Origin of the sequence: Vibrio sp. K4, from assembly GCF_051122595.1 — a bacterium.
GTDB lineage: Bacteria > Pseudomonadota > Gammaproteobacteria > Enterobacterales > Vibrionaceae > Vibrio > Vibrio owensii.
Genome location: NZ_CP178577.1, coordinates 1,613,878 through 1,671,548, shown reverse-complemented (window position 1 = coordinate 1,671,548; position 57,671 = coordinate 1,613,878). Strand labels below are relative to the sequence as shown.

Here is a 57,671-nt window from a genome sequence, read left to right as displayed (position 1 = left end):
GCTTTTTCATATTAACTAAATATAGGTTGAGGTCCGTCGATAAGTGGATGTTGCACAATTGGCAAGTAGAAAAAAGTGGTGTGCTAAGATGCTTATTCTTAAAGCATTTCATGCGTTAATATCCTTTTCGAGCGTTAACTAACACCTCCTATAGTTAGACCTCACCTTATAACGACAATAATGCGAAATTAGTGCTTGAAGCCCCATGGAAGTGTGGGCTTTTTTTTTTGCATTTAGGCTAGGCAAACATTTCAAAACGCATCTTCAGACTGCCTCTTTTTCACTAAACGAAGCCAGTATTATCTGACTCGTTAACAGCGCTGCATGTCGCTTTTAACTTTCACCATTCTATATCGTGGATAGTACATTTGTGCATCAATGCTTCGTATGCAGGCCCGCTTCTTGATATGAGAGGCGGGCTTTTTTCATCTTTACGCCAAGGGAGAGATAAAGCCTTCAGGTTTTAAAGCAACCAGCGAGCAGTCGATTGATTGCAGGACGTTTTCAGCGGTATTACCAATGATTACCCCTTGGATTCCGGTACGCGTAATTGTCCCCATTACTAATACATCGATTTCTTCCTTAGTGACCCAGCGAGGGATTTGCTCATCCGCAGAACCATGAAGGTGATGAACAACAGAATCGCCAGCGATACCAGAGGTAGCAATTATGGCATCGAGCGCTTCACGGTGTGCAGTTCGGTGCGCGTTGATCTGCTGGTCTAGCACATCGTCTTCGATTTGAATCCACACGTGATGCCTCAAATAGCTTTCCATCTGATATTCCCAGCACGACACGATGTGTAATTGTCGATTGAAAGAGTCGGCAATTGAACGCGCAAGTTGCAGTAATTCAACCGTAAGGACTTCTTGTTCTTTACTAGAGATAATCGGATCGATAGCAACAGCAACGCGTTTTTTCACCATTGAGTGTTTGGGTTTTCTGTTTAACCAAACTGGGCAGGGACATTTTCTCAGAAGCTTCATGTCGAGTGCTTTGAACCCTTTGCTGCCCTCATCCAACGGTTCAGCATCTTTAATCACGAGATCATAGTATTGCTTAGAGACAGACTGGATGATGGAGACGCCGGGCTGATCGCCACTTTCAACATTAATAGGGAACGGCTCTACTATGTCGGAAGAGGGATCAAGGTCCTGTGCTGCTTTGATATCAGAGAACAAACTTTCTATCAGAGAGTTTTCGTAAGTGTGTTGGTACTCGCTCATGTTGGTTGGCATCGCAGGGCAAACAATCAAACCCGATAATCTTGCATCATGCGACTTAGCGAGTTTCATCGCTTGTTCCAGTGAGTCACTTTTACCTTCTAATCCTTGGCTTACGAATAAGATGTTTTGAAATCTTTTCATATCGACCTCCTTTTTATTAAGTGTTGTATCAAGAAGGTGATATTTCCATGCTTAAATTGTGGTTAATTGCGCTAGGACAAACCCTCCGCCATTTCGATTCAATGGGCAGTGGAGCTCAATGCACAGGATCTTCCAATGTACACGTCGTCACCAAGTTGCTAGACTCACGCTTCGCGGCTGCACATTGAACTTCAGTCCACTCAAAGAGAGAGCATCTATGACGGTAGAAAATGTGCTTCCTGAACACTACGCAGAGCTGCTAGCTGTTTGGGAAAATTCAGTCCGAGCGACGCATGACTTCATCACAGAAGAAGATATTGAGTTTTTTAAACCCATTATCATTGAACAAGCATTTCCCGCAGTCACCTTAAAGTGTGTGAAAGACACGACAGGTGCAATACAAGGTTTTGTTGGTGTTCATGATGAAAAAATCGAGATGCTGTTTCTTCTAGATCAAGCAAGAGGAAAGGGCATAGGTAAGATGTTGCTGCAACACGCGATCAAACATCTCGGTGCAGTAAAAGTCGATGTGAATGAGCAAAACCCACAAGCCGTTGGTTTTTACCAGTGTATGGGCTTTAAAATCGAGTCTCGCTCACCACTCGATGATATGGGTAAACCATTTCCAATTTTACACATGACGTTGTAACGCTCGATATGTCGTACATCCGCCTCAATCAGGTTTTGTTAGAAGAAACGCCCAAAGCTAATAACTTTGGGCGTTTCCGTTTGAGTGAGATTAATAAGTCGTTTCTATGTAAGCGGTGAACTTATCGACAAGTTCTGGATTGAACTGACCACTGTCTCTTTCATCGAGAAGTATCTTTAAAGCATGATCTCTGTTCATTCCTCTTCGATATGAGCGGTTAGAAACCATAGCATCCCAAGCATCAACAATCGCCAATACCTGTGCCCCATAAGGGATCTCATCACCTTTCAGGCGAAACGGATAACCATTTCCGTCCCAGCGTTCATGATGTAAGCCTCCCAGCATGGAAGCCGATTCTAGCTCAGGATAGTCTTTTGTGAGATTGTATGACTCTTTGACGTGCTCATTCATTACTTGTCTTTCAATCGGTAACAACTGCTCAGGTTTATGTAGGACATGCAGTGGTGTTTTTAACTTTCCAAGATCATGGACAAGAGCAGCATCAAAAATCAGTTCTAGTTCTTGCTTTGAAAAACCTAGGTACTCGCCAAAGTAGTAAGCATAGATAGAAACGTTCATGACATGCATAAAAGTCTCTCTCGAATATTCAGCCATTTCTTGCAGTAGAAACAGTGCTTTATCTGAGTTTGAGTGGTTACGCGCGATGCTGTAAACGTGGTCGATATTAACGATGTTCATTCTGTTACTCTTGCTCGTGTTTTGAAATTCGAGGCAAGTATGCGTAAGAAGAATTCGCAAGTTAAATAAATGGACTTGAATGTTTATTAATCAATTTGTTTATTGGGGAAATCGGAGTTCTCATATAACCGATGGATGTCGTTACCTTTTGTCAAAATAATCATGTAGAGATAATTTTATCTAAATAACTCTAATTGATGTTTCTCCTACGGATACTTGTTGATGAGTTTGAGCAATAGTCAATGATACAGAAAGCTCTACCTCTTCTTAATGGCAGTCAATTGTCGGTTTTCACAATCATTTATTGGTGTAGCCGCTTTGGAAAGACCAAACTTGATGTCGTTTTTAGTAAGTTCACAGGTACACCCTAAATGATGAAAGCCATTTCGAAGACCGCACTTTGGCGAAATACAATCGTAGAGTTTGCAAAAGAGCTTGGATACGATCACTTCACAATAGGATTAAAACGCGACAGTATCACTATCCACTTCAAGCCAAGAACAAGTAAGCTAAAAATTACCGTTGAGTTAGCGGCGAGGTCCTTACACTACGATATTAAGAATACTCAGGACTGCATGGATTTTTGTTTGTTATTGCGGGCTATTGAAGATATTAAGGCTTTTTAGAAGTTTTTTGGAATTAATATCACAATTAACAGTGATTAAAATTACCATTAATGTCATATAAAACAATGGATTAGCTTTTAATGACTAATCATGGGTGTTTAGTGGTGGAGTTACCACTAAAATATGAAAATTGCGTAACTTTGTTCTAACTATCTAGATTAAAAATGACGCAATTACTCCGTTTTCAGCTTAGAAGGTACCGTCCTCCAAAGCTCATATTTGGTGCCTTTGCTCTTTGTTTACTTGCCGGGTGCAAAGGCAGTAGTGATAAAGATGAAGTCTCTGTGCTACCTCCTCCTGAGCCCCAAACTGCGATTTACTCGGAAGACATTGCAGAGAATGCTTTGTCTGGTTTTACAAGTGAAATAGAGTTAGGGGGACATGTATCTACTAGCGACAATAGCAGCTTCCGTATCACTTCTGTTGCTTCGCTTTCTGGTGAGCAGTGCCGAATTACTGGTACTACAGATGAAGCTTTTCAAGTCGTCTCTGATGATACACAAGACTGTATTTTCCGTTATCAAGTCGCTCCGGTAAACGACGACTCGACGTCATACTCATACGCTCGAGTTGCTGTCGCTTCTACCTACTCATCTTCCACATTGCCACGCATAACTGCGTCTACGACTGAAGGCACAGACATTACCATCGACCTTGAAGTTGAGTTAGGTTCTTCGGTACCTGATTCTTCTTTTGAGCTTCAAGAGGATATGGTCGTTGTTGGAAGTGGTACTGCTGAGTACATCAACTCTAAGCAGATTCGGTTTAGCCCTTCTGGCAAAGGCCAAAGTGAAATTCATTACAGCTACCAAAGTGCCGAAGCATTAAAGGTGGGGACAATTTCAGTATCGGCATCTCAGTTAAGTGCAAATACGGCACCTAGCGCAGATAGTTTTGCTCATGACAAACTGCTAGCGCTTGGGGAATCGGTGGTGATAGACGTTGGCGGCTATGTGGGGGACGTTGATGGTGATGACGTTCAACTCATTGCCATTGAGGATTTTAACTCTACGGCCACTTTATTTGATGCCACAGATACGACGAATACCAAGTTCACTTTTTCATCGACGACGCCAGGGCCACATGATGTCGCTTATACAGTGAGTGATCATAGAGGTGGTTATACGACGTCAGTTGCTCGGATTGAAGTCGAACCGGACTTTTCTTTGATTCAAGATTGGGAGGATATTGTTACTCACGATCCTGTTATCGGTTCTGATATTCGACTGTTTGCGCCAATGAGTAAAGTTTACGCGGATTATGTGAATGCTTCTTATACCTCAACTCATATCGAATCTGGTGAAAAGGGTCCTAAAGGGTCAGAAGTGGTTATGCAAACGCTCAAACAAGCACGCGCTTACTGCAAAACTCGAGGTGGCCGTTTACCTCTACAGCGCGAGCTAGACTCTCTTATTACCAATGAAATCAGTGCTTTTACCACTCACAACTGGCCAACGGAGGTGAACTATTGGACGGCGGAAAAGGTAAGTGAACTCAATGCCGCAACGGCGAGCCTTTTTGATGGGGCTACCGGACAACAGCCAGGCACTGATGTTGGATACACGACGTGTGTCGATATGAGTAATCCGAGTGTGAAAGATTTTTCTATCTCTCCTAGCTTGATCTCTGCTTCAGGCAACGAATACTCATATCAATTGCTCGTTAATCACCCCGATGGAGGCACCGGCGCATTTCAGGATATTGAACTAGAGGCTCTAGAAGAAAATGGTGTCTTTAGTTCAGGCGAAACGCATCAAGAGCTCGTTGCGGATTCGACGGGAAAACAGTCTGTCTCATATTTCGATACCGCGTTTAACTCATCTGTTATTTCATCCTTAGTGAGTTCGACAAATGAGCTTTATCCTTTCGTTCCGGATGAAGATGCCTCATCACTTGAAACACATGATGGATCAAAATGGAATCATGTTGATACGAGGTTTGGTCATACGCCTCCTCCGATTGGCGCTAATGGTATTCCGGTTTTGTACAACTATAGCGCTGAGAAAGGAATGGGGAGCAGTTCGGTATACAAAGAGCACTTTATTGGTTCGGATTTTGTGATGGCATTGCATATTCGGAATAAAGGAACATTAAGTTATGGCGCGATTTCCTTCTTTATAGAACAGCAAGGAAACATGCCCGATTCAACTTGGTACAACCCAGCTAATGACCCCGAGCGAGATCAACCTGGAGCTCCTCAAACCGAGGATACTTTCAATATTGTTACTCAATATGCAAAGCAAGAATTCAACTTCTATTCGGGTTTTGATAATTTTGTAGGTAATACGCCTGCAGAAGTTAGATATGTAGATCGTTATCTGTGGTTTCAGAAGAAAGGTGACATGCTGTATCACTATTCGTCTCCAACACCTGAAAGACCGAGCGAACCAGAATTTGTCGGCACATTCGATTGGGGAGCCATTGACCCAACTCAGCCATATTGGGTAGGTGCTGGTGGCGCTACAAACTACGAAGATGTTGAAGCTTACATCGTTAATGCAAATTTCGCTTCTTACCTATAAAGATAGGAACACACATGTATAAATATCTAACTCTATTCGCAACATCTTTTTTTCTGTTCGGATGTAATAGTGGTTCTGATTCCAATCCGACACGGCCTGAAACTCCAACAGAAGTGTTAATTAATGCTGAATCATTACAAGACAAAGCGCTTTTAGGAACTGAAGGCATTATCAAGGTTCAAGCGGCAACATCATCTGAGGTTGAGCTTGAACTAACTTCTGTCATTCCAATGTCTGACGCCTCTAACTGTAAAATTGATGGCATAGATGGAATGGCATTTTCGTTGAGTGCAGAACAGGTTGGTGAATGCCAGTTTGAATACACAGTTGGTCCTCGTGATACAGAGGCTTTTGTAGGGAGAGCAAGTGCTATAGCTAGGGTATCAGTGTCTGAAACAGCCAGCGATAATACTCTTCCTAACCTCTCTGAAACTACGGATCGACTTACTGAAATAACGATAGACTTAAATACAATGCTTTCTGGAGATCTAGATACATCGTCTTACGTCGTTTCAGGTGATATTAGTGTTTTGGGTACTGGCTCAGCCACGGCAGAGCCAAGTACCAATAAGATTACTTTTACACCAAACGAAATCGGTGTCGATAGGGTTCTGTACTCAATGAGTGATGGCTCTACCACTAAGTTGGGTACGATAGACATCGCAGTATCAGATACTGTGAACACGCCGCCAGTGGCTGAAAACAAGGTTCTAGAAGGTAAGCTAGCCAAGGATATGTTAGTCACAATTGATCTTACTGACTATGTATCAGACGCCGAAGACCTGGTGCTGTTGGATTCAGTTCGCGCCTATAATGCCGAAGCAAATATTACTTCCCAAACGGAACATACTTTTACTTTTAAGTCTTCTCAGCCCGGGCCACACGAGATCGCTTATACAATTACCGATGGGCGAGGTGGGTATGATGTAGGGCAAGTTTACATTGAGGTCGAACCTGACTTCGATCTTGTCCAAGAATGGGAAGATATCACTATTGCAGACCCTATTATCGGTGCTGATATAACGTTTACCGCACCAGTTAGTCAGGTTCTCGCGGATTACACTAATACATCATACTCTGAAGCAGTTCTACAAAATGGAGTTACTGGACCTCAAGGCTCAAAGGTAGTGACAATGTCACTCGAACAAGCGCAGTCATATTGTGCTACTCGAAATGGTAGGTTGCCTATCCAAAGGGAATGGAGCACGTTGACCGCAGAACATGGCAATCTTTTTGAGTCAAAAAACTGGCCAGCAAATACGTCTTATTGGACCGGTGATATGATTTCGGAATCATCTGGTGTTGGAATCATGGCCACCGATGGTTCTTCTGCCGAATTAAACAAAACGACCTCAACAGGCTTTGTAACTTGTGTTTTGTTTGATAAACCCCAAGTTAAAGACTTTTATGTAAAGTCATTGAATGAAGAGCAGAACTCAAATGAATATACGTATACTTTAAAGGTGTTTGACCCAGATGGTGAGAATGCACCTTACCAAAATATGGGATTGGAGGCAGTCTATGGTAATGGTCATTTTGATAATGGCTCAACGAGTAAACTTACAGTGGTAGATTCTGTTGGAGAATCTATAGAAAATTACATAGACCAAACACTAAGAAACGATGTGTTGTCAGTTACGGTTAGCGCTTCTGCAGAGTTCCATAAAGCATTTATAGCAGACCTCGACTCCTCGAGATCTGAATACTACGGTTATCCAGACAAAGGTGACGAAGAGGGCGATTATCTATTAGGTGACAGCAACATGTTTTCTCTGCGCTGTGGTTCTTGGTTAGATGCAGCGGGTACTCCAGAAGATGGAATGGTTGGGGGCTCTGGTGGTACAAAACATGAGATATCCGGTCGAGATATCACTTCTATTTATGTGGGATGGGGTAATTGGAATCACAAGGGGGACAACTTGTTTGCGATTGCTCGAATGGTTTTTCACTATAAGAATGGAAGTCAGTTTGCCTGTGGAACAACAGGCTATGTTGATCACAGTGATACGTTTATTGTACCTCAAAACTACCAAATGAAAGGATTCCGCGCTCAATCTAAATACTACAGTAGTAACAAGCAAGACTATATTAATGCTTTCGAGTTTTACGTTTTACCCGAGTAGTAGTGGAAAGAAGAGCGAAAATGCTTAACGTATGTTTATGCATTTTTGATACTCAGCAAAGCAATAAAAAGCCACCTGAAAAGGTGGCTTTATTAACAATGGAGTTTGATTAGATCAAGGACAAATAGAACCCGCACTTGGAACCAATACTTCTTGATTCGGGTAGATAAGGTTTAGGTCCTTAATCTCTCTAAAGTCGTTGTTTATCGCTTTAAACTCACTAAACGATAAGTTGTGCTGATAGGCAATCTTAATTAACCAGTCACCTTTCTTCACTATGTATGTGTTGGTTGTGCAGCGTGTTTTAGTCGCCGTTTTCTCTGGGGTTGACGTAGGTACTTTGGTCGAGGCGATAACACTAATATCATCATAACTTGGCTCTTGTTCAACATCAGTTTCAGGACGTGCGAAGTGGTATTGAAGCCCTAAACCTAACATTTGCAAATTGTATTCGGATTTAGATGCCCACAGAAACTTGTAGCCAAACTTGATTGACCATGAAGGGCTGTATTCATATTGAATACCTAACTGACCTATTGGAGAGATGTCTCCACCCTCTACTTGAGCCCCTAAGCCACCGTACAGATTGTAATACTGTGATAATGAAAGGGAGCCAAGAAGCGATATATCTGAGCCGTAGCGGTTCTCTTCTTCAATTGTATTTCGGTAATCTCCAGGAATCACCATATCCAAATTGCCGTAGTAACCGGTAGATGCTTCGATGGCCCAGTTTGGGTGGAACTCGTAACCAACATTAATTTGACCACCCAGTGATGAGTCAGAGACATCTGAATCCATTTTACCTGTATGATTGACGCCAGCACCTACGTACCAATTAGACTCTTGAGCCATAGAGAGATTAGGGTAGGTCAATGCTAAGCTGATCCATATTAAAGATGGTTTCATTAGTAGAGTTCCTCAAACATAACGGTGAAGCTGCCTGTGTAGGCTCCGGTCTCTACCTCAGTCGATGGGATATCTTGGTAGCTAACCTTAAGGTCAAAGTTGATGACGTTACTTGGTGTGTCAATCGTATATGAAGTTTCATCACTCTCTAGTTGGCTAACACCATCTTTAATCCACACCTGATCTTCACAATTGGATTGCAGGCAAGTGACAGAAAATGGAATTGTGGTTTCCCCAACGCTCGACTTAAGTTCAAAATCATGACTAAGCAGAGTGATATAAAGCCCGGTACTAAACTGGCCTAAAGCGGTAATGTTAAATGTCGTATCAGCCGAGACCTTGTGATTGTCCGTGTCATAGACGGGCTCCATGATGCCGTCGCCGGAGACTTCGATACTCTCTAACGTATTTGGCACATAGTTGACATTCACAGTAAACACCTCAGGAATCACGCGATAGGTTAGCGCTCCCCCTAATGACTCATAATAATATTTGATATCTGCTTGGATTGTACCTGCATAAACGCCTTTCGGCTTACCATTAAAAGCTGCGAGCAAGGCGGCTGTATTCAAATTAAAAGTAGGTCGATAGAAGTAAAAAGGTGTGATTGATTCTGTGTAGTCTAATGAGAAATCTGCGTTGCAAGTTTGCGTTGTACCATCTTCTAAATGAACGGTATTTCCGGACACCTGTGATATTGTGCAAGTAGGGCTTACCAATGCGTTATCGGTACGAGTATAAGAGTTGGATGAAACGTTGAACTGAAGCCCATTGACTGAAATAGGCGCTTCAACGCTTTGACCAGAAGCAGAGGATAATGTGATTTTGTCAGGCTTGTTTGATAAATAAGCTCCGGGAAGAAATCGTTTTGTTGGCGTTAGACCACTCGCTACAGTCCAATCACTCAATGTATAAGAAGATGCACCTAAAGAGAGTGCATTTTCAAATCTTAATTGTTGGCCTTCAATATCAATGTTCAACGTTGACGAATAAGCCAATGGTGACGCGCAGATAAGAGAGTAACATAGAGCGCGCTTCATTCTTCGCTCTCCCTTAAGGTGAGCTTTTCACGGTAGCTTTCATCGTGATTAACGATAGTTACGTTTAAATTAGTGGACTTTATGTTCTTTGGTAGTTCATAAGCACGTTCACGACCCGCAAGAGACATCGCTGTAAGTTCGCAGTCCTCCGTGATGTCATCAGTGCATTCATCGATATAAGCACGTATAAAACTGTTTCCTTTGTTGTTAATAAATAACTGCCCATTTTCTAGGGAGATCATGTAGTCGATGTTTTGTTTTTTTGCCGGAATGACAAAAAGAGGACGATAGCCGAAGTTAATGACAACCGCCGATTTCGATTTGCCTTCTGGATCGTATGGAGAAGGTTCAAAGCTCACCAAGAAGTATTGATCTTGAGTAAAATCACATTTGCTACCACAAAGGGAGCGGACACCAACTTGTTTTTGGCGGCCTGCTTCCAGGATCATTTTGGGGTGAGTTAGGGTGACTCGCCAATCTTCGAAGTTGTCCTCTGTATAGGGAGTACGGATCAGGTTGCCTTCTTTAACTTCGATTTGAGTAATATTGGATTGAATAAACTCTGTTGCTTCTCCTTCATTTGAGATGGTGAATACGCCATTTCCGTATTCATCACCGATAAGCAGCATAGTGTCGATGTTCATCGCGAATGCAGAGTTAGCTAATAGTGATGTCATCAAAATGGGAAATGTTCTCATCATCAATTTCCTTCTGGTCTGTTAAGTACAAAATCTTGCTCTCGTGGTGTTTCGGAGCTGGCATATCGCGCAACGTTTTCAATATCTTGTTGTTGCTGTTGGGTCAGCTGAAGCCCTGTTTCACCAGTTAGGTAAACGAAAGACTTGCGTCCCAGCTGCGTGGTTAGGATCTCCATGCCTTGATCTGTCATGGCTTGGAGTTGCGGTTTGATCATTGCTAGGTCATCAAATTCACCAATGTACATAACATTGATTTCTCGATTATTTTTTACAAGAACGATGGACTCCATAGGCGATAGGTCAGGTTGACAATAGTTGGTGCCAAAGTTCAATTGCTTTGCATCATCCACTGAAGGTAAATAGCACTGTTGGCCGTCACTAGTCAGAGTGAAGCTCAGGCCCTCTTGCACATCTATTTTGTGAATACCAGAAGTGATGTTAGATATCTCCAAACAGGCTGGGCCTGAACATTTCACTTCTTCGATATTGTTTCCAAAGATGTCTTTAAATTTACTGACAAAGCTAATGACTCGACTCACGTTAGAGTTCAGCTCCACAACGGTTCCTGGATGGGTGTAAGCGGTGACTGATTGCTGACCGCTGTTGTGTAAAGCGACACTTTCTACATCGAGTTCAACGGTACTGGCTTGGTATTCTCCTAAAGGAATGAGTGCCGACTCGTTGTTGATGTACTCCTTGCGGTTAAACTTATCGTTAGAGCGTATAACCAACAGGCCTTTTGTTTGTTCTTCGTCTTTATCAAAGCGTATATTGTCTTTGGTATCGACAGCTACAAACGCATCACTATGTTGTGTAGTGAAGTTCAGGCTGTTTTTGCCAACTACCTGTGTGCTGCTTAGCGTAGCGTTAAAAGAGCGTTCGCCGTTATCTGCGATATAGGCAAAGCCATCAGCTTGATAGTGACGGTTGTGTTGTGAGCCATAGGTTGTCAGGCTATTTAGTGTTGTATCTGGTGAGTTCTGTGAGTAGCTATTGCTTAGTGTCACCCGCAAGTCAGTATCATCGCGCTTAACAAGATCACGGCTTTCCAAACTGTTTGTGTATTGGCTAAAACCGTCTTCATCAAAAGTTACACCGGCGTTGCCTCTTAAAATTGACGACAGTGGGACTGACCAATTTAATGCGATGGTCGCTTCACCTTGATCCCAATTTGAAACCAATTCTTCATTGCTGAAACTAAGGTTTAAATCCAAGCTGGAATTCAGAATAAAAGGCATACTCAGACCTGATGAAATGAACCAGTTTGTGAGCTCATTTTCGTAAAAATCAATTTGGTTCAAGTAGTTCACCGACCCATAGCCCCGAATATCGGCGCCTAATGCAAAGCTACTCGAAATGCTCAGTTGTTCTTTGCTTGTTGCGCCATACAAATATTCAGCGAATAGATTTCGCTCGTCGTTTGTCAGTTTTTCATAAGTAATGCCAATGCTATCGATGTTCCAGTATCCAGATACATAGAACGCTTCACTATCGATACTCGACAAGGACACTTCATATCGGCTATCGAAAGGGAGGTAGCCTTTGAATCCAATTTGATTCATCACGTAGTTATCCGTGATGGTTGAACCAATGGCGACGGTATGAGCGTCTGACCACTTATAAGCTACAAGCCCTTGTACATAGGGGGTATCGTCAAATGATTGAGCTAATTCTGTTGTGCTGTTGGGGTTAAGTTGAGTCGTTTCGTTACCTTGAAATTGGCCAGCAGACAGCAAGTAGTCAAACTCTCCGGTATTTAATGTGTCAGTGTTTGCGTTGTAGATTCGAGCTGATTCAGATGAGACTACTTGATTACCGGTTGAGATCTCTATGACAACATCATAAACACCATGTGGTAACTCTGAATAACGCAAGCTGCCTTGACCTTCACCAACGGAGCGCTGAACGATGATTTGATCATCTTTGTAGACTTTCAGGACACCTGGAGACGGCGCGTAGTAGAACAAAAATTGTTCATCTTTTTTATTAGTACGACTAAGGTTTTTGCTAGAAGACAAGCTCGCGTTTAGATCGTGATATTGTGTACCATTTAAAAGGAATGAGGTGCTATTTAATGCAAGGCGGTCTTGGTGATAGCCCGAGGTCATTCGTACGGCTTTGTACTCGAGATTATAGTATCCGTAGTTCAACTCCGATGCGTCTTCCTGATTACTGATGTAAGAATCTATATGGATTGACCCATAGGGTAGACCCCATATCAGTTGGTCACTAAGTGATACGGTCGTGTTATCTGATAAATCGGAAGAAGTATAGAGGCTTGCATCATTGATTATCCCCGCATTTTCGTTATAGGTAGCGGCATAGTTTTTCTGGATAGCTTTGGGTTTATTGTCCTCTAGCATCTCTTTATTTACATAAAGGTATAACTTGTTCGAGTGATAATCGTAAAAGGTGTCAAAGGTTTGTGGAGCAAGAGAGCAGAGGTTTAAATCCCCAATGCAATCAACACTGTTGGATTGACCATGCTGTAAGGTACTTACGATTTCACGAGCGGCATCTTCGCTCAAACCTGATAAAACGAGATGTGTAATGAAGCCACGAGCGTCTTTAGGATCTTCCAGTCTTACAGAGTCATAAGTTACAAGCATTGGAACACTAAAAAACGTGCCATCAATGCCTTTAATCTCTACGTCTCGTTTCTGTTGTTGGAAGAAATCTTGGAAACCTTCAGGAACAGAAGATGCAGATGCAATCAGAGGGAGAGTAATGGTGCTTAACGCAGCAGTGGTAAATAACCTTGTTTTTTTCACAGAGACAACTCCGCTAGAACAGAAAATTCTCCTCGGCAGATATTTGCGCCATTTGGAATCTCACCAAAAGTGAGCTTGACGTCATACTCACCACTTTTTAGTCCATCAGATGTCTTGTTAAAGTCGAGTAAAGCAGGCGTGAGCTCGGTCAGTGGCTGTTCAGCAATAAAAATTTGTGCAAAATCAGACGGCGTCACTAACGCAGTCTCTTCGATATCAAAGCACTGTGCAGTGTTACCTTTCATAAACAACTGGAACTTCATTGATACGTCGGAACTCGGAATATCGGTATCAACGGTCAAAAGCGTAAACGCATCATGAAACGTATTGGTTTCTGTGTTTGGTCTCAGTGTTATGTTGGCAGGGGAAAACGTGACTTTCCTGATCTGGTAAGAAAAGAAGTTACTTTTATCGATCTCACTCACTAGGCGAAATATGTAGGTTTCTGCCTTAGTTCCGAAGCTAAACATCGTTAGCAATAAGAAGGCGACTTTAATGAGTGTTGATGCTTTCACGTTTCCCCCTAGTTTAATTAAAGTGAATCGTCGTAGCTTGCTGCCATCTGTACGATGACTTGTGCTTCACCCTCTACTGGCACATCAGTGATTTCTGTGCCGTTTGAAACTGTTAGCTGAACGTAACCACCAGTGACTTCGTTTAATGTGCCTTTTGTTAAATCAGTACCCGACATTGCGTCAGAAAGGACTAGAGTTGCGTCTTTTGTAACTTGACCCCCAATCATTACTTGTGAGTTTGTGTATGTCCAAGTTGCGGCCGGCTGACGATCACCGATAACTTCTTCCGTAGGTATTGCGCCATCTGTTGCCGGAGTGTAGTCACGAGCTTCCAGAACAACATCAGAAGAAGTAAAAGTACCATCACTGTTTACATATAAAGTACCCGGCTTTATGTCACCACCAGCTTCACCTGTAATAATTAAGTTTGAACTTGGAACTGAGCCCCCAATTACACCCGTCCAAATCGCATCTGCTGTTGCTTGCTCTACGGCTGTTGTTTCTGCATTTACTGCGCCTGAAGCTATAATTAATGCCGATGCGCCAAGTGTGAAAAATGCATTTACTTTCATATTTATTACCTATGTTTATTAATAAGTTCGTTTTCCAGATAAATAGGAAACGAACGTTTTGGTGTGGAAAAGCAGGCATTTTGCGCAGAAGATCAAACTCTGTGAATTAAAAAGCTCTTAATAGTGATGTCAATGTGGTTAAAAACATTTAATTGCCATTTTTTGAAGTTTAACTGTTTGAATTTATGCGCTTTATGTTTTTTTATGTAAATGTAAGTGGACTAACAAACAACGGGACTAAAAATGTACAAACGACTTTCTATTGATACTGTAAGAAGAACGATAATTTTAATCGATAGTGAATCGGGCAAAGAAAATCAGCCACTAGAATTAAACCGGAGTGAATATAATTTACTTTTAGTGTTCTGTGATTCACACGGAGAGGTAATAGATAAACAAACCCTCATTGAAAGAGGGTGGCCAGGGAGAGTTGTTGGAGATAACTCCCTTGCTGTCGCAATAATGAAACTGAGAAAGAAGCTCAATAGTCTAAAGCAAGGATTTGAGATTAATAATCTACCGGGAGAAGGGTATGTCTTTATAAATGCAAGGCAAATAGAAATATTCCATTCGAATGTTACTGCTGAACCAATTGAACTAGTTCAAAACAATGACAACGAAGGGAGAAATGATACGAGAAATTCTCAAGCTACTACCATCATTCCTCATACTTTACCTTTGTCTGACATTGGCGCTAACAGTGGAAAAACGATGACCTCACATATGAAATCATTTGTTAAAGACCCCATGTTTTGGGAGTTGTCAATTGGATTAGTGATCATAGCACTCACTTTTTTCTTTATTTATAGAGAGGCATTTGAGTGTTTTGAATGTTATGGAGGCTTCTATGGATAAGGTAAGAAGATTGTCGCTAAAGCTTGGTCTATCGACGTTTGCCGTACTTTCTATACCTTGGTACCTATCATTAGGAACTTACTTCTCAAGTTACACACATTTCCAGGATAGTGGTCTTGAAGTGCTAGTGACAGCGAAATCAGGTATGTATAAAGCGATTAACATCTATGAAGGGAAGGTTTATAAGGTTGATTCAGGAATATATGCGACGATTGGAACTTCCATGTATTTTCTGACTTTAGGAGGGAGCTATTTAGATGGACTCGAACCTGACTTTGCTGAAAAAGTGGTCGATATTGATATGGAATTATATTCTCCAGGAATGACGCCCGTTAAGCTACTGGAGAAAGAAGGTCGGTGGGTAGGAAAAATGCAAAAGGCGGATCAAGAAATCTACTTGGATGAAATAATCTTTTCAGGGAGAAAAGATTGGTGGTGATAAAAATGAGAAGGAAAGTCGCAATTTTATTCGCTTTTATTGTGTTGTCTCTTAGTTTGCCTTGGGTGAATGCATTTACAAGTCAATTTGTTATTAAAGGAAAGTTTCCAGAACGTTCAGTTCATATCGTAGGTTCAAATGGAAGGTATATTTCTGATGCTAACTACGATAAAGAAACACAAGTGGTAAATTCTGGTTACTATGCTTCTTTTTTAAACACTTTGTTCATGTTTAAATTAAGTCAGAATAAATTTTCTACTGGTCAAGTTTTGAACTTGAATGAATTTTTGCGTGAGCATCAGACTTTTGTTGTGTTCAAACTTCAACATATTTCTGGAGACGAATATATGCTGAAGCATATTGAAGAGGATCCTAGGCAAGGTGTCACAAAAGTCAAAGTGACGGTCGAGGGTAATCTCGGTTTGTTATAGAGGCTAACGTCCGCCACTTGGTGCAATCTAAGTGGCGGTGTTATCCAAATAGTCAGTAATTTTATATTCCACCATTTTGATATCTTTTCGATTGTAAGTTGTCTAGAAAGGACTACAATCGCGAAATGTTACCCCTCCTTGGTGGATCTAAAAATGATAAAGAAAACCCTCCTTGCTATGGCACTTTCTGCGAGCATTATCGTTCCGGCGAGTGCTTGTACTGGCATCTCTCTTTCTACTGTGGCGAATGACCACATTCATGCTCGCACAATTGAGTGGGGCGAAAACGATCTCAACAGCAAGTTGATTGTTGCCCCCCGTGATTACACGTTTACCTCGACTATGCCGGACCAGAAACAAGGTTTGAGTTGGAAGAGTAAGTACGGCTTTGTTGGGATCTCCGTCAGTGACGATCGCTTCATTGGTGAAGGTATCAATGAAGAAGGACTGACTGCCGGTTTGTTTTACTTCAAAGGTTACGGCTCGCTAAAAGCGTACGACGCGAAAGACCGTGCAAACAGCATCGCTGATATGGACTTTGTTCGTTGGATGCTGTCGCAGTTCAAAACCGTCGATGAAGTTAAAACAGCGATGAAAAACATCGATATTGTTCCGGTTTATATCGATGAGAAAGGACAACCTTCACCAACTGGTCATTGGCGTGTTACCGATAAAGCGGGCAACAACATCGTCATTGAAATCATGGATCATGGACAAGTACACATCTACGAGAACGAAGTCGGTGTACTAACGAACTCACCAACGTTCCCATGGCAAGTGACCAATTTAAACAACTACATTCATTTGCAGCCGGGTACTAGTGCGCCAACCAAATTTGGTGGTGTTGAAGCGAAGTCGTTCGGTATTGGCTCTGGCTTCTTGGGTATGCCAGGGGACATTACGCCACCATCGCGATTTGTACGAGCGGCGTTTTTCGTCAACACTGCTCCGGAATCAAAAACGGGCGAAGAGGCAGTGTCACAAGCATTCCACATTCTGAACAACTTCGATATTCCAATTGGTACAGAATTTGGGCCTGAATATCGTGAACATATCCCTGATTTGCCGAGTGCGACGCAATGGACCTCAGTGATCGATCAAGGTAACAAGGCGCTGTACTACACCACGATGCATGACAGTCGAATCAAGAAAGTTGACCTGACTAAGATTGACTTTGACAAAAAGCAAGAAGTGAAACGCGAATTGGATAACGGGACTTTTACGTTTACAGACGTGACACCTTAGTTTTCCCTCGAATGTATAAATAACGCATAAAGCGGAGAAGGTTTTCCTTCTCCGCTTTTTTATTTCCGAAACATCATGAATTTCAAATAGAGTTTTGAAAAGTGAGGTATTGATTCAGCAAATTATGAAGCATGAATTATTGGGTAATGAAATTCATGACTCTGATTCCATATTAAACAGACTTTATGCGATATTTTTTAATCTTCTTATTTATCAGTCGGATGAAAATAATAGTGCTGTAGTAAAAGTCTGATCTTTTCAACAATAAGAGATTGGTTTAAAACCTATTTATCTAATTTTTATTTGCGTAGATATGCTGGTAAATATTTACCATAATTAACGGTGTTAATGGCTGGGGTTGCTTAAGTCATTGATAATTAATGATTTATCTTTTATTTTTTTTCATTGTTTGTTTGATTGGCTTAACAGCGATGTTAATGCTCGGATGAGATGTTTTAATTCACCGAAACTAATTAAGTAATTTCTAAAGTTTTTAGCTAAACGCACTGCTCGTACGTGTTCGATAAGGAAAGTTTTCAAGGTTTTAACCTGCTCTTTCCCGAGAATAAAAGGCTGATTTCATTAAGTTGATTTTTACAATTGCTGGGAAATAAAAGTAATAAACAAAGTGGTTGAAATACAAACATAAGGGAAAGGTATGAAAATAAATAAGGTCAGTATAGGGTTAAGTGTTGCTTGCGGATTATTATTCACGAGCGTCACTCACGCTCAGGTGATCCCATTCAATAATAATCAGCCGACTAATGACTTACAGGGTGATTTTGAGGCGATGGTCATATATGCGCAAAACATCACGGTTCCTCATCACAACGATAAAGGCGATCCTAGGCCGCACCTCACTGCATTGCGTGATACTTTGCTGCTTGTTAAACCTGTCGAGCACGTACTGGACTCGACGCAAGTGAAAGTGATTGGGCGCGATGCTAATGGTGAGCAATTAGGTGTGCTGTCACTGAACCCACCAGATCAACTTCCGAGTCACGATGGTCCAAACCTCGACATTACGTATGCGCAAGATATGTGGTCAGTGACACTGCCAGCGACTTGGATACAGCCCGGCCTTACTCTAGAGCTCCTGAATGGAAGCACATCAGGCGTCCTCTCCGGTTTGGATATTGGTGCGCCGAACGAATTGCTGATAAACACGATGGATTTAGGGATGCTAACCAATCCAAGGGGGCGTTTTTACTTCGCAGACAATCCTGAAAGGCACAGAGACTACTTCCAAAAAATTCCGGTAAGCAAGTTGATCGTTAACCCATACGAAACAGTGAAACTCAATGAAGTGATGCTGCCTGACGGCCGTTTATTAACCGAGTTAGATCCGAGCACAGGTACTTGGCACAAAGGGGATATGCGTGCGTATACCACCAAGATTCTGATGTCGCACGGCATCAACCTAGCAAACTATGGCATCAACTCTTCAACGGCGATCTCAGAGAGAGCGCATCCATATACGGCGAATCAAATTACAGCCATTGCCGCAGTAGGGCGTTATCAAAATGGCGTGGTTGCCCACGGTGGCAGTGGTGGCAACGGTATGGTGACTATCGACTCATCGTTGGGTAATGAATGGAGCCACGAAGTCGGGCATAACTTTGGCCTCGGGCACTGGCCGGGTGGTACGGATGGCACAACGCATCGGCCATCTACAGACATAAACTCTGCATGGGGTTGGGATCAATTCCAACAACGTTTTATTGCTAACTTTATGTGGAACAAGCGCAATGGTCAGCATCAGGTTTGTTGTACCGACGGCATAGGAATCCCGGCTTTCGAAGGCTATAAGTTCAACAGAGATGCAATGGGGGGCGGTGAGCCAACTTCACCGATTTCCAAGTACACCCTGCACACTCCGTTTGTGCTAGAAAAGATTCAGACCTTTATGGAGAAAAAGGCGACATTTGATGCGGCATCGCCGACTGGCTTTAGTAAATGGAGCGATGAAACCAAAACGATGCAAGAGTATGAACAACCAGCGCTCTTGTTGGCCAAATCTATTGCCTCGCAATCTCAACTAAATACGATCAAAGATGACACTTCAGGCTCAGTGCTGTTGGGTTACATCAATGACTTTGATATCACAAAAGTAGAAACAGGAGACGGTCGTTGGATTCGCGATATTTACTTGCCGAATGCTGCAAATGTTGTCGCGGGTAAAGTGGTGAATGTTGCACGTTACTCTGGGTATGGCGTGACGGTTCATATTAATGGCCAATCGGTGAACTTGAATCGCGGTGACAGCAAGTTTTACGTCAGTGACGGTAAAGGTTGGCAAGAAACCAGTGAAGATCAGGTAGCGGAAAATAACCCAACACGTGTCCCTACGGATAGCGGTGTCGCTGTAACAACGCTCGTCGGTTACTACGACCCTCAGCAGACACTTAATAGTTATATTTTCCCAGCATTACATGGTGCGTATGGCTTTGTTTATCAGCCGACTCCGGCAGAGAGCCTAAACACAAATGGATGTTATGTCAGAGTGTATAACGGTAGAAACTACCAAACGGATAACTACCAATTGGTTGGATTCCGTTATGACGATAACGTGATGAACAAGTTCCACATCAACCTCAAGCAAGCGGATGCACCGACAAGAGCAGAAGTTGTCTGCGATGATACGGTGTTGAGTTCGCTAGACATTGAGAAACCAAAGCAAGACCTCAAAGTTTCTATTGTTCAGTCTGATTCCTTAACCGACTCAACTCCAACAGAGAATAGTGTACCTGTTGCTCATGCTGGTGAAGATCAGTTTGTGCTGTCAGGCGCAACCATTACGCTATCTGCAGAAGAGTCAGCTGATGCCGATGGCGATGAGTTAACTTACCTGTGGAAGCAAATCTCGGGTTTACCTGCGACCATTCAGTCGACCGACAAAGTTCACACCAGTGTCATTTTGCCGGAGTCGAACAAAGCGGAGTCGTACGCTTTTTCCGTCACAGTCTACGATGGAAAAGCAAGTTCTGAAGATACGGTGATGATTAGTGCACAGCCTCAAGCAAACCAAAATCATGCGCCGCAAGTGTCTCTCCCGCAAAGCATGGAGGCAAAATCTGGAGAGATGATTGAGATTAACGCTACGGCATCGGACCAAGATGGTGATGTGCTTTCATATCAATGGCATACATCGGGCTTGGCTTATCAGCCTGTATCAGCAGGCATTATTCGTCTGACGGTTCCGGAAGTCACGGTCGATAGCCAATTTACGGTCCGTGTGGTTGTCTCTGATCCAGTAGGAGAAAGTGCCAGTTCAAGCACGATTGTGAAAGTCAAAGCCAACAACAATGCCTGCAGCATCAGCGACCCAAATGCGGCGAACTACGCTATATGGTCAGCAAGCAAATCGTACTCGGGCGGTGATCTTGTCAGCTACAAGCAGCTCGTTTGGAAAGCAAAGTACTGGAGCCAGAACAATCAGCCTGATAACAGCGATGCCTGGGAGCTCATCAGCGATGTAGCGCTGCCTTGGTCAACTCAAAAAGCCTACTCCGGCGGTGATCAAGTGACTTACAACGGCGTTAAGTATGAGGCGAAGTGGTGGACGCGTGGTGATCAGCCAGATGTTTCTTCCGTATGGACTGGCAAAGGTTCAGCATGCCAATAATTGATTGAGCAGCTTAGTGAACCAGAGGAGAAGCAACCTCTGGTTCACTCAATAAATATTGTTTTTAGCTAAAACGATTAAGCTGAAATTCTTAAATCCAACAAATTTCATCTATTTTTATGGAATTTAATTCCATTTCAAACCAAGCCAAAAATTAGACGGAAAGCTTTATTTTCAACGTATTAATACCGCATTGAACGAGAAATCTGCGATTCTCGTAGGCATTCTGTCAGAAAAGTTCTGTCGTATGCTATCCAGACCACTATCGGTATTTGCAAGAATTCTCGGTAAATCTATAAATGTTGGTCGGGGGATCATTGTGAAAGACAAAATGGAAACGTATTGGGTGCAACTTGTAGACAAGGCAAGTACCGCATCTGATTTATCGGATTTGACGCGCTCAAGGTTACGAGGCTGTATTGGTAAATACGGTTTGCGTTACAAGGTGCAAGATGGTGTGCTAGCGGAGCATCGCTACAATCGCAAAGGCCTCACTCCCAGTTTAGAGAGTGAAGCATAGGCTTCACCCTCATTGTTATTTTATTGAGTGTTTTTGCTGGTGGTACTTTCCAATGCAATTTGTTTAGCGTCGTTACTGGTTAGCATTTGGTAAGGACGCAAGCCAAATAAAGGCATAATAGAGTAGATGTGATCGAACAAGTCCGCCTGAACGCCTTCGTAATACGCCCAGTCGGTATTATTGGTAAAGGCATAGACTTGAAGCGGAATACCTTCTGGTGTGGGTTCTAATTGCCTAACCATAATCAGCATATATTGGTGAATATCTTTGTTCGCTTTTAGGTACGCATTAATATAAGCGCGGAACATGCCTAAGTTTGTCATCTGACGAAGGTTGCCAAAGGCCGGTTCATCACTCATCTCTTCATTGTATTCGTTAATATCACGCGACTTTTCATAAATATATTGGCGTAAGATTCGAATGCTTTTCAGCTTTTCAATTTCTTCATCAGACAAGAAACGAATCGATGTGACGTCGACATTGACGGAGCGCTTAATACGTCGGCCACCAGAATCAGACATGCCTTGCCAGTTGATAAACGCATTCTGAACTAGCGCATAGGCGGGCAGCATGCTTACGGTGTTATCGAAGTTTCGGACTTTCACCGTCGTCAGCGAGATTTCTTCTACCGTACCATTTGCGCCATAGGCGTCCATCTGAATCCAATCGTTTAAGCTGATCATGCGGTTTGCAGAAAGCTGAATGCCAGCAACAAAGCCCAATATCGTGTCCTTAAACACCAGCATCACGAAACCCGTTGCGACACCTAAACCAGATAAGAAAATGACTGGGGATTCGTTGGCGAGAATTGACATGGACACCACGACGCCAACAAAGAAGGTGAACAGTTTAATCAACTGAACAAAACTCTTGATCGGCATTCTTTTGGTTATGCCTTTAAACGTTGCGATGTCATTCATAGCGTCGAGTAGGGCGAAGATCATCCACACAAAGATAACCAAAATCGAAATGCTTAAAATTCTATCGAAGATCGCCGCCAACCAATCGTAATGACCGACAGCAAGTGGAATGAAGACATCGAGCACCATGATGGGAATGAGCAACGACAGCTTCTCTAAAACGTCATACTTGGTCAAACTCTCAGCGAGTGGTTTGTTGGTTTTCATCAGAACGTTGTTGGCCGTTCTAACAATCAGGTGATGCACAATCAAATAGCTGAGAGCGGCCGCAGTGAGGCTCGCCAAAATAAAGACAGAGGTGAGTTCAATACCATAAGGGTCGCTGTTGATACCTACTGAGCTGAGCTTTTCAGAAATGAAGGTGCGAATATGATGATCGAGCAAAATGTCATCCTCAAAAAAGTAGCCTGAATGAAAGGAGTGGGAACGTCTAAAGAAAAGTCAGGCAACTGGCGTTATAAAAGCCGCTAATCCTACTCTCCATCTCCTTGTTTTGCACTGGTTTAATCCAGCAATCTTGAAACTTATTATTCAAAAATAGCGTATAGGCGATGATGTGATACGGGTTTAACATCCATTTATGCAAACGGGACACGTATTTCTGTTAAGTCTGTGAACTCTCTATATTTTATTAGACTAGACTGAAAAGGCGGCTCGCGTTTAATTCAAGAGGCATTCAATGGAAAATTCTAATCAATCACAACAGCCTACATTCCTATCTAAAGGCTGGAAATACTTCGTTATCGTTGGCGTTATCATCGCACTAATGGGCATTGGTGCCATGAGTTTGCCCGTGCTGGCAGGCGTGACGATCTCAACCATCGTGGGTGCAGTACTCTTGTTCAGTGGTCTGGTTCAGGCTTACCACACATTCTCCATCAATGTTTGGAAAGAGAAGCTTTGGTACGTATTAAGTGCGGTACTGTATATCGTGGGTGGTCTGTTCATCTTGTTCAAACCATTAGCGGGCCTTGTCACGATTACCATGTTGATGGTGATTGTGATGATCTTAAACGGTTTGACTCGTATCTTTTTTGGTTTGAGTAATCGTAGCCTACCAAGCAGCAACGTTATTGTATTCAGTGGCGTAATTTCAGTGCTGATCGGTGGTTACTTCTTCATGCTGCTTGATGATCCTGCATTCTCAACCACGCTATTGGGCACGTTTGTGGGCATCTCGCTTCTGATTGAAGGCATCAGCTTCATATTTATGGGCTTACAAATGAAAAAGCTCTCCCAATAAAGAAGCTATTCAGCGCTAAAACTTTATGAAATAGAAAATGCCTGCCGATTCGGTGGGCATTTTTTATGGATGAAATCGGGCAGTGAATCACACAGATACGCTATGCATTGATATAAAACTCACCTAAAGTAGGGCATCACCACGATAAATTGCAGGGAAGGCAATGACGCACAAAGTATTTTGGGATGACCCATATCAAGTCGAGTTGGAATCTACCGTTTCTCGCGTAGACGGGCCTTGTATCGAGCTAGAAGAAACCATCTTTTACGCCGAGTCTGGTGGTCAAGAAAGCGATACAGGCACCATCGGTGGTATCCAAGTGATAAAGGCAGAGAAGCAAGGTCTATCGATTGTTTATACACTGGAACATGAGCCAAACTTTCAAGCTGGCGCAGTCGTGACCACGCAGATTGATTGGGCGCGTCGTTATGCTCTGATGAAACTGCACTTTGCCGCGGAAGTGATTCTTGAGGTCGTAACCCATCGTTTTCCTAAGATGACCAAAGTCGGTGCGCACATTTCTGCCGACAAAAGCCGGATTGATTTTGAGTGGTATGAGAGTGTTAAACCACTGCTGCCAGAGCTGCAACAACAAGCTCAAAGTGTGATTGATTCTCACGCTGACATCATCAGTGACTTTTCTGATACCAGAGAACAGCGTCGCTACTGGAAAGTTGAGGGTTTTGCGCAAGTTCCGTGTGGCGGCACCCATTTAAAGAACACGTCTGAAGTTGGGCGTATTCAACTCAAACGAAAGAACATCGGCAAAGGCAAAGAGCGCATCGAAATCAGCCTAGTAGAAGAGTGATGCTGGGCTCAACAACAGAGTAGGCTGTTGCATCATGATAATAGGCTTCGCTGTTTCGCTCACACTTCTTCTCATCCACTCGTCATCATCTTCCATCCTCTCTTACTGTTTAAACAAAGGTTATCAATAAACAAGGAGAGGGTTTTGAAACCGATTCAAACCGCAGTGATTACACTTTCATTGGTGTTTAGCTCTGTATGGGCAGACACCCATTTGCCAGATTCAATAGAGGCTGACGCACTCCTAAAGACGACAACCAGTTGGGATGGCACTACGCTGCCAAAATACCCCAAAGGCCAACCGGAAGTCACCATTTTGAAAATTACCGTCCCGAAGGGCGTGCAGCTTCCCATGCACCAACACCCTGTCATTAATGCAGGCATTGTGCTGAAAGGGGAAATCACAGTCACGAAAAAGGATGACGAGAAGATCGTGCTGAAAGCCGGAGATGCAATTGCAGAAGTTGTCGACCAATGGCATTTTGGCGCAAATACGGGTGATGAGCCGGTAGAGATTTTGGTGTTTTACGCTGGAGTGAAAGATAAGCCAATAACGGTGAAGTGAAGAACAGAGGTGGAATAAAGAGAGTAGGGCAAGGTGACTAAGCTTGCCCTGCCATCAACTAGCGGGAACTTAAGGTGCTAAATGATGGTGTTTGGTTTTCGAAGTTTACTCTGAGTCGAACTTCTCTTTCAGAGCGAGGTATTCCAATCTTCCTAGCTCATATTGCGTTTTAAAGTCTTGCGACACGTCGTCACAAATACCGTGATAGGTGTTGCCACGCATGCCTAGATTGTATGCATCTTGAGAACAGTAGGCTTTCTTGCCGACCTCATAGCCTTGCTTGTAGAGTGCAAAATCATCAGCGGAAATTTCGGAATCAGATAACATCACGTTACCTTTGTTTGCCTGCTCAAATCCGTATTTTTGCCAATTAGTAATTGTCGTTAAATCCACGGGTTCTGAAGCACAACCCATCATTGCCGCGCCAGATACCAATAGTAGTAATTTAATTTTCATCGAATAATCCTTGTCTTATGAGGACAGGCCAAGAAACGCTGCGCCTTTCACTCCGCTGTCGTCACCCAGTTCCGCTTTTAGAATTGGTGTTTTGCAATAACCACCAAAAACGTACTGGGGTAGATAAGCCGGCAAATCATCATAAATAGATAGCACATTCGACATACCGCCACCGAGTACAATGGCTTGTGGGTCGAAAAAGTTGATAACCTGCGAGAGTGCACGGGCGAGTTGATCTAAGTAGAGCTCATAGTGGCGTTTTGCCGATTCGGAGTCACTTTTCAGTGCGATAATCTCTTGGCTGGAGAGGTTGGTCGCGTGCTTGTCGTTGTATTGCTTTGCAAAGCCAGTCCCTGATAGGAATAGCTCATTGCACGCATCGCGACCGCAGTAACAGTCTTCGGTTTTACCATCTTTCACTTCATCGTAAAAAGCGAGTTGATTATGTCCCCATTCGCCAGCGACATTATTCGGCCCTTTTACTAACTGCTTGTTGTAAACCACGCCACCACCACAGCCTGTGCCGATAATGACACCGAATGCTGAGCCATGATTTTTTGCTGCACCGAAAAGTGCTTCGCTCAATGCAAAACAATCTGCGTCATTGGCAATATGTACCGTTGCCTTTAAATGCGCTTCCAAATCTTCTTTTAGAGCCTGTCCGTTTAATACCAAAATGTTGGAGTTCTTGATTTTTTGCGTACCTGGACAGATTGCACCGGGAAGTCCGATACCAATAGAAATCGATTCATCTGCACATGATGCTGCTTGCTCTATGATGGTGATAACGTGAGTTAAAAACGCGTCGTAATCACTCTTTATGGTGTTATGGCGTTGATAATAAAGCTGTTCTCCAGCTTCGTTAAACAACGCTGCGGCAATTTTGGTTCCACCGATATCTAAGCCCAGGTACTGCATAAACTGACTCCTATTTACCTAATGGGACATTAAATGTAAGGGTTGCAATCGTCTCGCTACGACCATAGTCGCCACCCACATACATGCTGTCGTTGTAGTGGTAATCCCATAGATCTTGTCCCACCAAGCCTTTAATTGTGACGCCGTTTTCTAGCGTTTTGCTGTAGCTTGCCTCTAAACGTGTGTAGAACTCGACGAACTTATCGCGAAGTACTTCACTTGAATCGTCCATACCTAGATAAAACTCTAACTTGTTATGCCAAGTGACTTTGAATCCACCTTCTTTGTACAAGTCGAGCCACGTTTCGTTTTCTGAACCGTAATGGTATTTGATGCCGTCTTTAGCCATCGTATCTAGGTAGTTACGGAAACTAAAAATAGACGAAAATCGCTCATTCCACTGTGACACAAGGAAGAAGTTCATCACTTGCTGACGATGTCCGCGATAATGACCACCATTGTGGAACTTACTCGTTTCTCCCAGAACAATGTATTCAGTTAAAAGTGGACGGAAGTTAAGTGTGTGTCGACCATTATCCCAAGGTGTTAAACCCTCTGGGAATGAGGTCAGAAGATCGAACTGTAGATAGTAGTCGTTAGAGCTCCAGTTGAGATCTCCACTGGTGTTTTTGAAGTTCCAATCACCTTCCCAAGCTAAAGCCGGGCGGAACTTCCAATCACGGCCGAGGAACTTGATACCGTCGTAGTGAAAGCGTAAATGTGCCTCGTGATCCCAGTGATAACCGTTTTTAAACCATCCATCGCCATTGTCAGTGAAATAATCGATTCGACGTAAATCGAGCCAAAGATCACTGCCTTCGGTGAGTTGCAACATGCCTTGTAAGAGTTTCTTATTTACTTCGACTTCATCACGACTGAAAGGATTAGGAGCATTGTCGTAATCATACCGGAAGTGTCTGAATTCGGTTTCGTTTTGAATCCAGCCTCCGTTTGCCAAAGCTTGAGTAGAAACCACAGAACATAACGATAGAGTAAGTAGGGTAAGTGTTTTATTTCTCATTATTGTCTGATGTCCGTGAATGAATTTCGACACGGATTGTTGAATAAAAATTCTCCACAAAAGGGATTCACACAGAGAATATTTAGAGAAGGCGATTAAAGTCACTCAAAATCGACATTTCAATTCGATGAAATGTGGATGACATCACATTGGATATTTTGTGATCTTGGTTGGTTTTTTGGCTTGGTGGCTAATTTAATTCTTAAAATACAGATAGATATAAAGAGTTGGAGGTCATTAGTAGAATCCATTCTGAGAGCGAATCAATTAGTTAACGAGGTATTTTCCATGTTCGATAAAACTCGATGTGATCTTGATCGTTCATAAACGACAAAACTATCAAAATAAAGAGATCGCGATCACCTCAATGACAAAATTAGTCACCAAATGACGTTTGCCTGAAAAAAATAATTAATCTGACCTCAACGCAAAAACTTAAACATTTCAAAATTCCGAGCAATCTTTAACTTATTGAATTTCAATATGTTAATGAGTGTAAGGTAACGTAACAAGGCTCGTTGAGGTCAATATGTTAGTGGCACTTAAAAGCGAACTTATCGCTTCAGTACAAGCATTACCGCATGAACCGTTATTTGGTTCAGACACCATCGTTAAGATGGCAAAAGCGGTTCTTGAAGGCGGAGCAAAAGCACTTCGTATTCAGTCAGTTAATGATATCAAAGCGGTAAAAGAAGCGTTTCCAACCGTCCCTGTGATTGGCTTAATCAAGCAAGATTACAGTGACTCTGAGATCTTTATTACTCCAACTGCAAAAGAGGTACAGGCAATCATCGATTCAGGTGCGGACATGATTGCTCTTGATATGACAGGTCGATCTCGCCCATTTGGTGAGTCTGTTGAAAGCCTGATTCAACAGATTCGCCGCACTTCTTGTTTAATCATGGCGGATATCGCGACATACGAACAGGGTATTGAAGCTGAAAAGCTCGGCGTTGATTGTGTGTCGACCACTTTATCAGGATATACGCCGGATACGGCACACCAAGGTGAAGCGCCGGATTTGCCTCTTATTCGTCGTTTGAGCCAATCACTGACCATCCCGGTCATTGCAGAAGGCCGAATTTCGACACCATTACATGTTTCCCAAGCGATGGCAGCTGGCGCATGGACTGTCGTGGTTGGCTCTGCAATAACGCGTCCGCAATTGATCACACAAAAATTTGCGCAAGCAATTCAAGCAGAGAAGGAGCTGACCTGATGACAGAACTCGCGCTTGGTTTGGATTTAGGTGGTACGAAGATCCGCGCAGGTCTTGTGGATAGTGAAGGGAAGCTCATCGTAGCAAACACCTCAGCGACCAACATTCGTGAAGGTCGAGAAGGAATTATGAATAGCATCATCTCGGCGATTGTGCCTTTGCTGACACGCGCTCGTCGAGAAAAGAAGTTACTACTTGGCATCGGCGTCTCGGCTGCGGGTGTGATTAACGTTCGCTCTGGCTCGGTACTGGACGCAACAGACAGCTTGCCGAATTGGAAGGGTACGCGTCTGGGTTACTTGCTGGAGGAAGAATTCGGCATTTACGTGGGTACGGATAACGATGTGAACTGCGCTCTTTTAGGCGAGCAATGGCTAGGCGGAGCTGAAAGTTACAACAGTGTTGTGATGCTCACCCTTGGAACCGGTCTGGGCGGAGCAATGCTAACCAATGGTCAAATGCTCCACGGTTCAAGTTACTTAGCGGGTCACTGGGGACGAATGGAAGTTCCTCATCCTTACCGACCACAAATGAACGTGCCGTTGGAATCGCTGCTATCAGGAACGGGGTTACGCGAAACGCTCTTGTTCCAATTACCGGAAGCGGAGCATCAAAGATACCCAGATGGTTTGAGTGTGATGCAAGCGTATTCCGAGAGAGATCCAAAAGTGATAGCAACGGTGGAAGATTTTATGCGCTTACTATCACGAACCATCAGCAACATTCGTTGGACGATGGATCCGCAGTTGGTTCTGCTTGGCGGCGGAATGATTAACTCGCGTGAATACTGGTGGGAATTGATGAACCAGTACCTCAAAGAAATGGGTGTGATGACCCCGGTGCGACCAGCTACATTAGGGAATGACGCTGGTATGTATGGCGCTGCAAAAATGGTGTTCAACCATTTTGAAGAACTAAAACAACAACGTGACTAAAGCGGAATGCTGCTTTTAAAGGTCTGAAACTATGTCGAAAAAAATCTGTTCTGTTGTATTTCAAACTCACTGGGATCGTGAATGGTATCTACCATTTGAGACGTTCCGAGCAAGACTTATCCGTGTAATGGAGCGTGTTGTTGATGCGTTAGAAAAGCATGAACTTGAAAGCTTCTTATTTGATGGCCAAGTGGTCGCCGCTGAAGATTTATTGGAAGCTTGTGAACCAGAATTGGCAGAAAAACTCCATCGCCTGATGCAAGAAGGACGTTTGGTTCTGGGGCCATGGTATGTCATGGCTGATGAATTTCTGTGTAGCGGAGAGAGTTTAATCCGTAACCTAGAGATTGGGCGTAAATTGGCGAACTCGTTTGGCAATTATCAAAAAGTGGGGTATCTGCCAGATACGTTTGGTCATATCGGTCAGATGCCTCAACTATTAACTGGTTTCGATATTAACAACATCGTTTTGTGGCGCGGAATTGATGCGAACCAATCTGAACTGCGTTGGAAAGGTGCCGACGGCAGCGAGATTTTCACTCTCTTCTTGACTGAGGGTTATTACCAACACCCACTTAACACAGATGACTTCGCTACCAACATTGATGTGTACCTGAACAAGATCACTGAACGTGCAACAACGGACAACCTATTGTTGACGCAAGGTGGCGATCATCTGCGTCCAGCAAACGGCAACATGGCGGAGCGCATTGCCGAGTTTAACCACTCTCGTAATGACATTGAGCTTAAACAGAGTGACTTGGCGACATACTTAACTACGCTGCAAAGCGAGGTTTCAAACGATTTACCCGTTGTGAAAGGCGAGCTTCGTGGAAATGACCGCGCATTTGTTTTACCTGACGTGCTTTCCACACGTCGCTACCTAAAGCAGATGAACCAAGAAGCGGAAGACACATTGACTCGCAAAGTCGAGCCGTTACTCGCGATGTCGCCAGTTGAGCACTACCCAACTCGTTTTCTAGAACAAAGTTGGAAAACACTGCTTACCCAGCATGCTCACGATTCCATTTGTGGTTGTTCTGTTGATGAAGTGCATCGTGAGATGGTCACTCGTTACGAGAAACTTGCTCAACGTAGTCAAGCCATGATGGACATGGCATTGCTTTCACTAGGCTGCACAAATGATGAGATGAGCGCATCAAATGAAGTAAATCCGTTCGCTGACCACACTCAATTCTCTATCTTCAACCCTAATCCAAAAGACTTTAATGGTTGGGTGACTGAGCGAGTGTTCTTGAAAGGTGAGGAAGCGTTCGGCTTACAACTTGTTCTGGAAAATGGCGAGTTGATCGAACCGGTGATCACCAAAGCTGAACCGGGTTTTAGCTTTACGTCACCAATTGATGATTTCCCTGATCGAATTGAAGGCGTTTGGTACAACATTGCTTTCCAGACGGAAATTGAAGGCCTGTCTTTTAAAGCGTTCACATTAGAGAAGTTAGCGACTTCAGAGCCTCTGGTGACCAGTACAATTCGCACTATCGCTAATGATATTTATCGTGTCGATTGGCATGAGGATGCAACCTTCATCGTTACCGATTTACGTACTCAGCAAGTATTCCATGGACTAGGCAGAATCGAATCTTCTCTAGACTGTGGTGATAGCTACAACTTTGCTCCGGCGATGAATGATCGCTTTAGCATTGCTCGCACAGTAGGAGAGGTTCAAACGCGCAATCATTCTAACTACTCAGAGATGAGCGCAAACATCGAGCTTGTTCAGCCTGCTTCCTTATCGAATGACAGAAGAAGCGCAAGTGGTGACAATGTCACGAGCTTTGGTGTGTTGACGATTAAGCTGTACCAAGATTCAGATTTTATCGATATCGACTTGAAGTGGCACAACCAAGCGAAAGATCACCGCCTATCTATCCATTTCCCGACGGGCATGAAACTAACGGAAACCCATGCAGATAGTGCGTTTGAAGTCGTCAGTCGCCCAGTTGTTTACCAAGACAATCAACAAGTCCTAGCGAACAAAGAAGCGAAAGTGTCAGTTAACCCAAGCCAATCATTTGTTGCTGGTAGCGACTTGCAAATTACTCACGCAGGTGTCCCTGAATATCGAGTAGTGAAAGGTCGTAGTGACGAAATCGCGCTAACACTATTGCGCAGTGTTGGTTGGTTATCACGACGTGATTTTTCTACTCGCGGTAATGGCGCAGGTCCAGATTTACCAACACCAGAAGCGCAATGCTTAGGTGAGCATCAATATCAACTTCGTTTGCACCTTGGTCAAGTGTCCGCAGAGGTACAGTGTCAACGAGCAGAGCAAGTTCGATATGCGCCATTTATGGTGAAAGGTCACAGCGACAAGTGGTGTAAGCCGGTCCGTTTAGTCAATGCGTCTCTGCAAGTTTCTTGTGTGCGCCGAATAAAAGGTGAGCTAGAGATTCGCGTCTGGAACCCTTCAGCACAGTCACAACCGATTGTACTTTCTGAGCAATATCGTGTGGTGAATTTCATTGGTGAAGAGCAAGCGTACCAATCGAATATCGAACCGAATCAGATTTTAACTTTGCGTCTACCTGCGTAGTAGAGGCTCCAATACAACACGCCGGAGCGTGCTCCGGCCTCATAACCCTACACATATCGAGAATAACCATGACGAATATAGAAATTCTTCGTTTACTGCTTATTTCTGGCGTACTGATATTTTTCGTTTACGCCATGATCACTAAGCGTATCTCCACTCTGATTGCACTGCCAATTATGGGTGTTTTAACCGCTGTTATTGCAAGTGTTGGCGAGCTGCCTTTATTAGGCTTGTTTGCCCATGAGAATGCGAACGGTGAAGAAGTACAAGGCATCATGAACAGCGTACTTGGCGACGGTGCTCGCATGATGGCATCTACCATCGCGGCAACCATTTTTGGTGGTGCGTTTGCAGTGCTATTGCGACGCGTCGGCATCGCAGAAGCCATTATCAAGAAAGCCGCAGAACTAGCGGGTGACCGTGTTCGAGTGATTGCCTTTATCTTTTACGTTGCCACTATGGTGATCTTCTCTGCGATTGGTGGCTTAGGTGCGGTAATACTGATTGGTTCAGTAGCACTTCCTATTATGATGACGGCCGGTATTTCTGGTGTCGTTTCTGGCGCGATTATTCTGCTTGGTCTGACAACGGGTGGGGTGATGAACCCAGCTGGTTTTGCCTTCTTCGCTACTATTCTAGAACCAGTTATCGAAGGTGGCTATGAGGCGGCATATGAAATTGTGGCGCGCATGGCAATCACACTATTCATCATCTCGTTCTTAGTGTCAGTTGTTTACATCATGCTGAACGTAAAGAACAACCAACGCAGCGCATGGCACGCAAGAAAAACACAATCGGCTTACGAGCTAAGTAACTGGGCGCTAATTGCTCCGATTATCCCGGTACTGCTTGTTTTAAGTTCTATCTATGTGATGCCACAAGTGATCACGGCGGAACTGGCCATCATTGCTGGCATCATCTACACGGTTTACGTTTGTAAAATCAAAGATAAAGTGAACGCGATTGCTCAATCGTTCGTGCAAGGTACACAAGAAGTCGCGGGCGCAATCGTTCTGCTTATTGGTCTAGGCATTCTGATTCGCGGTGTTCAGTTCTACACAGTAACGCCAGTTATTGCGCCTGCGATTGAAATGCTGGTTTCCATGCTGCAAAGCCCAATGACTTATGTAATCGGCTTCACTCTAGCGACGCCACTTGTTCTGTACCGTGGTCCTCTTAACTCTTGGGGTATCGGTGGCTCACTTCCAGCTATCTTTGCAACCGCAGGTTTCTCTCCAATTGCCGTAGTTTGGGTACTTCGCTCTACGGGTATGATGCAAGGCTTTGGTGACCCAACAAACTCTCAAAATATCTGGATTGCCGACTTTGTGCAGGTGGACCCGAACGACATCACGAAGAGCTTATTCTGGGTCGGCCTTATCATTACGTTCATCGCACTTGGCTACGCCATTTTAGTTGACCAAATCCCATTGATTTAACCACGGAGGGTGGGGCAACCCACCCAAATGAAACAAGCGAAAAACAGGTACAAAGTTATGCGTAAAGTACGAATTGGTATTGATGTTGGCGGTACGTTTACTGACGCCGTGGTTATCGATAACACAACGGGTGAAGTGATTGCTAAGGCGAAAAAACCAACCACTCACCATCACAAAGATGGTGTTGCACAAGGCATCGTGGAAATCATTAACGAAGTGTTGGACAACAACGGTATTTCTCCAGAGCAAGTGGTGTTCATTGCACACGGCACTACTCAAGCAACCAACGCGTTGCTAGAGGGTGATGTAGCGAAAGTTGGCATTATCGGCATGGGTAAGAGTAAAGCTGCGTTAAATGAGCTGGATGTCAAAGACATCGAGCTTGCGCCAGGTAAGTTCCTACAAACCGAGTTTATCTACTTTGACGTTGATGAAATCAACCAAGAAAAAGCAGACAGTGCGATTGATGAACTTGTTGCTAAAGGTTGTGATGTTATCGTCGCGTCAGAAGCTTACGCCGTGGATGACCCACATCTAGAAAAACTGGTAACAGCTCTAGCGAAAGAGAAAGGTCTGTACGCAACAAGTGGGCACGAAATCTCCCAGTTATACGGCCTAAGAATGCGCACTCGTACTGCTGTTGTTAACGCGTCATTGATTCCAAAGATGATCGAAACCGCGAACATGACAGAACAAGTCGTGAAAAAAGTCGGCATCCCTTCAGAGCTGATGATCATGCGCGCCGATGGCGGTGTGATGTCGGTAAATGAAGTACGCCAACGTCCAATCTTGACCATGCTGTCTGGCTTGGCGGCGGGTGTTGCGGGCGCATTGATGTACGAAAAAATCTCTGACGGTGTGTTCTTCGAGGTCGGTGGTACGTCGATTGATATCTCGGTTATCAAAGACGGCAAAGTTATCGTTAACAACGCGCAAGTCGGTAAGCACAAGACTTACTTGAAGGCACTGGATGTACGTACACTGGGTATTGCTGGTGGCTCGATGATCCGCGTCGGTGATGGAAAGATCATTGATGTTGGCCCACGTTCTGCGCACTTAGCTGACAAGCATTATGAGTGTTTTGTGGACGCGCCAGTGACTAATGCGAAGCTTCTACAAATCACACCAATGAAAGGTGATAGCCCTGATCATGCCATCATTACTTCCGACCAAGGTGAATATGCGTACACACTGGCGGGGGCGGCGAATATCCTAGGTTATGTGCCAGAAGACGACTACGCACATGCGAATGTTGAGGCGGCTCGTGTCGCATGGAAGCCACTGGCTGAATACTGTGGCAAAACCGTTGAAGAGGTTGCACGCGACGTGATGGACATTGCGTGTGAAAAAATCTGGAACATTGTCGAACCAATGATCAAAGAGTACGAAGTTAACCCTGAGTACATTGAATTTGTTGGCGGTGGCGGTAGTGCGGCGATTACGACTTTTGCGCTTGGTGAGAAGTACGGATTCAAATCGAAAACGGCAAAAAATGCGCCATACATTTCAACCATTGGTGTTGCGATGGCGATGGTTCGTGAGCAAATTGAACGTTCTGTCGTGGATCCATCCGCTTCTGATATTCAAAAAATTCGTTCCGACATCATGGACCAAATTGTTGCTCAAGGTGCAAAGGAAGAAAGTGTTGAGATTGCCATCGAAGTGGATAAGCAACGCAACATCTTAATCGCGACGGCGACGGGCGCAACGGAGTTTAGCAACGATTCGTCACAAGATAAGTTGAGTGAGCAAGACATCATCACCAAAGTTGGCGATGTGTTCTCTGTTGAAAAAGCGGCGGTGGAAGCCAAAGACGCAGTAGGTGCATTCCAAATCGTTAAAGCACGTAAAGAAAGCCGCAAGTTCTTCAACTTATTGAAGAAAGAAGAAGACCACTTCGCTGTGGTGAAATCAGACGGAATGATCCCTCTTAAAATCAAAAACGCACAGCACATCAAAGTTCCACGTAGTGGCTATGGTGAAGCGATGAAGAGTTTGGTGAGTGAATTGTCTTCGTACTCTGATGCGGGTCAGTCGATTCCAAAAGTGTTCGCGTTTACGGGCTCTCGAATGTTTGATTACTCAGGTTTGTTCAGTTCAGAGCAATTGACCTCAATGATCGCGATGGATCTTGACCATCTCGATGCTGAGCAAGAAGTGCTGCTAGTTGCAGCTAAAAAATAACCAAGCGAGGTCACAATGAAGAGCGATATTGAATACGCAAAGATGCAACTGAGCCTAGACAAGTACTTTGGCAAGATTCCTTCGGACATGCATTCAGACATTATCGAGCGAGGTTTACAGCTAGGTGAACGCGTAGCGAAAGAATATCGCTCTGTCGACCTCAAACAAGCTTTTATTGAAGCGGGCTACCGTATCGAATACACCAACAATGCCAAGCAAGTGTTGAGTCAAGGTTTGCTAATGCGAGCAGAGATCATTGAAGACAACCTTGGTAAACGTGTGCTGATTTATAAAGACAGCATTGAACAAGCGTTAACAGACTTGAGGCAACAAGGAATCAACTCATCGACATCTCAGATTGAACAACTTTATTTAGCGCATGAGTTCTTTCATTTACTTGAGATAGATGAGCATATCCAAGATGAAGTGCTAGCGCTCAAAGTTGAGCGGCTCAAAGTCTTAGGAAAAACCTTCTATGGACGACTGCAGTCGCCTTCGGAAATTGCTTCGAATCGCTTTGCTCAGTTGGTATGTGAATGCGAGTTTAACCCGCTTTTGATTGACGAATTATTTATCGGAGGTTGTGATGACTCCAACTAAAACTTATTCAGATTACGATGTTGTTGTGGTCGGTGGTGGCACATCTGGTGTTACAGCGGCGCTGTCAGCGGCAAGACAGGGATTGAAGGTTGCCTTGCTAGAAAAGCGCATCGCACTTACTGGCACGCAAGCCAACGCGATGGTTACACCGTTTATGCCTTCTCATGTCCATGGTTCACAAACCGCTAATCTACTGACAGAACGCTACCATCAAATGATGGAAGGGAAAGGTCGGTTAACACTTCCAGGAAAAATGGAGCTTTACTCGCCAGAGTCTTTCAAGTTACTCAATGACCAAGTACTACGTGAGTTTGGTGTAGAGATCTTTTACGACGCGACGTTGGTAAGCGCAAAGACCGAACAAGGGAATATCGAATCCGTTACGGCTCTGATTTTTGATGATTTCTACGCATTTGAAGCGAAACACTTTATCGATGCTTCGGGAGATGCGCTACTTTCACGTTTTGCTGGTGCGAAGACAGAGAAGGGCGATAAAGATGGCACTCGCCAATCGGTATCCTTCCGCTTTGAAGTGACGAATATTGACTTCGCTCGTCTGCGTCATTACTTGAAAGAGGCCAATTACAGCTTCTGTGACCCAAGTGACGCCACGTTTATGGAGTTCGTCCATGTTCCGGGTGTTGCTGCGTGTGGGGCTTTATTAGACGTCTTCCAAACGGCGATTGAAGCGGGTGAGATAACACCAGAGATTGCTCGTTACATTCAAGGTTTCTCAATGCCGGGTAAGCCAAACACTTTGTCATTTAATAACCCGCAAATGCCAAACCTTGGCAATATTGAGGATCCTAAAACGTTTTCTGAATACGTCCGTTATGGTCGTGGCATGCAGCATCAGTTGTTAGCGTTTTTAAATCGACATATCCCGGGTTTCGAGGATGCTTTCATCTCTCAAGAAGCCAACATGTTAGGTGTCCGCGAATCAAACCGTGTGATGGGTAAATACATTATGACGGGTAGCGATTATGCCGCTCGACGTAAGTTTGAAGATGGCGTTGCGCGTGGAGATTGGTACATCGACATCCATAGCGATGATCTTGAAGTCGAAGATGAATCGTTCAAAAAGAAATACGACAAGGGTGAGTACTACGAAATCCCATATCGTTCGTTGGTTTGTGCAGAAGTAAGCAATTTGATTTTTGTTGGTCGCATCATCTCTTGTGATTTCAAGATGCAATCCAGCATTCGAATTCAGCATACGTGCCGAGATATGGGGGATGCAGCAGGGCGAGCATGCGCATTGGCTAAGCAGCTTAATGTGGCGTTAAACGCTTTAGATGGCTCACTATTAAAACAGGGGGCATGCTAAATGAAGACCTTGTTTATTCCTTTAGATGAGCGTCCGTGCAACTACCTCTATCCGCAGTACATTGCCGAGACATCAGACATTGAACTGATTACACCGAGCATGGCGCAATTGAGCTGCAAAAAACAAGCGGCGAACACAGGTGCTTTGTGGAACTTCATGTTTGAAAACATTGAAGGGGCAGACAACGTCGTATTGTCGATGGACATGATGATGTATGGCGGTCTGATCCCTTCAAGACTTCATTATCTAGCGATGGAAGATGTTGCCCGCTTTGAAGATAACCTTCGCAAGCTAAAAAGCATCAATCCATCAGCAAAGATTTATGCTTATAACTGCATTATGCGATGTCCTAGTTACAGCAGCAGTGATGAAGAGCCGGAGTATTACGATCAATATGGTCATGAAATTTTCCGTCGCAAGTACCTACAAGATAAGCAAGAACGCGAAGGCTTGTCTGAAGAAGAGCAAGCAGACTTAGCCCCGTTGGAGCACTTCGTTCCGACTGACGTACTGACTGATTTTGAATCTCGTAGAGCATTCAATTCACAGGTGAACTTGGTTGTCGCACAGTTAGTGAAAGAAAAGGTAATCGACTTTTTAGTGATTCCGCAAGATGACTCAAGCCCGTTTGGTTATACGGCAATTGATCAACAAAAAGTGATTGCGTTTATAGAGCAAGAGTCTCTGTCCTTCGATATTGCGATTTATCCTGGGGCGGATGAAGTTGGGGTGACGTTATTGTCTCGTGCTTACAACGAATTCAAACAGCGCAAACCGAAAATTTATCCTTTCTATGCATCGACATTAGGCCCTCAGATCGTTCCTTTGTATGAAGATCGTCCGATGAACGAGTCAGTGAAATCTCATATCCGAGCGGCTGGTGGCATATGGTGCGACAACAGTGCAGAAGCAGACTATGTGCTTGCGATTAACTCGCCGGGTAAGTTCATGCAAGAAGCGTCGAAACAATCCCAGAAAGATCTCACTTACAGCTCTGGACGAAACCTGTCTGATTTTGCGCTACGAATCAGTGAGTACATTGAATCTGGAAAGCCAGTCATGGTGGCTGACTGCGCCTTTGCTAACGGTGGCGACCTAGAGCTGGTGAGCTTTCTCGATAAGCTTCAAACGCTTGATAAGCTTGTCTCTTACAAAGGCTGGAATACCAACTGTAATACGCTCGGAACGACATTAGGGGCAGGCATGATTGCCGATGTTTTGAAGGCCGCCACGGTAAGAAACCTCTGTTATCACGTGCTTGAGGATGCATGCTACCAGTCGGTTGTGCGAAGCCAACTATTGGAAAAATACTTCGGTGATGCAGCGTTTGGTCACACCAACTATGCAGATCAAGAGGTCGAGCAAGCTATGGTATTTGCTCAGCAAGCGTTACAGGCGCAATACCAACGTCTTACTGCAAATTCGTTACCACAAGACATTGAGCTAACGGCATTTTCACCTTGGCAACGTACCTTTGAAATTGGTTTGAATTTAAAGGTGAATCGTGATGCATGAATCCGCGCCACTGCTTGCTACGTTACGTTTAATTAAACCGGGTTTGAGCCCGGCATTGACTCAACTTGCGGAGTTTATCGAAGACAACTTGTCATCAGTATCAAGAATGACAGTCACTGAGCTTGCGGAAGTTGCAGATGTAAGCGTTTCTAGTGTCAGCCGTTTAAGCCGCGAACTGGGCTACCGTAATTACGGTGACTTTAAGATGGCTGCTCACTCTTCTATTTCCTTTGTTCCCAATGTGAACGGTGGGGCAGAAGTCGATGTGTTAGATGAAGCTGAGCAGTTGTTTTCTCTCACTAAAGATTTACTGCGTGACTTTAACTTTGATGAGTTTGGAGCATATTTGCGCCGTAGCAAAGGCGTGTTTGTGGCTGGTGAAAATACGTCGTTAACTCAACTGTTTACCGATGCTTGTCTAAATCACGGTAAACGCGTCGTGCCTTTAACAAGCACCGCGCACTGTGAAGCAATTCAGCCAGAGGTTACGTACAAAGACATCTTTATGTTCATCTCCGATTGTCCGCCTAGTGCAGAATGGCTATCGGTACTCCAAGGTCTATCGCAAAGTGATTGCGTAACCATTGCTGTCTCTCCGATAGTGCCCGAAGCGCTAGGTCAAACGTATCTGGATTATTGGGTTCCTATTATCGGTGAAGGGAGTTCAACCTTTTCCAGAATCAACACATTACTGACGTTAGAAGTGCTTACTCAGCAACTCAACCTAGATACCAACGTCAACTAGTCACGGAGCGTTGTAGGCATTGTCGTTACGGCGCTCGTATTTATAACACTGGCACGCTGGCTTCTTCTCGCTAAGTCTCAGTTAAATAGTTCGGATTGATGATTAAAACCTATCGCCTTCAGAAATGAAGGTGAGGGACTTTTGCATCCTGGGTTTGGCTCGTCACCTATTTAATGACGGTAAGAAGCGAAGTTTTAGCGACTCAGATTCTCTGTGCAGGAACAAGAAATGGCGCAAACCGTAATAACGAAATCGAGCTTCTTCAAACTCAAAAATACGATTCAGAACTACGTTTGGGGAAGCCCAACACTCTTACCTCAATTGTTCTCTTTCAATAATGATCAATCTATCTCTATTGCTGAGCTTTGGATGGGAGCACACTCTGGAGGATGCTCATTAGCTCTGATAGATGGTCATGACGTGCTACTTTCTGACCTAATTGAACAAGACAAGTCCTCATTCCTATCAGAAAAAACAGCCCTAGAGTTTGGTGAACTCCCTTACTTGTTAAAAGTGCTGACAGCAGAACGTGCGTTATCCATTCAAGTTCACCCAGATAAACTCTCTGCTCAAATCGGTTATCAGCGTGAGCAAGAAGCAGGTATCAAGCTGAGTGACTTCAATCGAAACTATAAAGATCCAAACCACAAACCGGAGCTTGTTTATGCGCTTGGTAACTTTCAGGCAATGAACGGTTTTCGCCATTACAAAGAGATTCTGACGTTGTTCACTCGCGTCGATGTTTCTGTCTTAAGCGACTTGATGTTAGCATTTGAAAAAAATCAAACTGCACAAGGGCTTGAGGCTTTTTTTGTTGCACTGCTGCAGTTGGAAAATGACCAGAAACAACAGGCCATCAGAGAACTTGCTCAAAAGTCAGAAAGCTTTATCGGCGAGGAAACGTTTGAGTTGATTCTCTCTCTCATTGAGCAATACCCTGAAGATGTTGGTGTGTTCTCACCTTTGTTTTTAAATGTGATTACCTTGCAGCCCGGTCAGAGTATGTACTTAACAGCAAGAACACCACATGCCTACATAAAAGGCGCTTGTGTAGAGATCATGGCTAACTCAGATAATGTGCTGCGCGCGGGCCTTACCAACAAGCATATCGACATCACTGAGTTAGTAAGCTGCACGAGCTTTGAACCAAAACCGTTTGACACTTTGTTGTTAGAGCCAGAAAAACATGAAGGGCGATCATACTACCCAGTCACTGTTGATGATTTTGCATTGGAAGTCATTGAGCAAGAGGCTCAAGAAGTCGCGATTAAAGTTTCCAGTGCTGAAATCATCTTGGCATTGGAGGAAGAGACGGTGCTATGCGACAGTTCAGGTCAGGCTATAACCTTGCAGCTTGGAGAGTCAGCGTTCGTACCCGCGTACACGAAAAGTTATAAGATTCGTTCCAAAGGTAAAGTGATACGTGCGTTTAACCGTTAGTTTGAATCAAAAAGCCCGAGCATCAACTCGGGCTTTTTGTTTTTCACGCTATAGAGCGTTAAGACTCACAAGGCTTTGCGTGAGTAACACTGCGTTTTTGTTTGAACGACATTACCAACTGCGGAACGAGTGACATCAGGATCATGCCTAGCATTAGGCTGTATTGAACGGGAGTGAAGCTTTCGCCCATCAATACTAAGCCAGAAACAATGCCAGCGACTGGGTTTGCGATACCACCGAAGGTAAAGTCCACCACAGACATGCGTTGCAATAGCCACACGTACATGCCGTAACCAAGTGCGGTGTTAAGGACGATGACCCACAATAAACCACCGACGTTTCTTAATGATGCGTTTTGCAGGGCGCTCACATACGGCTCTGGATTAAAGCTCGCAAAGATGGCTGCGGCGATAGAAAGAATGATACCGCCTAAGATGAGCTGCCATGTTAGCACCGTCCACCAGTGCATTCTTGCACCAAGAGACTTAGTGACGCTGCTGCCGATGACGATACACATGATTGCAGATAGCATAGCAATTAAGCCAATTGGGTTGAGTGTGATCGAACTAGGATCAAACAGGAACCACGCCAGTGCAATCAGCGCTGCACCGCTTATCCCTTGAATCAAACTTGGTTGTCGTTTGTACACAACCAAGCCAAACAGCATCGCAAACACAGGGACAGAAATCATACCCACTCCGGAAATTGCAGAAGGCAAGGTCAACGCCATAACAAAGATGAGTCCGAAGAAGAGGGCGATATTGATTGTGCCGAGTACCAGTAAGATCTTCCAATCTTGTTTCTTTGGTAATGATGGTTTGATAGCAAGCAACAAAAGGCCAGCTGGCAAAGCTCGCAGCGCGCCAAGCAACACTGGCGGCCAGTCCGGCAAAGTAAATTGTGTCACGGCGTAAGTGGTGCCCCAAAAGAACGCCGGAATCATCGCGAGTAAAATGTTCATGTTAAATATCTTTACGTTGAGATAATTTATTGTAAAGGTACGCTCGTGATGGCTTTTTGTAAAGTATCTTTATGTTAAAATAAATTCGTAAATCAAAATGTCTTTGGAGATGAAAGGGTAATGGACGCAATTGACAGAGTGGTAAGCCAGTGGGCTAAGGAAAAGCCGGAGCTCGACACCGAACCGATGGCGATCATGGGGCGTTTGATGAGAATCGCAAAGCACATGGAGAACCACGTCGCCGAACTGCATAAACGTTACGACCTCAAAATGGGCGAGTTTGATGTCTTAGCAACGCTGCGACGCAGTGGTCAGCCATATCGTTTAACGCCATCGGAGCTGATTTCATCCATGATGCTGACGTCCGGTGCCATGACAAATAGGCTTGATAAGCTAGAGAAGAAAGGTCTGATTGCACGTGAGCATAGTAAAGAAGATCGCCGCAGCGTCACTGTTGAACTCACAGAAAGAGGTTTCGAGCTGATTGATTCACTGATAGAGCAACACCTTCAAGCGCAACATGAGCTGATGGGCTCTTTAAACAGTGCAGAAAAAGGGCAGGTTAATCAGGCGTTAAAGCTTCTCTTGCCGCAGTATGAGTAGAGGCAAGTCATGGGTTTGAAAGAGGATTACGGATGAATATTAAAGAGTTAGAGCAATTTCTTGATACTTTCATGTGTGCAGAAAGCAGCTTTCCATTTGGCCCTGAAGCTCTCGTCTTCAAAATTAAAGGCAAGATGTTTGCGGTTTTAGCTGAGCGCCACGGACGAGAGTATGTGAGCCTGAAAGTAGCACCTGAAGATGGGGAAGTACTAACGTCCCAGTTCACCGATATAACGCCGGGTTATCACCTAAACAAACGTCATTGGATTACGGTTTACTTCAATGGCGATGTTGAAGATGGCTTCGTGCAGGATTTGTGCGAACGCTCTTATGACTTAGTGGTTGCTAAACTAACGAAAGCGCAGCGTATTTCATTGGGATATCAGTAACATAGTTTGTGATTGGTCACAGATACTTTGTTTATTATCAATATCTTCGGGCAAAAACTCGCACCTTTAACTCGCACCGACTATATAAATGTTATAGCGATGTTAAAGGTGAAGTTATGCGTGAACTCTCTGAATGGTTAGAAGCCTACGGTGAAAGCCATCAAAACCCAATCAATCAAAAGATTCATAAAGTGGCGGTGCCGGGTATCTTTTTATCCGTGGTCGGGTTGATTTGGTCTATTCCGCAAATTCCTTTGTTTGGATTCAATCTCAACTGGGTATGGGTCGTTGCTTTACCCGCGTGGATTTTCTACTTCCGGCTGTCTCTTAGTGTGTTCATGATGATGATTGGCTACACCGTTGCGTGTATCGGGCTAATCTGGTCGATGGACATACTCGGTTGGCCGGTTTTACAGATTTCGATGCTGCTTTTTGGTGTGCTTTGGATTTTCCAGTTTATCGGGCACAAAATCGAAGGGAAGAAACCATCGTTTTTTGAAGATGTTCAGTTCCTCTTAATCGGGCCAATTTGGGTGTTTCGTAAGCATTAATGAGACAAGTAAGCAGTCGAGCAAATTAGAAATTGCTAAACTTAACTTATGAATCATTATCACGAATCCCTGTTATGCCTACCGCACTGTTTGTCTTAGTCTTTGTCAGTTTTATTCCTTATGCTTTAGCCGGCCTTGGGGGCTATGCCAAAGTCCAGCAACTCGGTCATCTAGATAACCATCATCCACGTTTGCAAGAGAGAAAACTCAGTGGTCGAGCCGCAAGAACCATTGCGGCGCAGTCGAATGCTTGGGAGGCGTTGGCATTTTATAGCGCAACCATTCTTGCCGTGAGTTTGAGTGGCGTTCCATGGTCTGATCTCTCCATGCCTGCGATTGTATTTGCTTTTACTCGAATGGCTCATCCCGTCATGTACATTGCAGATATTGCCATCGGCAGGACTTTGGTCGTCATAACTGGCATTGCAAGCTGTGTTTATATGCTTTCTCTCGCGTTTTAAGTTTTGTGCCACGTTTTGCACAAAGTTATCTTGTGTTTCAGACCAGTCGCGGAACTCATGTTACTCTTTCGCCAATTTTAAAAGTCCTTTCACCTTGTGAAGAGCAGAATAAAAAGTCCAAGCGAACAGTTGTAGAGAGGTAGTCGCGTGAGTGCACAAGATCATTTTCAGGGTCAGTTTGAAGTTGAATTGAAATACCGAGTGAAAGACAAGCGAGCGTTTTTAATCGCGCTAAGCAGCTTACAGCACGAGGTGATGTTCGAAGATAACCAAGAATCAGATTGGTTTTACGATACGCCGGAACGCAAACTAACCTATGAAAACAAAAGCTTGGTGATTCGTGAAGTTGAACCATCTGGCATTAAGCTTTGGATTGTTAAAGGGCCGGAAGAAGATCGTTGCGAAGCGACAGACATCACCAAGTCTCACGCGGCAAAAAGCATGTTAGAGAACATGGGTTACGAGGTCATCCTTCATACCAAGAAGACTCGCAGTATCTACTTTGTCGGTGAATTCCATATCACGCTTGACCACCTTGAAGGCATCGGTTATTTCGCAGAATTCGCAATCATGACTGACGATGAAAGCGCACTAGGGCACTACAAACAAAAACTGCAAGCACTAGCAGGCATGTTTGGTTTGGATGAGTCCAACCGAGAATTGCGTTCTTACAAACAAATGTGGACCGCTCAGTAAAATCCCCGTCATTTCTTATTGGTCTGACAAGCAACTCCCTCCAATCGCACTATGATTAAAGTAGTGCGAGCTTGCCGTCTCGCACCACCATTCCATTTCGCAGACTGATGGTGACAATGTCACTTAAACGGAGGGGGAAATGTACAACCGCGAGCACAAATACGTGTATTGGCGAGAAGAGCGCAAGAAAGGCAAATGGCACTACATAATGAAGTCTTTCTTGATGATTTGCTGTGCGTTGTTGGTTGGCAAGGTTATAGGCTTGTTTATCTTTGGTGAGCTGCAAACGGTAAGGGATGTTACAGAGCAGTTTCCTGCCGATGTCTTCATCATGATGCTGGTGGGATTCCCCATTAGCGTTATTGGCTGGTATCACGAAGAGTCGAAATTTTTCCGAGCCTTAAAGCGCCGAAATAAGAAATTTAAAGCGCGCTTGGAAAATCGCAAAAAAACAAACAAGCCAGTTTAGAAAGATGCCGCAAGATTCGAACTTTGCGGCATTTTTGATCCGGCCAGTTTACTGCTTCCCATTCATTAGGTTCATGTGTGATTTGTATTGATGGAGTTGGTTCCCAAAGGTTAACCCTAAATGAGTATGAGAATTAACCGGTTACGTATCCTACACTTATTGATGTGAAAGCGGTGAATTCGCGCAAGGAAGCATGTGCTCATGGCAAAAAAGCTCTCTAGGTTTAGTCCGAAAGCTCTATTACTCATTTTTATTGGGATGACTGCGCTCATTTACGGAGTCATTTCACTTATTGTGTTATCTCAAGAAAGTCAGGCGACAATAAAACAACTCCAAAAGGGGAATGGTCGGTTTGAGCTAGAGTCCGCCAAGATCTTCATGGAGAAGTACTTAGAGGTAGCGGAAGACCGAATCGTCCTTGCATCCCAATACCGTGGGGTTATCGATGCCGTGGTCGACAATGATGTTGAAGGTTTAGCGTTCCAGTTAGAGCGTTTTAAAGGCCAACATCAAACGATGCAATTTGCAGCAAGAGATGTTAACGGCGATTTATTGTTCGAAGACACTTTTCGTCACCCTGCATCTGAACAAGAAGTCGCGATTTTTAATGCGCTTTCCGAGTCTCGATTAAATGAGCGCATCGTGTATCTGTTGCACGATGATACTAATCACATCTGCTTAAAGCTTTTTATGCCCCTTGTAAATAACGGTGATTTTGTCGGGGTGTTATATGGTGAAACCGCTGTCGATTACGATGACTTTTTTGGTTCGTTTGTAACGGGAAGAGAGCGTTGGTATGAACTCAGTCAAACCATTCCACCACTTCCTGAACTGGCTCACCTAACCGAAACACAGGCGCAAGACCATCTATCCCATAGCCATGAGCATGTTCCAACAGCAAGCGAAATCGACCGATGGATCATCAATAAAGAACCCTTGAGCCGAGGTAATTTGCTTTTGACTCAAGGTGTCAGTAAATCCTTCTTGGATGAGCAATTAACGAACCTTCAAAGCAGTTTGCTAAAGGGCTTAATTGGCGTGCTGATCGTGAGTTCGATTATTGTGACAGTCATAGGAAAAAGGCTGTTCGTTAACCCTCATCGTGAACTAGAGAAATCCAGGCAGGAGCTAGAAGAATCTAACCTTCAATTGAAAGAAAAAGAGAAGGAGAGCGAGTTACTTGCGACTGTTGTTAAAGCCGCGAGAGATGCCGTTGTTATTACAGACCACCACGGAAACGTTGAGTGGGTAAACAAAGCGTTTGAATCCATGACGGGTTATCAACTCGATGGCATCAAAGGGTTAGCGCCGGGTGCTTTCTTGCAAGGGGCTGACACTTCACCAGAGACGATCGCAGACATCGGGAAAGCAATTCGACAGGGTGAGCAAGTTAGGACAGAGATACTCAACTATACGAGAAACAAACAACCCTATTGGATTGATATCGATATTATCCCATTGAGGAATGAGCAAGGTGTTGTTGAGCGGTTTATTGCCATTGAACGTGACATTACAGAAGTGAAACGCTTAGAGAGTGACCTTGAAACCGAGGCATTAAAGGCAAGGCATGCCAATGAAGCGAAATCGGCATTTTTAGCGACGATGAGCCATGAAATCAGAACGCCGCTTAATGGGCTATTGGGAATGCTACAAATACTGATCGATGACATCCGAGACCCGGAACAAAGGAAAGTGCTGCGACTCGCATTGAACTCGGGTGAACACTTGATCTCGATTCTCAATGACATCTTAGATTTAGCCAAGGTCGAAAGTGATGCGCTTGCACTCGATATTCATCCTTTCAAAATGGCGGACATCATTACACCAGTGGAAGTGACTTACCAGAGCTTGTGTTCAGAGAAAGGCATCGTGTTCAGCGTGGATAACCAATGCAGTGATGAATGCCAATACAGTGGTGATTCTGTGCGTATTCGGCAGGTTTTGCTCAACCTTGTTGGCAATGCGCTCAAGTTTACTAAGGCTGGTCATATTAACGTTTCCATCAAAGCGCTAGAGTCGCCCTTCGTAGAGTTTTGCGTAGAAGACTCCGGTATCGGTATTCCTCAAGATCGTATGGATTCTATTTTCAATGAATTTGAACAAGCTGAAGTGTCGACGACTCGGCAATATGGTGGCACCGGGTTGGGTTTAGCGATTTGCCAAAAACTAGTGACTCTTATGAATGGCCAAATCAGTGTTGAGAGCGAGTTAGGAAAGGGAAGCCAGTTCCGCTTTGTGATTAGCTTACCGAGTGCTTCAGGCGAGGCCATTGAAGATAAAACAGAGGATGTGAAGGTTGAAGATCTCTCTTCCGTTCACGCGCTGATTACGGATGACAATCGGATGAATCAAATCATCGCCAAAGTCTTTTTAGATAAGTTAGGGGCGAAAAGTCACACATGCAGCAGTGGACAAGAAGCGCTGAACTTGTTGAACGAGCAGTCTTTCAATCTCATAATTATTGATAACCATATGCCAGAAATGAGCGGCATTGAGGTCGTTAAGCGAATCCGCGAACAAGGGCTGGATGATGTCGTGATCTTCGGTTGGACTGCGGATGTGATGCAACAGTCGACACAATCATTTATCGATGCGGGTGCAGATGAAGTTCTTGCCAAACCACTCATCAAAAAGGACCTCATGGATGCTTTGTCTCGGCATCTACCTAACGCGTCAAAGGAATAAGCGTCGCATTTTTGTCTGTGCAGAAACAGTACATCATCGGTGAAAACGAGCCTTGGGTTCATTACTTCACCTTGCTTACAAAGTAAGGCGCGAATTTCATGACTTTTGGCAAGCCTTTCTTATTCTGACTCTGCTAAATTCTTACCAAGAACATCCCCTCAACAGGAATAATAATGGATAAGAAAACCATGTTGCACAGCCAAAAAGTGTACTTCTGTAATGATGAAGAATTGGCGGCAATGCAAACCGAATGTCTTGAGATCTTATACGATTACAACCACACACGTCCTTCGGAATCAGAAAAGCGGGGCGAGATACTCGGTCGTCTGCTCGCGTCTGTTGGTGAGAACTGCTACATCGAACCGCCTTTAAGGGCAAACTGGGGTTGTCACACTTACCTTGGCGACAATGTTTACGCAAACTTCAATCTGACTTTGGTCGACGATACTTACATTTACATTGGGAATAGCGTGATGATTGGACCTAATGTGACCATTGCAACGGCAGGGCACCCAATCGATCCCGATTTGAGACGAGACGTAGCACAGTTCAACATGCCGGTTCGAATCGGAGACAATGTATGGATTGGTGCAAACTCGGTGGTATTACCGGGTGTAACGATCGGAGAAAACTCGGTGATTGGCGCGGGCAGTATCGTAACTAAGGATATTCCTGCCAATGTGGTAGCCGTTGGTAACCCTTGTCGAGTGCTTAGAGAGGTCGGACAACACGATAAAGAGTACTATTTTAAAGACCGCAAGCTTGAACAAAATATGTTCAATGGTTAGTCTGAACCTTCTACCCGAATAGGAAAGTAAAATGATCATCCGCACAACCAACCTCTGGTGGCTCCTCCTTCCAATGCCAAGCAGTCGGTAGGTTGAGTTGTGCCTGGCTGCGAGTAGATGCAGCCAGAATCGTATTCTATCTCGTAGCCTTGTTTGAATGTTATCAATCATCAAGGAGAGAAAATGAATACGGCATCCGACTCCAACCTTAGTTCTGAACATCAACCCCAAAAGAAGCCTGTTAGTGCAATAACTGTTGGCGTCATGTTTGCGCTCGCTGGTACGCTGTTATTTTCAATTAAACCTGTGTTTGTCAAACTCGCGTATCAGCATGGCGGTGACGCGGTGAGCATCATGACGCTTCGAGCAATGAGTTCACTGCCTCTTTACCTTTGTATTCTCTTTTGGATGCTACGCGGCTCCGAGAACCGAGCGAAAGTGAAACACCACGGAATCAAAGCCGCCGCGATTGGTGTGCTTGGATATTACTTAGCAAGCTATCTCGATATCACCGCACTTAACTACATTTCTGCTCAACTTGAACGTTTATTGCTGTTCTTGTTTCCGACTTTTGTCGTGTTAATTATGTGGTTTAAAGAGGGGCAATCACCCAACCGCCAGGTGCTGTCAGCCGTATTGGTTGGGTATCTGGGAGTGGGGCTGATTGTGGCGCATGACCTTTCTCACTATGGTGAGCAGATCTGGCTTGGTGGTGGGCTAGCAATTCTTTCTGCATTTGTGTTTGCCGTGTATTTGGTGTTGAGCAAAGCCAGCATCGCGAAGCTAGGGAGTACCATGTTTACCAGTATCGGCATGGGCAGTGCCGGTGTCGCCATTCTTATTCATTTATCGTTTAGTTCATTACAGTTGAGCTCGATGAACAATGAACTCATTACTATTGGTGTGTTGCTGGGCATCTTTTGTACTGTCATTCCTTCTTATCTGATTGCGGCTGCCATGGCACGGCTGAACCCTGCGCATCTGAGTTTAGTGAGTAACATCGGCCCAGCAATGACAGCGTTGTGTGCCATTTTCATATTGGACGAAGCATTTACTTGGTTTCACGCTTTAGGGATGGTGCTAACCATCGTCTCGGTCGTGATGATTAACCGATTCAAATCATAAATCGGTACAACGGCAGAGGATGAAGTAAGTTGTGATGTTTATAGACGGATAATGTTTATAGAGGAAAAGGCAGGTCGATGAGTGTCGACCTGCTAAAGGGTTAGAACACAAAGTTAAGCATAATGGTGTACATATTAGCGTCGTCATCCGAAGGGTTAGAGACGAACGCGCCAGAGGCGTCACGATAAGCCTTAAAGTGTTGCCACTCTGCATTGAGTGACACATTGTAGTGAAGATCGTATCTCACACCGAAGAGGTAGCTATCGCCAACTCGATGTTCATGATCATCAAACTGCTGGCCATAGGTCGCATAAGGTGTGAACTTGTTTAAGTTGTAAGTACCTTGCACATACCATGCGGAAGCAATGTCGTTGGTTTGTCCTTCCACGGTTAACGTCAGCGCATCAAACTCGTACTCAGCACCAAGTGAGAACAGTTGAATGTTTTGGTCTTTAGCTTTGATGGTTTGATCCGGAATCTGAACGATGCCCACACCAGGAATATTGGTGGTCAGGTTACGTAGTTTGGTCTCTTGATCGTAATTTGAGTCTAGATACGTAAAGTTCCAGCGGTAGTAATCCCCACTCAGGATAAAGTTCACGCCGTACATTTCATTAGTTTTAAACGTTAGCTCAGTATTGGCGTTAAAGTCGACGGTGCTTTCATCACGAAAGCCAATAAAAGGCGTTGTGGTTAACGTCATGCTGTCGTTGAGATCGTAGTTCCACAAGAATGAAATGCCATTAAACGCGGTAATCCCCAAGATACTGTCGTAAACCTCATTTGGTGGGCGCGCTGGCGTAAACGCATGTCCCACATAGTAATACTCAGAGGCCAAGAACACTGGCATTCTTAAGCGACCCCCACGAAATTCAACATTACCGTAGGTATAAGCGAGATAAGCCCATTCAAGTTGTGGATCGCTCCAGTGATCTTGCGGTCTTTTTACCACTTGGGCGGAAGCTTTAAAGGCATCGTAGTAGAAGTCGAACTGAACGCCGAACGTGGTATCACAGTCGTAACAATTTTCGTCGTCGACAAATCGGTTCACGAGGACAGGTGTTTCATTGTCGGTGGTTGCCCAAGACGTCGAGCCAAAGCCGCTCAATGATAAGTTGTCCGTTAATTCTATCGCCGCCAAGCTCGGAAAGGCCACACTGCTAAGCGCTGCTGCTGTCATTGATGCGATGAGTGTTTTCTTCATATTATTTCTCCGAACTTACTACGTAGAGGATTTGTGCATCAGAAGGGAGGCTACTCACCGGTGTATAGCCAATGCGATTCGGCTTTTCTTTCATCCAGGCTAATAGGGCATCCATGTTGGAATTGTCGATAACTTTTGGTGGACGCGCTTTGCCAGAGAACGACAAGCTTGCCCAGTGCGCGTTCATTTGCGCGATGTTTTTGTTGAGTAAATAGCGATAAAACTCTGAGCGTTCTGAGGAAGTATCAGGCCAATCAGACAGCTCAATACGCTTACCTTGTAAACGCTTTGTCTTACCACGATAAAGCTTTCTTGCTTTGGTGATGCTGAGCTCATCAAAGCCTGAGTCGAGAGAGAAAATCGCATACTGGTCTGCCGCCAATGCTTCGCTATCAAAAGACATTAACAGGGCAAAGGCGATCATTGCAGTAGAGAGTGATCTCAACACTTTGTTTTTGTTCACTAAGAAATGGGTATCCATGACCATTACCTTATCCGTTAAATCACACTTTCAATTTGGTGAAGAAGTTTTTCTTTTCTCACCGGCTTTGGCACATAGGCATCCATACCTGAGTCGTAACAGCGCTGAATATCGTCGTCCACCACACTTGCCGTCAGTGCAATGATCGGAGTTTTAGGCAGACCAGAAACTCGTTCATAAGCGCGAATTTCTTTTGTCGCCTGAAACCCATCCATCACTGGCATCATGCAATCCATCAAGATGATGTCGAAGCTGTTATCTTGTTGGAACATGTCCACGGCAATTTGACCGTTCTCGGCAATCTCAAATTGATAGCCCGCTTTACTCAGTAGCAATGACGCAACCTTCTGGTTAACGGTATTGTCTTCGACCAACAAGATGCGTTCTGAGCGGCTTGGCAAGGTGTTCATTGCAGGCTCTTCAGGCTTGTCTGCCGGGCGTGTTTTTGCTGCTGCGCTGATTGGCGTTGGTACTACATCAGGGCTATCTACTGTCGGGATATCAACGGCTTTTGCCAGTTTTTCTTTAAGGATGTTGGCTTTGAATGGTTTGGGTACATAGTCATCCATGCCGACATCAAAACACTTCTGGATGTCGTCATCGACCACACTGGCGGTTAGCGCAATGATTGGAATGCGGTAACTGCGGTTCTCTTCTTTTTCGACTTGACGGATTTTCTCTGTTGCTTCAAACCCATCCATAACGGGCATCATGCAGTCCATTAGAATCAAGGCGTATTGGTTCTTCTTGAACATGTCGACCGCTTCTTGCCCGTTGGCGGCGAGGTCGAACGTGAAGCCGGCTTTTGTCACATGTAAGCCCGCAATTTTTTGGTTTACTGTGTTGTCATCGACCACCAAGATTTTGTTTTTGGTATTGGCTGTCGCGCTTGCTGCGACTCGTTGAGCGGTTTGGCTAAATTTGGCCTCACAGTTTTCAAGCGCTTTCACCAAACGTTGGCCAAGCAGAGGTTGCGTGATCATTGCACTGACGCTTTCACCGAAGTCAAATTGGTCGCTTTGCAGATGTTTGATTAGGCAAACGCGTACATTTTGAGTTTCTAATCGGTGGAAGGCATCTTCGCTTTCCATCGCAGCATTTGGTCGCGTTTCGGCGTAGATGACGATGACGTGTTCTTTGTCGTTAATCCAAGTTGGGAGGGCGTCTAAGCTCGTCACGGATTGATGAACCGCAATGCGATAGAAGTTCAGTTCATCACGTAGTGTGCTCTCCATCGCGGCATCTTCACAAACCAACCAAATTTGGCTGTTGGCCGCGGCATGTTTGGCATCAAAGTCTAGCTGAACAACAGAAGGGGACAGTTGGAAGAAAAAGCGACTGCCTTGGCCTTTTTCAGATTCCAATTGAATCTTGCCGCCCATTAACTCAACGAGCTGAGTACTGATTGCTAAACCAAGACCGGTACCACCAAACTGGCGAGTTGTAGAGTCGTCTTCTTGTGCAAATGGTTCGAAGATTTTCTTCTGTTGCTGTTCATCGATACCGATACCTGAATCTCGAACAGAGAATTCCATGACCGCATTAGAGCCAGAAACACTATGGGTGGTAACAGAAAGAAGCACCGTGCCTTTTTCCGTGAACTTAACCGCGTTAGACATAAAGTTCATCACCACTTGGCGTAAGCGGTGATCATCAATCATCAAACGGAAAGGTGTGTTACGACTGATGCTCACTTGAAGATCGATGCCTTTCTCTTTGGCTTTAGGCGAAACGATAGAAGCGATGTCGTAAATAGACTCACGAACACAAGTTGAATGCGGGCTAATAAGTAGCATGCCCGATTCAATTTTTGAGAAGTCTAGAATGTCGTTAATCAAGCTCAACAGTAGTTGCGATGAAGTCTCGATAGTATCCACATAGTCGCGTTGCGTGGCAGTGAGGGAGGTATCAGATAGCACTTCTGATATACCGATAACACCGTTAAGTGGCGTTCGAATTTCATGCGACATGTTTGCGAGGAAGCTACTTTTTGCTTTGCTGGCTTTGATCGCATCGTCTTTGGCGCGTTCAGCGTCTTCTTTTGCTTGTGTCAGTTTGATGTTGGCTTGTTCACGCTCATAACTCAATCTTTCCACTTCTTGAGCAAACTTGCTTAATTCGTCTTTACCCTTAACGAGCTCTTCAAGCGGCGATTCCTCACTGTAGCTATCGCGACGAAGAAATTCCAAAACCAACTGAAGATTACTCGTCACTTTACGAACCAGACGTAACGCCAAGCTAATCACCAAAATGGTAATGACAGACATGATACCGATGAACATCAAGCGCTGTTGGTTTGCAGTCGTAATTGCATGGTCCACGTCGGCTTTCAGTTGCTCGGTCATTTTGTTGTCGACGTTTTTAAGCAACGCTAAGCGTCCGTTCAATGCGGTTAAACCTGCGGCAACTTCACCTTCTGGCAGAGTGCTGAGCGCTTCCTCGTTGAACAGAAAGCTTCTGAACTCTTGGCTAAGGACGAACACTTCATTGGTGAATGTTTCGATCAACAGTTCAACTTGTTGTTGGTTGGCATTAAGTGTGACGAAGCGTTCAAGGAACAATTGTTGGTTTTTGACGAGCGATTCAATCTCGCTGCTGATGTCAGCGTCATAAAATTGGTTTTGCTCAACGGAGTAAATCAGATATTGGCTAAGTCGGTTTTCTTCTTTGGACCAAAACATCAACCATTCAATCTGCATAAGGGCAGAGAGGTGGGCTTGGATTTCGAATGTAGCGTCATTAAAAGGGACTTTTTCTAACGCCAATAGAATCTGCTTGTAGGTGTCTGCGCGCCACTCTGCAACGTCTAAACGTTCATCCATGTCCGTTGTTGTTGCGAGAGAAAGACTGGCTTCTTCCAGGCTCGCGAGCAGGTCCGCCATTTCTACGCCATTGTCGGCAAAGATATTCTTGGCTTCATTATTGAGCGACTGCGTGACGGTTTTGATCTCCGACTCTTTGTCTGACACTTCGCTGTTATTCGGCAAGTTATACAGATAAGAGACGCTATCCATATAGTCGGAAAACAGCTGCGCTTTCTCCAGATCTTGAGCCTGAGTGGAAAGCCTGTGAACTTGTTGCCCCGCAAGAAAGAGGAGTAAAACGATGGGTAAAAAAACTAAGCTAAACAGCTTGTGCTTAACAGATAGGTTATTCCATGAAAACGATCCGACCACTGTGCACGTCCATATCCAATAAGTTGATATGAAAAGTGTAGGCTAACTATCTCAATTGTTAGAAATCAAGCAGAAAAATTCACACTTTCGCCATATAAAAATTGTGATGCTCGTTACAAAAGGTCGGTGTTTGAAAGAGATAAATCTTCTAATCTATCAATAAAAATAGGGTTTCTCACTCAGTGAGAATTATTCAAAGCAATGATATTTATAAACAAAAATCATTTGTCGAGTGAGTAAAATGTTTTGTCGTAAAAGGTCATAAAGTGGCTGTGTCGATATACAGGGGTGGGTATAATCGTCGGATTTTCTCGCTAATGAGACTTTGTGAAATATGTGCTTGTGATTTCCCAGAGTTGTACTTCAAACGATGCAAAGGTTAGTGGGAAAAAGGCTTAAATAAAAAGTTAACCTCCATACGACAACAAATAACAATAACTAAATCATGAACGTATCTCGAAGTCTTCAATCGGTCACTCTGCGTTACACTGTCCCGATTGTCTTGATCGCGCTTTTCACTAACTTCACCTACTGGGCATACCAGCAGGTCGACGAAGCGAAAAACCTAGCCCGATACCATGTTAAATCTGCAGAGCTCAACCTTGGTACTATCGTCGATGGTTACCGTGATCTGCTACGTGCAATGAGTAAAGATGAGCACTTCATCGAATCGGACATCACATTGCAAGAGCGTGCGCAACGTGCGGTTCCATATAAGCAGGCCTTTGAACTGGCGGGCATTGGATTCAGCGATGGTGTGGGGAACATGGTCAGCACACACAACAATAAAGTGCATTCCATCGCTCATCGTGACTACTTCCATCAAGTGATCCGCAGTAAGAAAGCGGTGATGACGGACGTTCTCACCGACGTCTCAAACGGAAAAATTGTTTATGTGCTGTGTCGTCCTATGTTTGACGAACTCGGTGATTTGATGGGCACCATCTCGGCGTCTATTCATTTCAGTGAAATTCAAACCGCACTCCAGACCGACAATGAAAACGACATCTACAGCGTACTGTTAGATGAAAATCTTAATGTCATTAGTCATTCCAAAGATAAGCATTATGTTGGGATTAACTTGTTTAACTACGGTTACGAGAAGCTATTCGACCGTGAAAAGAACCTTAAAGCGCTGACCGAAACGGCCAATGGTGGCTTTTTCACTTACAGCAAGCCTTTTGATTTGTCATATGTTGAGTTTACTAAGATAGAAGGCACGCCTTGGATTCTGCTTTCAAAAGCTAAGTTCAGTACCTTGCTAGGTGATGGAACTTTGATGTTTGGTGCGAACGTGATGTTGATTATCGCGATTTACGTCGTTATTGCGCGCTTGATGGGTAAGCAGGTGGTCGGTTTAACTCAACCGCTTGACCGATTCTTAGAAGAGAGCAAAGTAGTGTTCAACGACAGCTCGATGGAGCTAAAAGAGCACTTTGAACAAGTTCTTCAAGCCAGCCGCAATGGCGTGTTTTGTTCACGCAGTGGGTTGCTCACGCGAGAGTATTTCTTGCGAGGGGCAGAGAAGTCGTTATCTCTTAGTAATACGCCCAAAGCCTGTATCTTCTTTGATATGGATAACCTCAAGTACATCAACGATACATACGGTCACTTAGCGGGCGATAAAGTTATCGCTCTGTTTGTGGCCGTGTTGAGAGAGAGTTTTGGTCACAAGCGTGACATCATCGGCCGATTTGGTGGTGATGAGTTTGTGGTGTTAACGCAAGAGTTTCGAACTAAGCGTGAGTTAGAACTTAAACTAGATAAGTTCCTCGCTAAATTACAAAGCACAGCGGATCGTTTAGGCATTGATATTAGTTTAACTGCGTCAATTGGGGTTGTTCTCACAGAGGGCGTGGGGCGCGATATTGATATTCTGCTGCACTGTTCCGATATGGCGGTGTACCGAGCGAAGCAGTTGGGTAAAGGGCGTTACGCGTTTTATCATACTTCGATGGTCGAAGTGCCGATATTCAGTTAACAAAAGGGAGGTGTGAAGCCTCCCTTTTTTATTTGTGTCTCAGTCGCTAGTGGTGAGTTAAGCCGTAACCGCTTGAGGCTGTTTTCTCAACACATAGATGTCATGATCTCGCAATAGGTAGAGAGCGAAACACGCAGCAAGCATCGGCCACGCCGCGAAGAATAATAGGTTGTTGAACGGGTCTAGGTACTTCGCGAACGAAGAAAAGGTCGAACCTGCGTGTAATACCAGAATCGCAAGATAAGTCAGGTTCTTCCAAAGTCCAGCCACAAAGATCCCGATGAACACCAACTGGGCAATACCTAACGCGACAGAAAATCCACTCGAAATATCTAAGCCATAGAAGCCAGAGAACACTTTCATTGCATGCTCTGGTACCAGCACTTTATCTAGCGCCCACATGATAAATACCAACGCGATACTTAAGCGCAATGCTAACAGCCCTAATCCTAACTGACGTTGAAGTTTTGGTTGGAGCGTTTCTTTCATTTTCATTCCTTTATTGAGTAGTGAAGGTTCCTAATGGCAGACCGACTCTTTCTTAAACTGATTACAACGAGATATGTAAATATTCGTGTCCCGTTCCAATTTGGATTCTTGTCAGCAC

General features: G+C 44.2%; 50 protein-coding genes. 33 read left to right on the top strand and 17 right to left on the bottom strand.

The window, feature by feature from the left end:
• Positions 1-431 precede the first annotated feature (431 nt).
• Complete coding sequence (locus ACLIIY_RS07560; RefSeq protein ID WP_434528438.1) at positions 432-1,367, bottom strand: universal stress protein; 936 nt, start codon at positions 1,365-1,367, stop codon at positions 432-434.
• A gap of 217 nt (positions 1,368-1,584) precedes the next feature.
• Here ACLIIY_RS07560 and ACLIIY_RS07555 point away from each other — a divergent pair, with 217 nt between their 5' ends.
• Positions 1,585-2,016 (top strand): GNAT family N-acetyltransferase, encoded by a 432-nt coding sequence (locus ACLIIY_RS07555; RefSeq protein ID WP_434528541.1) that lies wholly within the window; start codon positions 1,585-1,587, stop codon positions 2,014-2,016.
• Between the two features lie 90 nt (positions 2,017-2,106).
• Here ACLIIY_RS07555 and ACLIIY_RS07550 read toward each other — a convergent pair whose 3' ends face one another.
• Positions 2,107-2,715, bottom strand: coding sequence for an HD-GYP domain-containing protein (locus ACLIIY_RS07550; protein ID WP_045410843.1), 609 nt, complete (start codon positions 2,713-2,715; stop codon positions 2,107-2,109).
• A 371-nt stretch (positions 2,716-3,086) separates the two neighbouring features.
• On the opposite strand from ACLIIY_RS07550, the gene ACLIIY_RS07545 reads away from it, so the two are divergent.
• From ACLIIY_RS07545 to ACLIIY_RS07535, 3 genes are all read left to right on the top strand, one after another.
• Positions 3,087-3,341 (top strand): hypothetical protein, encoded by a 255-nt coding sequence (locus ACLIIY_RS07545; protein WP_434528437.1) that lies wholly within the window; start codon positions 3,087-3,089, stop codon positions 3,339-3,341.
• Positions 3,342-3,625: 284 nt separating this feature from the next.
• A complete protein-coding gene (locus tag ACLIIY_RS07540) occupies positions 3,626-5,863 on the top strand; it encodes a hypothetical protein (protein WP_434528436.1) in 2,238 nt (745 codons plus the stop codon).
• A gap of 14 nt (positions 5,864-5,877) precedes the next feature.
• Entirely contained in the window at positions 5,878-7,986 is a 2,109-nt protein-coding gene (locus ACLIIY_RS07535) for a beta-prism lectin domain-containing protein (protein WP_434528435.1), read from the top strand.
• A 114-nt stretch (positions 7,987-8,100) separates the two neighbouring features.
• Here the strand turns inward: ACLIIY_RS07535 and ACLIIY_RS07530 are convergent, their stop codons facing one another.
• Genes ACLIIY_RS07530 through ACLIIY_RS07505 form a run of 6 tightly spaced genes read right to left on the bottom strand, consistent with a single transcriptional unit; the run spans position 8,101 to position 14,488 of the window.
• Entirely contained in the window at positions 8,101-8,892 is a 792-nt protein-coding gene (locus ACLIIY_RS07530) for an outer membrane beta-barrel protein (protein WP_434528434.1), read from the bottom strand.
• Complete coding sequence (locus tag ACLIIY_RS07525) at positions 8,892-9,932, bottom strand: hypothetical protein (protein WP_434528433.1); 1,041 nt, start codon at positions 9,930-9,932, stop codon at positions 8,892-8,894. Before ACLIIY_RS07525 ends, ACLIIY_RS07530 begins: the two co-directional genes overlap by 1 nt.
• Positions 9,929-10,633 carry a hypothetical protein gene (locus ACLIIY_RS07520; RefSeq protein ID WP_434528432.1) on the bottom strand — a complete coding sequence of 235 codons (705 nt, stop codon included), beginning with the start codon at positions 10,631-10,633 and terminating at the stop codon, positions 9,929-9,931. Before ACLIIY_RS07520 ends, ACLIIY_RS07525 begins: the two co-directional genes overlap by 4 nt.
• Positions 10,633-13,401 (bottom strand): TcfC E-set like domain-containing protein, encoded by a 2,769-nt coding sequence (locus ACLIIY_RS07515; protein WP_434528431.1) that lies wholly within the window; start codon positions 13,399-13,401, stop codon positions 10,633-10,635. Before ACLIIY_RS07515 ends, ACLIIY_RS07520 begins: the two co-directional genes overlap by 1 nt.
• Complete coding sequence (locus ACLIIY_RS07510) at positions 13,398-13,916, bottom strand: hypothetical protein (RefSeq protein ID WP_270050776.1); 519 nt, start codon at positions 13,914-13,916, stop codon at positions 13,398-13,400. The genes ACLIIY_RS07515 and ACLIIY_RS07510 overlap by 4 nt, the downstream gene beginning before the upstream one ends.
• Positions 13,917-13,933: 17 nt before the next feature.
• Entirely contained in the window at positions 13,934-14,488 is a 555-nt protein-coding gene (locus tag ACLIIY_RS07505) for a hypothetical protein (RefSeq protein ID WP_434528430.1), read from the bottom strand.
• Positions 14,489-14,731: 243 nt separating this feature from the next.
• On the opposite strand from ACLIIY_RS07505, the gene ACLIIY_RS07500 reads away from it, so the two are divergent.
• From ACLIIY_RS07500 to ACLIIY_RS07475, 6 genes are all read left to right on the top strand, one after another.
• Positions 14,732-15,343, top strand: coding sequence for a transcriptional regulator (locus ACLIIY_RS07500; RefSeq protein ID WP_199437544.1), 612 nt, complete (start codon positions 14,732-14,734; stop codon positions 15,341-15,343).
• The gene (locus ACLIIY_RS07495; protein ID WP_045410868.1) at positions 15,336-15,782 is read left to right on the top strand and encodes a hypothetical protein; all 447 of its coding nucleotides are present in this window, start codon (positions 15,336-15,338) and stop codon (positions 15,780-15,782) included. Before ACLIIY_RS07500 ends, ACLIIY_RS07495 begins: the two co-directional genes overlap by 8 nt.
• A 5-nt stretch (positions 15,783-15,787) precedes the next feature.
• Positions 15,788-16,213, top strand: coding sequence for a hypothetical protein (locus tag ACLIIY_RS07490; RefSeq protein WP_171371229.1), 426 nt, complete (start codon positions 15,788-15,790; stop codon positions 16,211-16,213).
• Between the two features lie 153 nt (positions 16,214-16,366).
• A complete protein-coding gene (locus ACLIIY_RS07485; RefSeq protein WP_434528429.1) occupies positions 16,367-17,458 on the top strand; it encodes a linear amide C-N hydrolase in 1,092 nt (363 codons plus the stop codon).
• Positions 17,459-18,116: 658 nt separating this feature from the next.
• Entirely contained in the window at positions 18,117-21,083 is a 2,967-nt protein-coding gene (locus ACLIIY_RS07480; protein WP_434528428.1) for a M66 family metalloprotease, read from the top strand.
• A gap of 331 nt (positions 21,084-21,414) precedes the next feature.
• Positions 21,415-21,603 (top strand): hypothetical protein, encoded by a 189-nt coding sequence (locus tag ACLIIY_RS07475; RefSeq protein ID WP_020197357.1) that lies wholly within the window; start codon positions 21,415-21,417, stop codon positions 21,601-21,603.
• Between the two features lie 20 nt (positions 21,604-21,623).
• On the opposite strand, the gene ACLIIY_RS07470 is transcribed toward ACLIIY_RS07475, so the two are convergent.
• Entirely contained in the window at positions 21,624-22,907 is a 1,284-nt protein-coding gene (locus ACLIIY_RS07470) for a mechanosensitive ion channel family protein (RefSeq protein WP_038896878.1), read from the bottom strand.
• A 295-nt stretch (positions 22,908-23,202) separates the two neighbouring features.
• On the opposite strand from ACLIIY_RS07470, the gene ACLIIY_RS07465 reads away from it, so the two are divergent.
• The 3 genes from ACLIIY_RS07465 to ACLIIY_RS07455 all read left to right on the top strand — a co-directional run bounded on the left by ACLIIY_RS07465 (position 23,203) and on the right by ACLIIY_RS07455 (position 25,138).
• Positions 23,203-23,766: an HdeD family acid-resistance protein gene (locus ACLIIY_RS07465; RefSeq protein ID WP_005427746.1), complete on the top strand. Its 564-nt coding sequence runs from the start codon at positions 23,203-23,205 to the stop codon at positions 23,764-23,766.
• 163 nt (positions 23,767-23,929) lie between these two features.
• A complete protein-coding gene (locus ACLIIY_RS07460; RefSeq protein WP_434528427.1) occupies positions 23,930-24,574 on the top strand; it encodes an alanine--tRNA ligase-related protein in 645 nt (214 codons plus the stop codon).
• Positions 24,575-24,718: 144 nt separating this feature from the next.
• Entirely contained in the window at positions 24,719-25,138 is a 420-nt protein-coding gene (locus ACLIIY_RS07455; RefSeq protein ID WP_434528426.1) for a cupin domain-containing protein, read from the top strand.
• A 105-nt stretch (positions 25,139-25,243) separates the two neighbouring features.
• Here ACLIIY_RS07455 and ACLIIY_RS07450 read toward each other — a convergent pair whose 3' ends face one another.
• The 3 genes from ACLIIY_RS07450 to ACLIIY_RS07440 are packed head-to-tail and all read right to left on the bottom strand — an operon-like array spanning position 25,244 to position 27,533.
• Positions 25,244-25,594 carry a DUF2799 domain-containing protein gene (locus ACLIIY_RS07450; protein ID WP_005442928.1) on the bottom strand — a complete coding sequence of 117 codons (351 nt, stop codon included), beginning with the start codon at positions 25,592-25,594 and terminating at the stop codon, positions 25,244-25,246.
• A gap of 15 nt (positions 25,595-25,609) precedes the next feature.
• Positions 25,610-26,512 (bottom strand): ROK family protein, encoded by a 903-nt coding sequence (locus ACLIIY_RS07445; protein ID WP_199461249.1) that lies wholly within the window; start codon positions 26,510-26,512, stop codon positions 25,610-25,612.
• 10 nt (positions 26,513-26,522) lie between these two features.
• Positions 26,523-27,533 carry a hypothetical protein gene (locus tag ACLIIY_RS07440; protein ID WP_434528425.1) on the bottom strand — a complete coding sequence of 337 codons (1,011 nt, stop codon included), beginning with the start codon at positions 27,531-27,533 and terminating at the stop codon, positions 26,523-26,525.
• 529 nt (positions 27,534-28,062) lie between these two features.
• Between ACLIIY_RS07440 and ACLIIY_RS07435 the strand changes: the two genes are divergently transcribed.
• The 10 genes from ACLIIY_RS07435 (at position 28,063) to manA (ending at position 41,494) form a co-directional block, all read left to right on the top strand.
• Positions 28,063-28,752: an N-acetylmannosamine-6-phosphate 2-epimerase gene (locus ACLIIY_RS07435; protein WP_005442934.1), complete on the top strand. Its 690-nt coding sequence runs from the start codon at positions 28,063-28,065 to the stop codon at positions 28,750-28,752.
• A complete protein-coding gene (locus ACLIIY_RS07430; RefSeq protein WP_038889799.1) occupies positions 28,752-29,687 on the top strand; it encodes an ROK family protein in 936 nt (311 codons plus the stop codon). Before ACLIIY_RS07435 ends, ACLIIY_RS07430 begins: the two co-directional genes overlap by 1 nt.
• 31 nt (positions 29,688-29,718) lie before the next feature.
• Positions 29,719-32,244, top strand: coding sequence for a glycoside hydrolase family 38 (locus ACLIIY_RS07425; protein ID WP_434528424.1), 2,526 nt, complete (start codon positions 29,719-29,721; stop codon positions 32,242-32,244).
• Between the two features lie 68 nt (positions 32,245-32,312).
• Positions 32,313-33,683, top strand: coding sequence for a transporter (locus ACLIIY_RS07420; protein WP_005442946.1), 1,371 nt, complete (start codon positions 32,313-32,315; stop codon positions 33,681-33,683).
• A 57-nt stretch (positions 33,684-33,740) separates the two neighbouring features.
• A complete protein-coding gene (locus ACLIIY_RS07415) occupies positions 33,741-35,867 on the top strand; it encodes a hydantoinase/oxoprolinase family protein (protein ID WP_334436317.1) in 2,127 nt (708 codons plus the stop codon).
• A gap of 15 nt (positions 35,868-35,882) precedes the next feature.
• Positions 35,883-36,467, top strand: coding sequence for a hypothetical protein (locus ACLIIY_RS07410; protein WP_038889796.1), 585 nt, complete (start codon positions 35,883-35,885; stop codon positions 36,465-36,467).
• Complete coding sequence (locus tag ACLIIY_RS07405; protein ID WP_434528423.1) at positions 36,454-37,794, top strand: FAD-dependent oxidoreductase; 1,341 nt, start codon at positions 36,454-36,456, stop codon at positions 37,792-37,794. The genes ACLIIY_RS07410 and ACLIIY_RS07405 overlap by 14 nt, the downstream gene beginning before the upstream one ends.
• Positions 37,795-39,309 carry a DUF4127 family protein gene (locus ACLIIY_RS07400; RefSeq protein WP_434528422.1) on the top strand — a complete coding sequence of 505 codons (1,515 nt, stop codon included), beginning with the start codon at positions 37,795-37,797 and terminating at the stop codon, positions 39,307-39,309.
• Positions 39,302-40,054 carry a MurR/RpiR family transcriptional regulator gene (locus tag ACLIIY_RS07395; RefSeq protein WP_171371239.1) on the top strand — a complete coding sequence of 251 codons (753 nt, stop codon included), beginning with the start codon at positions 39,302-39,304 and terminating at the stop codon, positions 40,052-40,054. Before ACLIIY_RS07400 ends, ACLIIY_RS07395 begins: the two co-directional genes overlap by 8 nt.
• 228 nt (positions 40,055-40,282) lie before the next feature.
• Positions 40,283-41,494 carry a mannose-6-phosphate isomerase, class I gene (manA, locus tag ACLIIY_RS07390; protein WP_434528421.1) on the top strand — a complete coding sequence of 404 codons (1,212 nt, stop codon included), beginning with the start codon at positions 40,283-40,285 and terminating at the stop codon, positions 41,492-41,494.
• Between the two features lie 58 nt (positions 41,495-41,552).
• Here the strand turns inward: manA and ACLIIY_RS07385 are convergent, their stop codons facing one another.
• Complete coding sequence (locus ACLIIY_RS07385; RefSeq protein ID WP_434528420.1) at positions 41,553-42,455, bottom strand: DMT family transporter; 903 nt, start codon at positions 42,453-42,455, stop codon at positions 41,553-41,555.
• A 120-nt stretch (positions 42,456-42,575) separates the two neighbouring features.
• Here ACLIIY_RS07385 and ACLIIY_RS07380 point away from each other — a divergent pair, with 120 nt between their 5' ends.
• From ACLIIY_RS07380 to ACLIIY_RS07340, 9 genes are all read left to right on the top strand, one after another.
• A complete protein-coding gene (locus ACLIIY_RS07380; protein ID WP_334541967.1) occupies positions 42,576-43,058 on the top strand; it encodes a MarR family winged helix-turn-helix transcriptional regulator in 483 nt (160 codons plus the stop codon).
• 32 nt (positions 43,059-43,090) lie between these two features.
• Positions 43,091-43,447 carry an MmcQ/YjbR family DNA-binding protein gene (locus ACLIIY_RS07375; RefSeq protein ID WP_132698703.1) on the top strand — a complete coding sequence of 119 codons (357 nt, stop codon included), beginning with the start codon at positions 43,091-43,093 and terminating at the stop codon, positions 43,445-43,447.
• Between the two features lie 116 nt (positions 43,448-43,563).
• Positions 43,564-43,998 (top strand): DUF962 domain-containing protein, encoded by a 435-nt coding sequence (locus tag ACLIIY_RS07370; RefSeq protein WP_009706035.1) that lies wholly within the window; start codon positions 43,564-43,566, stop codon positions 43,996-43,998.
• A gap of 74 nt (positions 43,999-44,072) precedes the next feature.
• A complete protein-coding gene (locus tag ACLIIY_RS07365; protein ID WP_434528419.1) occupies positions 44,073-44,459 on the top strand; it encodes an MAPEG family protein in 387 nt (128 codons plus the stop codon).
• A 147-nt stretch (positions 44,460-44,606) separates the two neighbouring features.
• Entirely contained in the window at positions 44,607-45,155 is a 549-nt protein-coding gene (gene cyaB, locus ACLIIY_RS07360; protein ID WP_434528418.1) for a class IV adenylate cyclase, read from the top strand.
• A gap of 139 nt (positions 45,156-45,294) precedes the next feature.
• On the top strand, positions 45,295-45,624 hold the full coding sequence (locus tag ACLIIY_RS07355; protein ID WP_434528417.1) for a hypothetical protein: 330 nt from the start codon (positions 45,295-45,297) through the stop codon (positions 45,622-45,624).
• 201 nt (positions 45,625-45,825) lie between these two features.
• A complete protein-coding gene (locus ACLIIY_RS07350; protein WP_434528416.1) occupies positions 45,826-48,309 on the top strand; it encodes an ATP-binding protein in 2,484 nt (827 codons plus the stop codon).
• A gap of 173 nt (positions 48,310-48,482) precedes the next feature.
• Positions 48,483-49,097, top strand: a complete 615-nt coding sequence (locus ACLIIY_RS07345) for a sugar O-acetyltransferase (protein WP_020197365.1) — start codon at positions 48,483-48,485, stop codon at positions 49,095-49,097.
• 183 nt (positions 49,098-49,280) lie between these two features.
• Positions 49,281-50,222, top strand: coding sequence for a DMT family transporter (locus ACLIIY_RS07340; protein WP_434528415.1), 942 nt, complete (start codon positions 49,281-49,283; stop codon positions 50,220-50,222).
• A gap of 100 nt (positions 50,223-50,322) precedes the next feature.
• On the opposite strand, the gene ACLIIY_RS07335 is transcribed toward ACLIIY_RS07340, so the two are convergent.
• The 3 genes from ACLIIY_RS07335 to ACLIIY_RS07325 are packed head-to-tail and all read right to left on the bottom strand — an operon-like array spanning position 50,323 to position 55,083.
• Entirely contained in the window at positions 50,323-51,426 is a 1,104-nt protein-coding gene (locus ACLIIY_RS07335) for a porin (protein WP_045481234.1), read from the bottom strand.
• Position 51,427: 1 nt separating this feature from the next.
• Complete coding sequence (locus ACLIIY_RS07330; RefSeq protein ID WP_434528414.1) at positions 51,428-51,907, bottom strand: hypothetical protein; 480 nt, start codon at positions 51,905-51,907, stop codon at positions 51,428-51,430.
• A gap of 17 nt (positions 51,908-51,924) precedes the next feature.
• Positions 51,925-55,083: a response regulator gene (locus ACLIIY_RS07325; RefSeq protein ID WP_434528413.1), complete on the bottom strand. Its 3,159-nt coding sequence runs from the start codon at positions 55,081-55,083 to the stop codon at positions 51,925-51,927.
• Between the two features lie 445 nt (positions 55,084-55,528).
• On the opposite strand from ACLIIY_RS07325, the gene ACLIIY_RS07320 reads away from it, so the two are divergent.
• Positions 55,529-57,064: a diguanylate cyclase gene (locus ACLIIY_RS07320; RefSeq protein WP_039840941.1), complete on the top strand. Its 1,536-nt coding sequence runs from the start codon at positions 55,529-55,531 to the stop codon at positions 57,062-57,064.
• A gap of 57 nt (positions 57,065-57,121) precedes the next feature.
• On the opposite strand, the gene ACLIIY_RS07315 is transcribed toward ACLIIY_RS07320, so the two are convergent.
• Complete coding sequence (locus ACLIIY_RS07315) at positions 57,122-57,553, bottom strand: hypothetical protein (RefSeq protein WP_033006358.1); 432 nt, start codon at positions 57,551-57,553, stop codon at positions 57,122-57,124.
• Between the last annotated feature and the right edge of the window lie 118 nt (positions 57,554-57,671).

Coding starts and splice junctions, on each gene's coding strand:
- ACLIIY_RS07560 (WP_434528438.1), bottom strand. CDS start 1,367: ATGAAAAGATTTCAAAACATCTTATTCGTAAGCCAAGGATTAGAAGGT.
- ACLIIY_RS07395 (WP_171371239.1), top strand. CDS start 39,302: ATGCATGAATCCGCGCCACTGCTTGCTACGTTACGTTTAATTAAACCG.
- ACLIIY_RS07315 (WP_033006358.1), bottom strand. CDS start 57,553: ATGAAAGAAACGCTCCAACCAAAACTTCAACGTCAGTTAGGATTAGGG.
- ACLIIY_RS07530 (WP_434528434.1), bottom strand. CDS start 8,892: ATGAAACCATCTTTAATATGGATCAGCTTAGCATTGACCTACCCTAAT.
- ACLIIY_RS07480 (WP_434528428.1), top strand. CDS start 18,117: ATGAAAATAAATAAGGTCAGTATAGGGTTAAGTGTTGCTTGCGGATTA.
- ACLIIY_RS07340 (WP_434528415.1), top strand. CDS start 49,281: ATGAATACGGCATCCGACTCCAACCTTAGTTCTGAACATCAACCCCAA.
- ACLIIY_RS07545 (WP_434528437.1), top strand. CDS start 3,087: ATGATGAAAGCCATTTCGAAGACCGCACTTTGGCGAAATACAATCGTA.
- ACLIIY_RS07370 (WP_009706035.1), top strand. CDS start 43,564: ATGCGTGAACTCTCTGAATGGTTAGAAGCCTACGGTGAAAGCCATCAA.
- ACLIIY_RS07450 (WP_005442928.1), bottom strand. CDS start 25,594: ATGAAAATTAAATTACTACTATTGGTATCTGGCGCGGCAATGATGGGT.
- ACLIIY_RS07550 (WP_045410843.1), bottom strand. CDS start 2,715: ATGAACATCGTTAATATCGACCACGTTTACAGCATCGCGCGTAACCAC.
- ACLIIY_RS07385 (WP_434528420.1), bottom strand. CDS start 42,455: ATGAACATTTTACTCGCGATGATTCCGGCGTTCTTTTGGGGCACCACT.
- ACLIIY_RS07460 (WP_434528427.1), top strand. CDS start 23,930: ATGACGCACAAAGTATTTTGGGATGACCCATATCAAGTCGAGTTGGAA.
- manA (WP_434528421.1), top strand. CDS start 40,283: ATGGCGCAAACCGTAATAACGAAATCGAGCTTCTTCAAACTCAAAAAT.
- ACLIIY_RS07535 (WP_434528435.1), top strand. CDS start 5,878: ATGTATAAATATCTAACTCTATTCGCAACATCTTTTTTTCTGTTCGGA.
- ACLIIY_RS07405 (WP_434528423.1), top strand. CDS start 36,454: ATGACTCCAACTAAAACTTATTCAGATTACGATGTTGTTGTGGTCGGT.
- ACLIIY_RS07400 (WP_434528422.1), top strand. CDS start 37,795: ATGAAGACCTTGTTTATTCCTTTAGATGAGCGTCCGTGCAACTACCTC.
- ACLIIY_RS07475 (WP_020197357.1), top strand. CDS start 21,415: ATGGAAACGTATTGGGTGCAACTTGTAGACAAGGCAAGTACCGCATCT.
- ACLIIY_RS07345 (WP_020197365.1), top strand. CDS start 48,483: ATGGATAAGAAAACCATGTTGCACAGCCAAAAAGTGTACTTCTGTAAT.
- ACLIIY_RS07505 (WP_434528430.1), bottom strand. CDS start 14,488: ATGAAAGTAAATGCATTTTTCACACTTGGCGCATCGGCATTAATTATA.
- ACLIIY_RS07490 (WP_171371229.1), top strand. CDS start 15,788: ATGAGAAGGAAAGTCGCAATTTTATTCGCTTTTATTGTGTTGTCTCTT.
- ACLIIY_RS07335 (WP_045481234.1), bottom strand. CDS start 51,426: ATGAAGAAAACACTCATCGCATCAATGACAGCAGCAGCGCTTAGCAGT.
- ACLIIY_RS07350 (WP_434528416.1), top strand. CDS start 45,826: ATGGCAAAAAAGCTCTCTAGGTTTAGTCCGAAAGCTCTATTACTCATT.
- ACLIIY_RS07500 (WP_199437544.1), top strand. CDS start 14,732: ATGTACAAACGACTTTCTATTGATACTGTAAGAAGAACGATAATTTTA.
- ACLIIY_RS07330 (WP_434528414.1), bottom strand. CDS start 51,907: ATGGATACCCATTTCTTAGTGAACAAAAACAAAGTGTTGAGATCACTC.
- ACLIIY_RS07320 (WP_039840941.1), top strand. CDS start 55,529: ATGAACGTATCTCGAAGTCTTCAATCGGTCACTCTGCGTTACACTGTC.
- ACLIIY_RS07430 (WP_038889799.1), top strand. CDS start 28,752: ATGACAGAACTCGCGCTTGGTTTGGATTTAGGTGGTACGAAGATCCGC.
- ACLIIY_RS07420 (WP_005442946.1), top strand. CDS start 32,313: ATGACGAATATAGAAATTCTTCGTTTACTGCTTATTTCTGGCGTACTG.
- ACLIIY_RS07495 (WP_045410868.1), top strand. CDS start 15,336: ATGGATAAGGTAAGAAGATTGTCGCTAAAGCTTGGTCTATCGACGTTT.
- ACLIIY_RS07415 (WP_334436317.1), top strand. CDS start 33,741: ATGCGTAAAGTACGAATTGGTATTGATGTTGGCGGTACGTTTACTGAC.
- ACLIIY_RS07435 (WP_005442934.1), top strand. CDS start 28,063: ATGTTAGTGGCACTTAAAAGCGAACTTATCGCTTCAGTACAAGCATTA.
- ACLIIY_RS07520 (WP_434528432.1), bottom strand. CDS start 10,633: ATGATGAGAACATTTCCCATTTTGATGACATCACTATTAGCTAACTCT.
- ACLIIY_RS07425 (WP_434528424.1), top strand. CDS start 29,719: ATGTCGAAAAAAATCTGTTCTGTTGTATTTCAAACTCACTGGGATCGT.
- ACLIIY_RS07445 (WP_199461249.1), bottom strand. CDS start 26,512: ATGCAGTACCTGGGCTTAGATATCGGTGGAACCAAAATTGCCGCAGCG.
- ACLIIY_RS07465 (WP_005427746.1), top strand. CDS start 23,203: ATGGAAAATTCTAATCAATCACAACAGCCTACATTCCTATCTAAAGGC.
- ACLIIY_RS07365 (WP_434528419.1), top strand. CDS start 44,073: ATGCCTACCGCACTGTTTGTCTTAGTCTTTGTCAGTTTTATTCCTTAT.
- ACLIIY_RS07355 (WP_434528417.1), top strand. CDS start 45,295: ATGTACAACCGCGAGCACAAATACGTGTATTGGCGAGAAGAGCGCAAG.
- ACLIIY_RS07555 (WP_434528541.1), top strand. CDS start 1,585: ATGACGGTAGAAAATGTGCTTCCTGAACACTACGCAGAGCTGCTAGCT.
- ACLIIY_RS07525 (WP_434528433.1), bottom strand. CDS start 9,932: ATGAAGCGCGCTCTATGTTACTCTCTTATCTGCGCGTCACCATTGGCT.
- ACLIIY_RS07410 (WP_038889796.1), top strand. CDS start 35,883: ATGAAGAGCGATATTGAATACGCAAAGATGCAACTGAGCCTAGACAAG.
- ACLIIY_RS07440 (WP_434528425.1), bottom strand. CDS start 27,533: ATGAGAAATAAAACACTTACCCTACTTACTCTATCGTTATGTTCTGTG.
- ACLIIY_RS07380 (WP_334541967.1), top strand. CDS start 42,576: ATGGACGCAATTGACAGAGTGGTAAGCCAGTGGGCTAAGGAAAAGCCG.
- ACLIIY_RS07485 (WP_434528429.1), top strand. CDS start 16,367: ATGATAAAGAAAACCCTCCTTGCTATGGCACTTTCTGCGAGCATTATC.
- ACLIIY_RS07375 (WP_132698703.1), top strand. CDS start 43,091: ATGAATATTAAAGAGTTAGAGCAATTTCTTGATACTTTCATGTGTGCA.